Origin of the sequence: Rahnella sp. PD12R (assembly GCF_019200965.1) — a bacterium.
In the GTDB taxonomy this organism is placed as follows: domain Bacteria; phylum Pseudomonadota; class Gammaproteobacteria; order Enterobacterales; family Enterobacteriaceae; genus Rahnella; species Rahnella laticis.
On record NZ_JAHTMS010000002.1, the window covers coordinates 56,957 to 114,627 of the forward strand.

The following is a 57,671-nucleotide window of genomic DNA, read 5'->3' on the forward strand; positions in this document are numbered from 1 at the left end:
ACGGTTATTGGCCGCACTTTTACCGAATCGGTAATCACCAGCGGCCAGAGGAAATCGTTCCAGTGAAAGCTTACCGACACCAGCGCAAACGCCACGTATACCGGTTTCGCCAGCGGGATATAGATTTTGCGCAGAATGTAAAAACGGCTGGCACCTTCCACAATCGCGGCTTCTTCGAGCACCAGCGGAATGCTCCGGAACGTCTGGCGCAGCAGGAAAATGGCAAACGCCGAGGCGAAATACGGCAGCGCTATTCCGAGCAGACTGTCGCGCAGGCCGAACGCGCCGATCGTTTTGTAGTTATTGAGGATCAGAACGTCGGGGCTGATCATCAGCTGCAACAGCACCAGCGCAAAAATGATCCCCGCGCCTTTAAGTTTAAACCGTACCAGCGCGTAGGCGGCGAGCGTCGCTAAAATCAGCTGGCACACAACAATCATCAGCACCAGCAGCGTGGTATTGAGAAAATAGCGCCCGAACGGCGCGGCTTGCCAGGCGTTGATAAAATTCTGAAAAGTCAGCGGCGCAAACAGGGAAAAGCTCCCCTGTTCAGATGCCGGATGAATCGCGACCCAGACCGACACCAGCACCGGCAAAAACCACAAAAACGCCGCCAGCCAGATGGCAATATTCAGGCACAGACGGCCTGCGGAAAACGTCCGCACCGGCGTTAACGTCATCGTCAGGCTGCTCATTGATAGTGCGTCCTTTTATCCAGCAAATTGAATTTGATCAGCGCAATCGTGGCAAGAATCGCCAGCAACACCACGGTCATCGCCGAGGCGTACGGCAAATCCCAGTAGCTGAACGCGGTGCGGTAGATATAAAACAGCAACAGACTGGTGCTGTTATTTGGCCCCCCGTTGGTCATCGCAATCACCTGATCGACGATGCGGAAGGCGTTCATCGACGCATTGATCAGGATAAACAGCGTGGTCGGCATCAGCAGCGGCCACTGCACGCGACGGAAAAAATAGCGGCGCGACGCCCCTTCTATTTCTGCCGCCTCAGCCAGACGCGGATCGATTTGCTGCAACGCCGCCAGATAAAAAATCATAAAGAATCCGGCTTCGCGCCAGACGGAAACCACCATCAGGCTGTAAAGCGCGGTCCCCGGTTCGCCGAGCCAGTTCACGGCGGGCAGCGAAAACAGCGCCATTAGTTTGTTAAGCAACCCGAGCTGCGGTGTATAGAAAAACAGCCAGAGATTGGCGATCGCCACCATCGGCAATAATGAAGGGATGAAAAACGCGGCGCGAACCATCGCGTTACCGCGCAAACGGCGGTTGACCGCCAGCGCCATCATCAGCGCCAGCGCGACCGACAGCGGAATGGTGATCACTGCATAAAGCAGATTGTTGCGCAGCGACAGCATAAACGTGTCGTCATCAAGCAGCGCCCGGTAGTTATCCAGCCCGACAAACTGCGCCGGATGCCCGTTGCGTGCGGCGCTGAACACGCTTTCCCAAATCGTTGCCAGCGCCGGATAGTGGGTAAACAGCAGCAAAAAACAGAGCGCGGGCAAAATCAGCAGATAACCGTAAATCTGCAAAGACAACCCGCGTGTGCGGGCTGCCGGGGCAACAGCGTGAAGCGTGCTGTGAGGAATGCTCATCCGAGAGCCTTACTGATACGGTTTCAACAGACGGTCCGCCTGTTTTTGTGCAGAACTGAGCGCGTCGGCTGGCGTTTTCGCCTGCGTCACCGCCGCTTCAATCGCATGGTTCATCAGCTCCTGAATCTGCACGCTGTTGTACGTCGAGAGTTCCGGCTGTGAGTATTTCAGCTGCTCACGCGCCACCAGCGCCTGCGGAACCTGTTTCACGTAATCCTGCATCACCGGTGTTTCCCACGCGGCAGGCGACGTCGCAACATAACCGGTCGCGATGCTCCAGCGCGCCGCCTGTTCAGGGGCAGAAACCCAGCGGATAAATTCCATCGCCGCTTTCTGCTGCTCAGGCGTCGCGTTTTTGAACACATACAGATTGCCGCCGCCGGTCGGGCTGCCGCGCTGGGTTTTCTCCGGCAGCATCGCTACGCCGAACGGGAATTTCGCGTTGTCACGCACCGTCGTCAGGTTGCCGGTGGTGGTCACCATCATGGCCGTTTTGCCGTCGATGAAATCCTGCGGCGTGGTGCCCCAGGCTATCGCGCCTTTCGGGGAAACCGCGTCTTTCTGCGCCAGATCCGTCAGCCATTGCAGCGCTTCCACGTTGGCTGGCGTGTCAAACGTGACGGCGGTGCCTTTGCCGTTATCGAGATGGCTGCCGTTGGTGGCGGCGATGCCCTGGAAATTCCAGTAACCGTTTGGTGTGGAAGGGATTTCGATGCCCCATTGTTTAACGTCGTTGCCGTCACGCACCACCAGTTTTTTACCGAAATCCACCACCTGCTGCCAGTTGGCCGGAGGCGTATCGCCGTTCAGACCCGCTTTCTCAAACGCCTGTTTATTCCAGTACAACACCACCGTCGAACGCTGGAACGGAATGCTCCAGACTTTGTCCTGAATGTGACGGATAAAAGCCGGATAGAAGCCGTCGATCCACTTTTTCCCATCCGCGTCATTAGCAAGATCGCTCACCGGCACGATCGCGCCCGCATCAATCAGTGAATAGGCCTCAATGTCACCGATCACCGCCATTTGCGGCGCGTTGCCCCCGCGAAACGCCGTCAGAGCTTTCGTTACCGTCGTTGCATAATCCCCGGTATACACCGGCTGAATACTGATATCCGGGTGTGTTTTCTGAAAATCTTCCACCAGCGTATCGACCGTATGGCTGATTTTTCCGCCCACGGCAATCGGGTAATACATCTGCAATTTCACCGGATCCGCCGCAAAAGCAGAGGTTCCGGTGATCAGCAAAACAGCGGTAGCAAGGCGTGAAAAGCGATGAACAAGTGACATGATTTTCCCTTCGGCAAGTGTTGTTGTAAGTGTAGAAAAATGAATTCACGACGATAAATGGCCGTCAGACGGCGACTCTCTGGCCGGAGGGCAAACAAAATTCCTCCGCGTCATAACAGCGTTTTCCGCCCGTCGTGAAGAAAAAATATTGTGCGCTGGTCAGCCATTGCAACCCGACCGGCTGGCCTTCGTCAAAACGCTTCATACCGGCCACTTTTACGGTCAGCGGCTCTGCGGCACCGGCGATGGAACACACCACCAGCGTATCGGCACCCATATATTCGTGGCTGATCACCTGCGCCGTCAGCCCGGCCTGCGTGGCATCGGTCAGCTGAATATCTTCGGCGCGAAGCCCGAGGCTGAGCGAGGCATCACCCGGCATTTCCACCACCGGAACCGGCATAGCGGCGAGATAATGATGTTCACCGCGACGCGTCAGCGGCAGGATATTCATCGGCGGCGCACCGATAAATTGCGCCGCAAAAATGCTTTCCGGGTTGTTGTAGAGATTGTCCGGCGTGTCGTGCTGTTCGATGCGCCCGTCGTTAAGCAGAATGATTTTGTCCGCCATGCTCATCGCTTCGGTCTGATCGTGGGTGACGTACACCATCGTCAGGCCGAGTTTTTTCTGAATCGCCCGGATTTCGCGGCGCATGCTCTGGCGCAGTTTGGCGTCGAGATTGGACAGCGGCTCATCCATCAGGCACAGCCGGTTATTGGCGATCACCGCACGTCCGAGCGCCACGCGCTGTTGCTGACCGCCGGAAAGCTGCGCAGGCAACCTGTCCAGCAGCGGTTCCAGCTCCATCAGCCGGCTGACATCCGCCAGCCGCGAAGCAAATTGCCGCTTATCTTCGCCACGCGCCCGCAGCCCGAACAGCAGGTTTTCCCGCACGCTCATGTGTGGAAATAACGCATAGGACTGAAATACCATCGACAACTTACGTTGTGACGGCGTCAGCGCGGTGACGTCGGATTGCTGGAAATAAATCGCTCCGCTGTCAGCCGATTCCAGCCCGGCAATCGTGCGCAACATGGTGGATTTTCCGCAGCCGGAAGGGCCCAGCAGTGCAATAAACTCGCCCTCTTCCACATCGAAGCTGATGTCATTGAGCGCAACTTTATTGCCCCAGGTTTTGTGTATGTGATGGAGTGATAAATAACTCATGTTTGTTGCCCGTCTCTGACCGGTGATGGGCATAACCTAGCGGGGTTAAGTGACGCTTTTATGAAATTTGGTTTTTTTCACTTGCAGTGATGGCGGGATCGAGGAAGTTTCGGTTTCTCACTTGCAGTGAGGGGCTGAATTCTCAGAACGAGAAAGTTTCGGTTTCTCAATTGCATTGATGGCTTGATCGAGAAAATTTCGGTTTCTCAATAACTGTGATCGCTTAACTCACAGCGCCGAAACCGACCAAAGAGGCCCAGGACGGGGCCTCTTTGGAATCTCCACGTCTTTTTTACTGCGCGCTATCGCTGGCTGGCACTGTTTCAGCAGCCACAGCTATTGCCGCGAAATCTTGCCGCTACGCGGTTCCCTTACTCGGTTTCGAGCCATTGGTCTCGAAACTCTCGCTCGGCAAGCTTTCTGAAAGCGGCCAGAGGCTTATCTAAATTCAACGGCATTCCGTTTTCTTGCTTAACTTCTGATAAAAACAGTTACTCATTTTTAAAAAACAGTCAGCGGCAAGGTTGCGAACTAAAAAGCCAGTGGCCGCTTTCAAAACGACGTTGAGTGAGCGGTGAGAAACGGCGAGAGTCTGTTTTCGAGCAGGTTCGAACCCGAAGCGAAAGAACCGCGCAGCGGCGGCGTTTGCGGCACTAGCCGGAGTTGCTGAAACAGTGCCAGCGAGCGGCAGCGCGCAGTTGAAAAGCGCGGAGTCCAGAGGCCCGCGCGTTACCGGGTCTCTGGTCGGTGTGGGCCGACGCCCACGACCTTGAGCTTGAACTTGAATTTAAACTTGACGCCCCCCCCCGCACGGGCGGCCACCCCACAGGTTTCCCGGTCTAAAACACCGGGCTTAACCGTCCGCACGCCGCCGCAATACGCCGCCCGGCCTCAATCACCGTGGCGTTGTCTGTGGCAATCGACAGCCGGAAGTATGGCGACAAGCCGTACGCACTGCCGCCCACGCCGGAGACGCCGTTTTCCAGCAGATAATCCATCACATCGGCTTCGTTTTCGATTTTCGCGCCGCCCGGACGGTAACGCCCGATCAGCCCCGCACAGCGGCAAAAGACGAAGAAACCGCCCTGTGGCTGTAAAAGTTCCAGCCCGTCAACGCCGGAAAGGATGCCCGTGATGTCATCGCGCCGCTGCTGATAGGCCGCCACCTGGGGTGCGAGGAAATCCAGCCCGCCGGTGTACGCCGCCAGCGCCGCGGCCTGGCTGACTGAACTGGCTCCGGAGCTGATTTGCGACTGCACCACGGTCATCGCGGTGATCAGTTCTTTTGGCCCGGCCCCGAAACCGATTCGCCAGCCGGTCATGGCGTAGGTTTTAGAGACGCCGCCGACCAGCAAACTGCGCGCCTGAAAATCGCCTGCCACGTTCAGCAAATTACGGTGTTCGCGGCCATCAAACAGAATGTGTTCATACAAATCGTCGAGCATCACCAGCACCTGCGGATGCGCGCGCAGTACATCCGCCAGCGCCTGTAATTCTTGCGCTGAATACACCGCACCGCTCGGATTCCCCGGATGGTTAAGCACCAGCCAGCGCGTGCGCGGCGTAATGCTGGCCGCCAGTTGCGCCGGTGAAAGCTTATAACCCTGCTCCAGATGGCATTCCACAAACACTGGCGTGCCGCCGTTAAAACGCACGCTGTCCGGGAACGTCGGCCAGTACGGCACCGGCACAATCACTTCATCGCCGTCATTTAACGTCGCCGCAAACGCGTTGAAAATGACCTGCTTCGCGCCGTTGGCAATCATCAGATTGTCGATGCCAAATTCCAGGCGGTTTTCTTGCTGCAATTTTCGCTGTACTGCCTCACGCAGCGCCCTTATTCCGGGCGTTGGCGTGTATTTGGTCTCGCCGCGTGCAATCGCCTCATACGCCGCCTGCTTGATGTGCTCCGGCGTATCGAAATCCGGTTCACCGGTGGTGAGATCCAGAATATCGACACCGGCCTTTTTCAGATCATTAGTGCGCTGCTTTGCCGCCGCGTTGGCCGAAAGCGAAACGCGTTGCACGCGCTGTGACAACGAAATCGTCATACCGTTATCCTTATATCAGAGCGCGGGCAAACCCAGGTTTTCGCGCAAAGTGCTGAATTCATACTCTTCGCGGAACAACCCGCGACGGCGTAATTCCGGGATCACCAGCTCGACAAACAGCGAAAGCTGCTCCGGCATGATGGCGGGCATAATATTGAAACCGTCCGCACCGCCCTGCTCCAGCCAGTGCTGGAAATCATCGGCGATGTCTTCAGCGGTTCCCACCAGCACGCGATGCCCGCGTGAACCGGCAGCAATCGCAGCCAGTTCACGCAGGGTCAGATTTTCGCGGTAGGCCAGATCCGTCAGCAGTTTCACACGGCTCTGATTGCCTTCACCGGCAGGCACATCCGGCACCGGGCCGTCGAGCGGGAACGGGCTGAGATCCATATTAAAGCGGGTCGAAAGCTGACGAATGCCGTTATCGATATCCACCAGTGAATTGAGTTCACGCCAGGTTTCACGCGCTTCTTCCCGCGTGCGCCCCACGATCGGCATCACGCCCGGCAGGATCAGCACGTGATCCGGATTACGCCCTGCTTCTTTCACCTGCTGTTTCTGCGAACGGTAAAACACCTGCGCTTCTTCCAGCGTCGCGGCGGCGGTAAACACCACTTCAGCGGTGGCGGCCGCCAGCTTCTGGCCGTCAGCGGAAGAACCCGCCTCGATAATCACCGGACGTCCCTGCGGTGAACGGGTGATATTCAGCGGCCCCTGCACCTGGAAATATTTCCCGCGATGATTAACCGGCTGAATTTTTTCATTCACAAAATACTGGCCGCTGTCTTTATCCGGCTCAACCGCGCCTTCCTGCCAGCCTTCCCACAGCTTAAACGCCACATCGAGAAACTCGTGCGCCACGGCGTAACGCTCGGCGTGCATCGGCATATCTTCACGACTGAAATTGCGTGCCACGTCGGTGGAAAACGACGTCACCACGTTCCACGCCGCCCGGCCATGACTGATGTGATCCAGCGACGAAAAGCTGCGCGCCAGATTAAACGGATCGGTAAATGTGGTCGATGCGGTCGCCGCCAGCCCGATGTGACGGGTCTGCACTGCCAGCGCCGCCAGCAACGTCAGCGGCTCGAGGCGCGCCATGGTAGAAGGCAGGCGGTAAACGCTGGTCGCCAGCGCGTCACCGATGAAGAACATATCGAACTTGCCTTCTTCGGCTTTTTTGGCGATCCACGTCAGCCATTCAACGTCCGTTGGCGAACCGAGCTTTTCGGTTAAGCGCCAGCCGCTGACGTGATGCCCAAGCGGTTGAACAAACAGGCCGAGGCGCAGCTTTCTGGTGTTTTCTGAAGAAGAAATCATGAAATGTTCCTAAGAATAATGTTGATTTTCTGTCGCCCGCAGGGCTTTTTCGATGTGTTCAGCGGCCATGGAAAACGGCAGGCGCGCCGCGTTTTCGGCGGAGAACTTCACTTCACGGGCAATAGATGAAAGGATTTCATCGCGGTTACCGTTGAATTCAGGCAGCGCCAGCGGCGCATCGTACTGCCGCAGCAGCGCCAGCAGGTCCGGCTCCGGTTCGCCGTTGTCACTTTCCATCAGCGACTGCACCAGCAGACCGAAACCGACTTTCTCGCCGTGCAGCCAGTCGTGCAGTTCAGGCTGATGGGTAAAACGGTTGTGAATTGCGTGCGCCACGCCCGGTGCAGGCGTTTCATCGCGCATGCTGTTGGCCATACCCGCCGCCGCGATATTGGCGTCGATCACTTTAATCAGCGCCGGGGTCACTTCATGGCGGACGTTATCAAGCACTGCCTGTGCGCCATATTTCTCAAAGGTTTCCACCGCCAGTTTTGCCGCCTGAATCTTGAGATTCAGCGCCAGGCTGTCGTCGTTTTTCTGTTTATACGGCCGGAATTCGTACCATTTCGCCAGTGCATCCACGATGCCCGCTTTCAGATAACGCACGTCGTTTTGCGCGATGACTTCGCTGTCCACCAGCACCATCAGCGGCATACGCGATAACGGCTGGCTGCGGACGTGCCCGCCGTGCGCGTTGTAAATAATGCTGACCGGCGACCAGGCGGCGCAGGTGGCGGCCACCGTCGGCAGCGTCACCAGCACAATGTCATCAATCAGATTCGCGATGGCTTTCGCGCAGTCCAGCACGCGTCCGCCGCCGATACCCAGCACCAGCGTGGCGTTTTGCGCCCGCACGGCGTTGAGATGTGTTTCGATCGCGGCATCGGTGCATTCGGTGGTCAGGAAATTCACCTGCCAGCGGATCCCCGCCTCACGCAGGCTGTTTTCCATCTGCGGATTCACCGCCAGCCAGGCTTTCGGGCTGGTGATAATGGCGATTTCATTCGAATGAACGACAAGAAGTTCGCCGGTGCGGGCACGCAGCCCCGGCTGATGGTGATAGGTTTGCGGTGATTTTATAGCGAACACGATGATGCCCTATTCTCTGGTCAGTAATTGAATAAACTGCCTGCCCGTAATAAACAGGAATTCGGATATTGGATATATTAAGTCGTTATATAAACATCGTACGAGAATTGAAAAAATAAACAAAGTTCTGATTACGGATCCTTATTCACTAATTCGCAATAGAATAGATGAATTTTAGCTATAGCATCAAAACCCCTTGCATCCTGTGCTGGATCAAAGAAATGATAGCGTTGTAAAGGGTTAATTTAATGAACAAAAACAGAAATGTCGGAAACGGTATTATCCCGGTCTTTATTATTGTTTTTGCGAAACGCATTAATTAACCCTCAGAAAAACAGAGATTATTATGGCCTCACATCCGATTGATTTTCTTTTACTTGGCAATAATTTTGGCACACCGGAAATGCGGGAAATCTGGTCAGAAAAAAACCGTCTGACGCAGCAAATAAATGTCGAAGTGGCGCTGGCATTAGCCGAAGGCGAACTCGGGGTGATCCCGCAACAGGCAGCACTGTCGATTGCGGAACTGGCCGACGCCAGCCAGCTGAACATTGACGACATCGCGGCGTCCGGTGCGCAGATGAAACATTCCCTGATGCCGGTGCTGACGGCACTGCAAAAACAGTGCGGCGAGGCCGGAGAATACATTCATTACGGCGCGACTACGCAGGATATCGTCGATACCGCCACGGTTTTACAGCTCGCCCAGACAATGACAGTGATCGTGCGTGACGCCACCGCGCTGGCGGACGTGCTGAAAAATCTGGCGCGTGAGCATCAGTACACCCTGATGGCGGGCCGTACCCACGGAATGCAGGCGCTGCCGACCACGTTCGGCTTTAAAGTCGCCGTCTGGCTGGATGAATTTATCCGCCATCTTGACCGCCTTCAGGCCATCACGCCGCGTTTGCTGACCGGCAATCTCAGCGGTGCGATCAGCACCTATGCCGCGCTCGGCGAAGCGGGCCCGGAAGTCGAACGCCGCACGCTGGCACGCCTGAACCTGAACACGCCGAATATCGGCTGGCAGGCAGCGCGCGACCGTTTCTCCGAATACGCCAGCACGGCAGTGCTCATCAGCGGCACGCTGGGCAAAATAGGCAACGAACTTTATAACCTGATGCGCACCGAAATTAATGAAGTCGAAGAACCGTTCAGCGCGGGGAAAATCGGCTCGACCACCATGCCGCATAAACGTAATCCGGCGGCGATTGAAGGCTTAGCCAGCCTGACCGCCCCGCTTTTACATAGCGCGTCGCTGATTTATCAGTCGATGCACGTCGAGCACGAACGCGATGCCATGAGCTGGCGCGCGGAGTGGATCGCCCTGCCGGAAATCTCGATTTACCTTTCTGCCCAGTTGCAAAATGCCCGCGCTATTTTGTCCGGCCTGACGGTCAATAAAGCCCGCATGCTGGCGAATTTGCAGATGCAGGACGGCCTGCTGCTGTCGGAAAAAGTTATGTTTGAAGCCGGTAAAAAACTCGGCAAACAGACGGCGCATCATCTGGTTTACGAGTGCGCTATGCAGGCGTTCGAGAACCGTCTATCTTTTAAAACCGTGCTTTTAGCACACCCGGTTCTGGCCGCCAGCATCTCAGAAGAAGATCTGGACCACTGGCTGGATCCGGCAAATTACATCGGCTGTGCGCCGCAAAAAGTGGATGACGTGATCCGCTTCGCCGAACAGTCCGGTCATTTATCATCCCCGGAGAAACCTGCGATATGACCCCACATTTCCGGCGGCTCAGTTCAGACGACAGGCACGAATATCTGTCGCTGATGCTGGCCGCGTACGCCCCGATTAAAGCCCTCGGCATTCAGTTTGACGCGGCCACCGCCGATCTGGCGCGGGTGACGAAACATCTCGATGAACATGCGGTATTTGGCCTGTTTGACGGCCAGCGCATGGCAGCTTCGGTCACTTTGCGTTTCCCGTGGGGCACCCTGCCGGGCCCGATGGGCCTGCCGCATATTGGCTGGTTCGGCACGCACCCGGAATACACAGGCCAGAATCTTGGAAAACGGCTGCTGGAATGGCTGGAAGACCACATTCTTATCGGCGAACTCAAAGCCCCGGCGTATTCGCTTGGCACCGCCACCAGCCATCCGTGGCTGCGCGAAATGTACATCAAACTGGGTTTTCAGCCGGTCTTCGAAAGAGACCTCGGCAAAGGCCATATCACGCTGTATCTGAAAAAGATCCTCGACGAAGAACGCCATGCCGGATGGCTGGCGCGTCAGTCCGCTTAAGGAGTTTTACATGTTGAATACCGGCCAGAAACATCAGGCGCTGGCGAAATTCATTGAGGATTTTCGCCATAACATGCACCGCCATCCTGAGCTTTCCAATCAGGAATTCGGGACCACGGCGCGCATTAAAGCCGTGCTGGAAAATCATCAGATCCGCGTTCTGAATCTGCCGCTGAAAACCGGTCTGGTGGCCGAAATTGGCGGCCAGAAAGCCGGTAAGCTGGTGGTGTTACGTTCCGATATCGATGCCCTGCCGATCGAAGAAAAATCGGGCGTGGAATACACCTCGGAAAACCCCGGCGTCATGCACGCCTGCGGCCATGATTTCCACACCTCGGCGGCGCTTGGCGCAGCGATTTTGCTCAAAGAACGCGAGGAAACGCTTGCCGGCACCGTGCGCATTTTATTCCAGGCAGCGGAAGAAACCGGCCACGGCGCGCCGGCGCTGATTGAAACCGGCGCGCTCGACGACGCTGCCGTGATTTTTGGTATTCACAACGACCCGACGTTGCCGGTCGGTATTATCGGCAGCAAAGACGGCGCACTCACCGCGGGCGTCGATCGTTTTGCCATCACCATTTCAGGCACCGGCAGCCACGCCGCCCGTCCGCATGAAGGCAACGATCCGATTATTATTGCCGGACAAATCATCGGCGCATTGCAGACGCTGATTGCGCGCAACGTGCCGTCAGATCACAACGCGGTGGTGTCCGTCACGCAGGTTCACAGCGGCAGTACGTGGAACGTGATCCCCGATTCCGCCTGGCTCGAAGGCACGGTGCGCTCGTTTAATCAGGACACCCGCGAGCTTATCGAACGCCGTTTCCGTCAGGTGCTCAACGGCATCGCCGCTGCCTTTAATACGCAAATTGAACTCGACTGGCAGCCCGGCCCGCCGTCGGTGGTGAATACCGCTGAATGGGTGGATTTTGCACTGGCGCAGGCCGCCGGTTCGGGCTTTGAAGCGCGTCGCGTGGAAGCCAGCCCGATTGGCGAAGACTTCGCCTTCTATCAGCAAAAACTGCCCGGCGCATTCCTGATGATCGGCTCGGGCGGCCCGTTCGCGCTGCATCACCCGGAATTTCGCGTCGATGACCGCGCGCTCTTCCCGACAGCACATTATCTCGCGCAGCTGGCCGTTAACGCCCTTGAACACCTCAGCCCGCAGGCCTGAAACAGGAAAAAAACATGACACTGACTTCATCGCTGGCAAAGCTTATTGTCAGTGCAAGTCCCTCCGCTGAAGCGCGGGAAAATGCCCGCGAAGGGCTGCTCGATTTTCTGGCCGTCACCCTGCCCGTTGTGCGTGGTGAAGCCGGCGATTCCGGGCTAAAAAGTTTGCAACAGATTTACCGTGCAGACGATGCACAGACGCGCGCCGTACTGCTCGGTTACGCCGGCCATGCGCTGGATTTCGATGATTTTCACCCGGATTTTCGCGGTCATCCCGGCGTGGTGATTTTGCCTGCTTTGCTGGCGCTGGCAGCCGGTCGCCCCGACATCAGCGGCGAGCAGTTTCTCAATGCGTGGGTGACGGGCGTAGAAACCGCCGGTCGCCTCGGGCTGGCTGCCGGTTCGCAGCATTACAAACTGGGCTTCCACAATACCGCCACGCTCGGCACGATTGCCGCGGCGGCGGCCTGTGCGCGGCTGGTCGGCGCCAGCGAACCGGAAACAGCCCTTATTCTTGGGACGGCGGCTACGCAGGCGGGCGGTTTACGCGCGCAGTTTGGCAGCGCGGTTAAACCGCTGCACGCCGGGCTGGCGGCTCAGATTGCGGTCACGGCCACCCTGCTGACGCTGGCCGGTTTTCACGGTCAGGCAGAAAACGTGCTCGACAGCTTTTTCACTGCTTACTGCGCCGGTCAGCAGCAACCTGAGAAACTCACCGAAAGCTGGGGCGCGCCGTGGCGTATCGTCTCACCGGGGCTGGAATTCAAACCTTATCCGACCTGTGGTGGCACGCACAGCGCCGCCGATGCCGCGCGGGCAATCCGCCATGACTGGCTGCAACAGGGAAATCTGGTCAGTGACCTGAAAAATGCGGTGGAGAGGATTGAAGTGTCATTCCCGCCGGGCGGCGATATTGCGGCCTCGGTGCGCGTGCCGGCAAACGGTATTGAGGCGCGTTTCAGCCTGGAATACGTAATTGCCGCCAGCCTGCTACGCGACGCCTTGCTGATACAGGATTTCTCAGAAAACCCGCCGGATGCCGAAATCGCCGCGCTGGCCGCCCGTGTCACCCGTCATCCGGATCTTAGCGCCCCGCCGGACGAGCTAAACCCGGCTGCGCGTTTTCATCAGGTGACCGTATTTTTACGTAACGGAGAAACGCGGCAAAAACGCTTTACGCGTCAGCAAAGTCTGGCGATTGCATTCGATTTACCGGGGAAATTGCGCGCCTGTTTGCCGGATATGACGGACGCACAGCGGGCAAATATTGTGGCGCTGAGCAGGCTGGAAAGCCGCGACAGTTTGCCGCAGCTGTGTGATTTACTTTTCAGAGCAGATTCTACAACACGGTAGACAGGAAATTGCGGACACGGATGTTCTCCGCTTCATCCAGCACGGTTTTCACCGGCCCCGACGCCACGATTTTTCCGCCTTCCATAAAGATCACGTTATCGGCGACTTCCCGTGCAAAGCCAATTTCGTGCGTCACGATCACCATGGTGATCCCCGAATGCGCCAGCTTTTTGATGACCTGCAACACCTCGCCCACCAGTTCGGGATCGAGCGCCGATGTCGGCTCATCAAACAGCATCACTTCCGGATCCATCGCCAGCGCACGGGCAATCGCCACGCGCTGCTGCTGACCGCCGGAAAGCTGCTGCGGCCAGTCATCTTCACGGCTGGCTAACCCCACCTGCTGCAACAGCGCGCGGGCTTTGGTCAGCACCTGCTGACGGCTTTGTTTCTTCACGCGCAGCGGCGCATCGGTAATGTTTTGCAGCACCGTGCGGTGCGGGAACAGATTAAATTGCTGAAACACCATACCGGTACGGCTGCGCTGAGCGGCGATTTTCCCGCTGCTCAGTTCATGCAGCGCATTGCCTTTTTGCCGGTAGCCGACCAGTTCGCCACCGATACGGATGGTGCCGCCGTCGAGTTTTTCCAGATGATTAATACAGCGCAGCAACGTGGATTTCCCGGAACCGGATGGCCCTAAAATCACCGTCACCGAACCCGCCGGAATATCCAGGCTGATTTCATCGAGAATGGTGTTTCCTGAAAAACGTTTGGTGACTTTACGGAATTCAATCGCCTCACCCATGGCTGGTTTCTCCTGCATTCAGGCCGGTGTTCACCGCCCGCGGCGTCTCGTCACGCGGTTTGGATTTACGCTTCACCTTGCGCAAACTGCTGCGGCTGAAATGACGCTCGACGTAATACTGAATCACCGAAAGCAGCGACGTCAGCACCAGATACCACAGCGTCGCGACCAGCAATAACGGGATCACTTCATACGTGCGCTGATAAATAATCTGCGCGGAAAACAGTACGTCTTGCAGTGAAATCACCGACACCACCGCAGTGGTTTTCAGCTGACCGATCACTTCATTACCGGCTGGCGGCAAAATCGCCCGCATCGCTTGTGGCAACACGGTATGACGGAATATGGAAGCAGGCCGGTAACCGAGGGCACGCGCGGCTTCAATCTGGCCGGTGCCCACGCTCTGGATCCCCGCACGGATAATCTCAGCGGCATACGCCGACTGGTGCATCACCAGCGCAATCACGGCGGCGCTGAACGGGCTGATTAATGAGTTGGCCGACGCACTCCAGATTTCCCCTACCCACGGCAGCGAAAACGAAATGGTCGGATACAGCGCGGCAATGTTGTACCAGAGAAATAGCTGAACCAGCATCGGCACGCCGCGGAAAAACCAGGTATACCCCCAGCTCACGGCGACCAGCACAGGATTGGACGATAACCGCATCAGCGCCAGCACGGTGCCACCGGCAAAGCCGAAAATCACCGAAATGGCAGTCAGCTGCAACGTCATCAAAACGCCCTGCAAAATCGACGGGCCGGTGAAGTTTTCGGCAATCACTGACCATTCAAAACGCGGGTTATTGAGCATGGAATGGGCGGCGGCGCCCAGCACCAGAACGACGATCAGGGCGCTTATCCAGCGCCCGATGTATTTCTTACCGACGATCCGCAGTTCTTCCGGCTGCTGACCGTGTGTTTCAGTGCTCATCCGAAAATCTCTTCATTACGTTTGGATTCTTTCACTGCGCCAAAGCCAATCGACCATTTATCGAGGATCTTCTGATAAGTTCCGTCTTTAATCAGCGAGTTAAGCGATGCCTGAACGGCCTCTTCCAGCGCAGATTGTTTCGGGAACGCAACCGAAACCGGTGCATCATCCACATGAATGGTGCCGGACAGCGCCAGCGGTTTCACCTGGCTGACCTGATACGTCAGGCCTTCATACGGGCCAAAGAACATCGGCACGCGACCACTGACCACGGCCTGCACGCCCGACGGACGGTCCGGGAATACGGAAATTTTGATCGGCTGCTTGCCCGCATCGGTACAGGTTTTGCTGGCCGCTTCGAGACGCCCGATTTGCGTCGTGCCCGCACCGGCACCGATTTCCTGCCCGCAAACGGCGTCAAAAGACGTAAACGGCGCGATATTGGCGTCTTTACGGGAAATCACGCCAAGGCGCGACGCATCGTAATAGCTGACAAAATCGACCTGCTCGAGGCGTTTTTTGGTGGCGTTGATATTGGAAAGCGCCACGTCATAGCGGCCTGATTTCAGCCCCGGAATAATGTTGTCGAAACCGCCGGTATCCTGCCAGCGCACTTCCACGCCCAGACGCGCCGCAACGGCATTCATCACGTCAATTTCACGGCCCGCGAGGGTTTTATTGTCTTCCTGGAAAAACGTGGTCGGCGGCGTATTCGGGTTGGTGCCCGCGACAATATATCCGCGTTTGGCAATATCAGCTGGCAGTTTACTTTTCAGCGATTCAACGGCAGATACATGGAAAGTGGTAGAGGAAGGAACAATTTGCTCAGCTGCCCACGCAGTCGATAAATTCCCGGCAATCAGCAGCGGGAGCAATAACTTGGATAATGTCATGACGGGACCTTTTTCCTGGAGTAAACCCTGTGAAAAACCACAAATATAATGTGGTAAAAACGGCAGAGTTTTTGCTGTTTATATTTCATCTCTGAATTAACACCTGTTCTGCCGATAGAACTGATTTTGCGGGTATATACCTTTTGGTGACAAATGAGAAAATGAGATAAGGATTTCACAAATATGGGAATGGTTATTACGCTGGCGCGTGGGTAATTCACACCTTGGGTTGTAGCGACAAAACTTCAAACCTTGGGCTCGCCGCCCAAACTGGCCCAAAGGGCGCGTTAACGCGCGCGCCCTCTGGACACCCGCGCTTTTTAACTGCGCGCTGCCGCTTGTAAAGTATGTTTCAGGTACCACAGCTATTGCCGCGAAATCTTGGCGCTACGCGGTTCCCTTACTCGGTTTCGAGCCATTGGTCTCGAAACTCTCGCTCGGCAAGCTTTCTGAAAGCGGCCACGAGCTATGTAATTCAGCAAGCTTTCTGAGAGTGGCTCGAGGCTTATCTGAATTCAACGGCATTATTTAAATAACAGTCAGCGGCAAGGTTGCGAACTAAAAAGCCAGTGGCCGCTTTCAAAACGACGTTGAGTGAGCGGTGAGAAACGGCGAGAGTCAGTTTTCGAGCAGGTTCGAACCCGAAGCGAAAGTACCGCGCAGCGGCGGCGTTTGCGGCACTAGCCGGAGTTGCTGAAACAGTGCCAGCGAGCGATAGCGCGTAGTTGAAAAGCGCGGAGTCCAGAGGCCCGCGCGTTACCGGGTCTCTGGTCGGTGTGGGCCGACGCCCACGACCTTGACCTTGAACTTGACGTCCCCCCCCCGCCCAGGCAGCCCCCCCACAGGGTTTCCCGATTTCCGCAACTCCATAGCTACTATTGTTCTTTTACATCCCTTCCCCCTGACTTTAATAATCGTTGTTAATGATGTGTTGCGATTAAAAGGGAAAACGATGGGATACCGCATAAGTTTGCTGGAAAAAAGTCCGCTGGATGAACATGAGGATGCCGCCGGGGCGCTGCGCCGGACGCTGGAACTGGCGAAGCTGGCGGAGCGCTGGGGCTATCACCGGTTCTGGCTGGCGGAACATCACAACACCGACAAACTCGCGATCTCCTCGCCGGAAATTGTCATCGCCTGGATCCTCGCGCATACGCAAAAACTGCGGGTCGGCTCGGGGGGCGTGATGCTGCAACATTACAGCCCGTATAAGGTCGCCGAGAATTTTAATCAGCTGGCGTCTCTCGCGCCCGGTCGTGTTGATATCGGTATCGGCAAAGCGCCGGGCGGATTGCCGCTTTCTACCCACGCGCTGCAATACGCTGTCGATCCGGCGCGTAAAGGCGAGTTTGCGGATCAGCTGCGTCAGCTCGATGACTGGCTTTCTGTGCCGGTTCGCGGGCGTGGCGTGGATTCCCTTTCGGCCACGCCACAACCGCCGCAGTCGGCATCGCGCTTTCTGCTTGGGGCGAGCGAACAAAGCGCCCGGCTGGCGGCCAGTCTCGGCTGGGAATTTGTTTTTGCCGCGCACCTTAATGCCGACGAACGCGATATTTCCAGCGCCCTTTCCGCTTATTCCTACGACAGCAACGGCAGACGCGCACTGCTCGCCGTGCCGGTGATTGTGGCCGACACCACCGCTCAGGCCGCACGGCTGGTGGATAACACCCAGCGTTACCGTGTGACCGGCAGCGACGGCCAGAGCGTAAACGTCGGCAGTCTCGAACAGGCAGAAACGTATATCCGGCAATCTGGCGCGGCGTCGCATCAGATTGAAGAACGCCAGTCGGACGTGCTGCACGGCACCGGCGAGGACGTTCACCGCCAGCTGGAAGCGTTGCAGGCCCGCTATGGCGTGGAAGAATTCATCATCGACACACCGGTCGCTCAGCCAAAGGCGCGCCTGCGCTCACTCGAACTGTTAGCCGCGTCCAGCGTGGCGCTGGCATAAGGAACCGAACATGAGTCATCTGATCCGCCTTGCCCAGGAATCTGAAGCCGCAGCGCTGCATTCGCTGCTGCAAAAAGCCTATGAACCGCTGCTCGAACACGGCATCCATTTCACCATCACCCGCGCCAGCGTGGAGGATGTGCGGGATGTGATCCGCAATGAAACCACTTATGTGCTGGAAAAAGACGGCGAACTGACGGCCACGCTGACGACCCGTTTTCTGTGGACACCGGCGAAAAATCATCTCGCGCCCTGGCCTTTCGTTCACTGGTTTGCCGTGGCGGAACACGCCAAAGGGCAAGGTTTTGGCGGCGAGATTATCCGTTATGTCGAAGAGACGTTTTTGCGCGACACGCTGAAATCCCCCGCCGTATATCTGGCGACCGCCATCAAACACCCGTGGCTGACGGATTTGTATCAGCGCCGGGGTTACGAGCCGTTTCATACCGCGACTAACCCGCTGGGCGTCGAGCTGGTTTATCTGCGAAAAGTGCTGATTCAGCAGGCTTTCGACGCGCAGGAACAGGCCCCGCTGGTGCGCTCCATCGCGGAATTACGCACGCTGGTTTGACCGCGCTTCAGCGCTATTTAATTCACGAATGCTTTATTTCTGAGAGCCGTCCATTAAAGGGAAAGAAAATGACTCAAAAACAAAAGATACGTCTTGGCGCTATTATTCAGGGCGCGTCGGGAAATATGTCCGCATGGCGACACCCGGATGCCATTGCCGACGCCAGTATTAATATTCAGTTCTGCCAGCAATTAGCGCAAAGAGCCGAACAGGCAAAATTTGATTTTTTATTTGTGGCCGATGGTTTGTTTATTACTGAGAAATCGATCCCGCATTTTCTTAACCGTTTTGAACCGATTACGCTGCTTTCCGCGCTGTCACTGGTGACAGAAAAAATCGGGCTGGTCGCCACGCTTTCCACCTCGTACAGCGAGCCGTTCACCGTCGCGCGCCAGTTTGCCAGCCTCGATCATCTCAGCGGCGGCCGCGCAGGCTGGAACGTTGTGACTTCTCCGCTGGAAGGTTCTGCCAAAAACTTCTCACGCGACAAACACCCGGAACACGATGAGCGTTACCGCATTGCCAGCGAATACGTCAGCGTGGTCAAAGGCTTATGGGATTCCTGGGAAAAAGACGCGTTTGTACGCAACAAAGCCACCGGCCAGTTCTTTGCGCCGGACAAACTGCATACGCTTAATCACCACGGCAAATATTTCTCGGTACAGGGCCCGCTGAACGTCGGCCGTTCTCCGCAGGGGCGTCCGGTCGTCTTCCAGGCTGGTGCTTCCGAGCAGGGAAAAGCCTTTGCAGCAGAAGCCGCCGACGCGATTTATACCCGCCAGGAAACGCCGGAACTGGCACGCGAATTCCGCGAAGACGTCCGCCGTCAGCTGGTCGAAAATGGGCGTAATGCTGACGACATCCGCGTCTTCCAGGGCATCAGCGTGATTATCGGTGACACCGTCACGGATGCCGAACGTAAATACCAGGAAACCGCGCAACTGGTAACGCTGGAAAGCGCGCTCGATTATCTGGGCCGTTACTTTGAGCATCACGATTTCGCGCAATACGACCCGGATGCGCCGTTCCCGGACATCGGCGATTTAGGCCAGAACAGCTTCCGCAGCACGACCGATGAAATCAAACGGAATGCTAAAGAGCACGGGCTGACATTACGGCAAGCCGCGCTGGAAGCCGCCACGCCGCGCCCGACATTTTTCGGCACCGCCGAACACGTCGCCGACGGGCTGGAGCACTGGTTTACGTCAGGGGCAACGGACGGATTTATCGTTCGGGGTGGCACGCCGACGGCGTTTGATGACTTTATTGACTCCGTCATTCCAATTTTACAGGCACGCGGGTTGTATCGTACCGAGTACGAAGAAGGGACGCTTCGCGGGAATCTGGGGTTACGGGAGCCGGAGAATCAGTTCGCTGAGGTTGTGCATTCCGATGCACTGACGGTTTAAATTTTGCTGAGACCGCAGCAAAAGGTGGTTTTTCACTTGCAGTGAGGGCTGGATCTAGATCGAGAAAGTTTCGGTTTCTCACTTTCAGTGATCGCTTAACTCACTGCGCCGAAACCGCCCAAGAGAGGGAAGTGCTTTCCCTCTCTTGGATCTCTCCCCGCTTTTTCAACACGCGCTATCGCTCGCTGGATATGTTTCAGGTGCCGCAGCTATTGCCGCGAAAACTTGCCGCTGCGCGGTTCCCTTTCTCGGTTTCGAGCCACAGGTCTCGAAACACTTCGTTCGGCAAGCTTTCTGAAAGCGGCTGGAGGCTTTCTGAATGTGCAAACATTTGCAAACGGTTCGTTTGCTCCTCCCCCTGCGAAGGGGGAGGTTGGGAGGGGGTTTAGCAGGTCACTGAGTCGCTAAAACCAACACCCCATCCCGGCCTTCCCCTCGTGAGAGGGGAAGGAGAAAACCAACAATCAGCCTGCATCTAACTTCCGAATTATATAGCCTCTGGCCGCTTTCAAAACGACGGCGAGTGAGGAGTGAGAAACGGCGAGAGTCTGTTTTCGAGCAGGTTCGAACCCGAGGCGAGAGAACCGCGCAGCGGCGGCGTTTGCGGCACTAGCCGGAGTTGCTGGAACATAGCCAGCGAGCGGAGCGCGCAGTAAAAAAGACGCGGAGATTCCAAAGAGGGCTCGTCATAGCCCTCTTTGGTCGGTTTCGGCGCAGTAAGTTAAGTGATCACAGTTATTGAAAAACCGAAATCTTCTCGATCTAGATCCAACCCTCACTGCAAGTGAAAAACCGTTTTAAAGCGGCTCCGGCAAACCAAGATTTGCCCGAAAATCCCCCCAGTCGTAATCACGGTCGATTAACTCCCGTTTCCGCAACTCCGGCAATAACCCGTTCAGAAGTAAATCCTCCTGATCCGCCTGCCCCAGTCCATGCAATGAAATCACATCCAGCACACCCGCGCGGTAGCGCTCTTCTATGGCGTCCGCCAGCGATTCCGGCGTTCCGGCGACAAACCAGTGGCCGGTTTCCTGTGCCTGGATGATCAGTTCACGCAGCGTCAGCCCCTGTAAGGCGAAACGTTTGAAGATTTCCGCACGCCCGCGACGGCGGTTGACCTGTTCGACGTCCGGCAGTAACCGCAGCGGGATCGGCTGATCCAGCGGGGAATCGCGCAGGTCTATTTCACCACCCAGCATGTCCGCAACCTTGAGCCGCCCCTGCTGATAATCAATCCGCTCGTGCTTTTCGAACAGACGGCGCGCCACGTCTGACGGGCTTTCGCCGATGATAGAATGGAACGAGTTCATGATCAGTGGCCGGTTTTCGCGGCGGCCAGACGCATCGGCGTGATGATGCACGCGCTCAACAAAGGCTTTGGCATCTTCCAGCGTCGGCTGCGAGGTGTAGATCACTTCGGCGTATTTCGCACCGAGTTTCAGACCTTCTTCGGATTGCCCGGCCTGAAATTGTACCGGCCTGCGCTGTGGCGGCGGCGGTACGTTCAGCGGACCCTGCACGCGGAAAAAATCCCCGTGATGATTAATCGGGTGCAGTTTACGCGGATCAATTTTCACCGAACCGTTTTTACTGCGCGTCACCGCGTCCGGCTGATTGGCGTCAAATAAAGCATTGATGACCTGAATAAATTCCGTCGCGCGGGCGTAACGCACTTCCGGCGCGGGAAGCTGTATGTCACCGAAGTTTTCCTCACCCACCGAGGACGTCACGGCGTTCCAGCCCGCGCGGCCACCGCTGACGTGATCGAGCGTGCCAATCAGTCGCGCCAGATTGTACGGATGCTGATAGGTGGTTGAAACGGTGGCGATTAGCCCGATTTGTGACGTCACCTGGCTGAGCGCGGCGAGTGTGACAATCGGATCCTGGCTGCCGGTTGAACCGGAAAGCCCGTCGGGATCCGCCTGCAATAAATCGGCGGTAAACAGCGCGGTGAATTTCTCTTTCTCCGCTTTTTTGGCCAGCGCTACAGCGCGGGAAATACCGGTATCCGGGCGCGGATCATCAGAGGCGTAGATCGCGCTCCCTGCTCCGGCCAGGGTTTTTAAACGTCTGCGGGATGAACTGGTCAAACGGATCTCCTTTAACGGGAAAGATAAACCTGCGTTAAAAATAGAGAACAGAGGTGATTAAGCCACGAAGAAAAAAGCATTTCATAACCCTGAATATGGATAAGCCGGGTTTTTCTGATTATTCCCTGACTGATCAAAAAAATAATTTTCCGCTAAGTCATTTATTTTCGCTGATAAGCAAATATTGTGATTTTACAACTTAGTAACCTGCCCTTAATAATTCCTTTCAGCCGCCGGTTAACAGCGCGGCATCCTTATTATTTATGCGCTTATTCAAATAATTCATGATTAATGACCTGACGGGAAATGTATGAAATCTTTTGCTGGTGTGCGTTCTCTTTCTGCTTTAACACTTCTGGTGCTTTCTTCCGGGCAGTCGCTGTATGCCGCTGCACAACCTCAGCAAGGCGGAAGCCTGACGTGGGGCGTCGAAACCGAGCCCAATACGCTGAATCCGCAGTTAAACGGGCAATCTAAAGCCGAGCTTATCCTGCGCGTTGCCTATGAATCACTGCTGGCGCGCACGCCGGACGGCGCGTATATCCCATGGCTGGCGACCGGTTATCACGTTTCCGGTGACGGCAAAACTTACACCTTTATCCTGCGCGATGACGTGAAGTTTTCTAACGGGGAAAAACTGACGTCCGCCGCCGTGGCAGAAAACTTCCGTCATGCGCAGGATCCGGCGTATTGCGCGGGTTCGAGTATTTGTGCACTGGCCGGGCGGATCGATACCATCGCCACACCGGACGAGCACACGGTTACCCTCACGCTGAAGCAGGTTTACAGCCCGTTCCTCTCGTTTGCTTCCGGCCTGAAACTGATCTCGCCGTCGTCGTGGACATCGCCGCAGCTGAAAGCCGGTGGCACAGATATCGCAGGCACCGGCCCGTTCATTCTCAAGCGTTATGAGAAAGGCCAGCAGATTGAATATGTGCGCAACCCGGATTATCACTGGGCGTCGGCGAATGCGAAACATCAGGGCCCGGCGTATCTCGAAAGCGTCACGTACCGTTTCCTGCCGGAATCTTCCGTGCGCACCGGCGCGCTGCTTTCCGGTCAGGTGGATGTGATTGAAGGCGTGTCCGGCAACGATGCGGGTGAATTCAAGGACAACGCGGATTTCAGCTATCAGCACGCGCTGAACACCGGCACACCGTATTCGCTGTTCCTGAATGTGAAATATGGCCCGACGCAGGAAGTGAAAGTGCGGCAGGCGATTTTACAGGGGCTTGATATTTCTCCGATTCTGCAATCGATTTTTCGCGGCGAACGCACGCGCGTCTGGGGCATTACGTCGCCGGTTGACCCGCTGTATGACGCCAGCCTGACCGGAAAATACGGCAATAATCCAAAGCTTGCGAACCAGCTTCTGGACGAAGCAGGCTGGAAAACCAAAGGCGCTGACGGCATCCGCACCAAAGACGGCAAGCCGCTGAGCATCGAAATTATTCAGGCACAGGCCACCGTGCGCGATCAGCGTGATGTCCTGTTGCAGGCCTTGCAGGCACAGGCACGGCAACGGCTGGGCGTGGATCTGAAAATCCGTTACGTCGATTCCGGAACCTATACCGAAGTCAGAAAAACCGGTCAGTTTGGCTCAATTGCCAACTCCAACACCGACACCGACGGCATCGATATCGAGAACCATTACCTGCCGGTCAACGCCGGTGGCGCGATCAACTACAGCCGCACCGATGCACCGGAAATTATTCCGCTGCTGAAAGGGGCGTCGCAAACGCTGGATAACGCAGAACGCAAAACCTTCTACGGCCAGTTGCAAAACTTTGCCGTGTTGCAGCAGGCGCTGGCGATCCCGCTTTACGAGCCGGAAGACCAGATTGCTGCGGCGTCTTACGTTCACGGCGTCGGTTTCAGGCCGTTCAAACAGATGCCGGAAAACGCCTACGACGTCTGGCTGAGCAAGCATTAATCAGAAGTAAGGAGCTTTATTATGTCGGCTGAAAGTACCTTTATTCCCCCGCAGCGGCCTAAGTCAGCGCCGTCATGGCGCGGTCGCGTTGTCCGGCGGTTGCTGAGCGGCGTGCTGGTGTTGTGGGCCGCGGTCACGCTGTCTTTTATCAGCGTGTATCTCGCGCCGGGAGATATCGTCAGTTTGCTGATGGGCGAACAGGTACAAACACCGGCGATTGAAGCGGCGATCCGCGCGGAATGGGGGCTGGATCAGCCCCTGTACATGCAATATCTGCACTATCTCTGGCGCGTATTGCACGGTGATTTTGGCCGTTCTTATATGCTCAATACCGACGTCAGTTCGCTGGTGTTATCGCAGCTGTGGCCGACGCTTAAACTCACCGGTCTGGCGCTGGTCGTCAGCCTGGTGTTTGCCGTGGTGATGGCCGTCGCGACCGCGCACCGTCGTTGGGGGCAACGCATTGCGGGCGGCATCGAGCTGATTCTGGCCTCGACGCCCTCTTTCTGGCTCGGCATCGTGCTGCTGTTTATCTTCAGCTTTACGCTGCGCTGGTTCCCGGTGGCAGGCGACCGCAGTTTTTCCTCGCTGGTATTACCGGCGTTATCCCTCGGACTGGCGCAGGGCGCGGTGGTTTCTCAGGTATTGCGGCGCGGGCTGGAAGATGCGCTCGACGAACCTTTTGTGCTGACGCTGCGCGCATGGGGGCTGGGCAACCGCATTATCCGTTTACGCCACGCGCTGCGCCACGCCGCCCTGCCCGCCGTCACCCTGACCGGCTGGCTGATTGGCGGTTTGCTCAGCGGCGCGGTGATCACCGAGCAGGTATTTGGCCGCCCGGGGTTGGGCAAAATCACCGTCGACGCCGTTCTGGGTAAAGACCTCCCGGTGGTGCTGGCGGTGGCGATTTTCTCCGCGCTGGTGTACGTCGTGCTGAGTACGCTGGTGGATATTTTGTATCTGTTTATCGACCCGCGCCTGCGGGATAACGGCCAGAATGACGGAGAAAATGCATGAGCCAGTTACTGATCTCAGGCGGCGTGAAGCGCCGGTTTTCCACCGGTTATATTCTCGCAGCCGTGTATTTGCTGCTGGTCGCGCTGGCGGTGATTTTCCCCGCTTGGCTGACGCATTTCGACCCGCTGAACGCCGATCCGGTTAACGCGCAACTTCCGCCTTCGTCTGAACACTGGCTGGGCACCGACCAGCTCGGGCGCGACGTGCTGGCGCGCATCATTTACGGCAGCCGGTATTCCCTGCTGATCAGCCTCGCGGCGATGGCCGTAGCGGTCAGCATCGGCAGCCTGCTCGGCTTACTCGCCGGATTATTCAAAGGCCCGCTCGATGAACTGATCAGCCGCGCCGTGGACGTGGTTTCCGCGTTCCCGGATTTACTGCTCGCACTGATGCTGATCGCGTTCACCGGCCCCGGCACCACCAATCTGATCTTCGCGCTCGGCGTCGCTTCCGTGCCGCGATTCACCCGCGTAGTGCGGGCGCAAACTTTTGTAGTCATGTCCTCCGGTTACGTGGAGCAGGCGCGCACCCTGGGCCTCAAACGCCACGTTCTGGTCTGGCGGCATGTGCTTCCGCACGCTATCGCGCACGTTCCGGCGCTGGCTACACTCGGGCTGGGCACCGCAATTATCGGCACGGCAGGTTTAAGTTTCCTCGGCATGGGGCCGCAACCGCCGACCGCTGAATGGGGGCTGATGCTGGCCGAAGGCCGTAATTATCTGCGCAATGCGTGGTGGATTGGCGTCTGGCCGGGCGTGGCGATCACCCTGACGGTAATTTCTGTGAACACGCTTGGCCGCTACTGGCAGGCCACTTTTGAAGGGAAACAGCCATGAGCGACGAACTGTTTATTGATATCCGCAATCTTTCAATCTCCTTTCCCTCAGCCGACGGCGAAAAACCGGCCGTCAGCGGCCTGAACTTACAGCTTAAACGCGGGGAATCCATCGCGTTCGTCGGGGAATCCGGCTCAGGGAAAACCGTCACCGCCCGCAGCCTGCTGGGGCTACAGGACGCCAAAGCGCGTATCACCGCCGACCGTTTTGTGATCGACGGGCAGGATATGCTCAGCGCCAGCCAGCGCCGCTGGCGTAAAATTCGTGGCAGCAAAATTGGCTATGTCTTGCAGGATGCGCTGGTATCGCTCGACCCGTTGCGCCGCATCAGCCAGCAGCTACGTGATGCGTTGCAGGCGAACCGTGCCGGTAATGCGCACGAGCTGCATCCGCAAAGCATTTCGTTGCTCAAATCGGTGGGTATTCCGGACGCGGAAAACCGGCTGACGGCGTATCCGCATCAGCTTTCCGGCGGGCTTCGTCAGCGTGTGCTGATTGCCACCGCGCTGGCCGGGAAACCCGGTTTGCTGATTGCCGATGAACCGACCACGGCGCTGGATATGACGGTGCAAAAACAGATTCTGGATCTGCTGCAACAGCGCCGCGACCGGGGCGAAAGCCTGCTGCTGATCAGCCACGACCTTTCCGTGGTCGGGCAACTCGCCGACCGGATCCTGGTTATGCATCAGGGCAAAGTGGTGGAAGAAGGCACGGGCGAAAAACTGCTGAGTACGCCCGATCACCCGTATACCCGCCAGCTGCTCGCCGCCATTCCCGGCCCTGCCACGCGCGGGCTGAAACTCTCCGGCGAGAGCGGCAGGCTGCTGCCTGCCAAAAATATCGCCACCGGCGAACCGGTGCTGGACGTGCACAATCTGAGCAAGCATTACGCGGACAAAACCGTGGTTAACCACGTCAGCCTGACACTGGCGGCGGGCGAAACGTTGGGGATTGTGGGTGAGTCCGGCTCGGGGAAAACCACGCTGGCCAGAATGGTGCTCGGCCTGACTGAACCTGGTTCCGGCACGATTACCATTCAGGGGCAGCGCTGGAGTCAGATCCCCGAATCCGTCCGCAGGCTGCAACGCCGCGGAATTCAGCTGATCGCACAAGATCCGCTCAGCTCTTTTGATCCGCGTTATAACGTGGAAAAAATCATCGGGGAAAGCCTCGACAGCGTGGGCATTTTTGGCGATGAACGACGTCGCCGCATTCTTCAGTTGCTCGATGAAGTGCAGCTCGGCGAAGGATTTTTACGGCGGTATCCGCGTGAACTTTCCGGCGGCCAGCGCCAGCGTGTTGCGATCGCCCGCGCTTTTGCCCCGAATCCTGCATTACTCGTGGCCGACGAGCCGGTGAGCGCGCTGGACGTTTCCGTACAGGCACAGGTGCTGGATTTACTGGCCGAAATGCAGGCTGAACACCGTACCGCGCTGCTGTTTATTTCGCACGATCTCGGCGTAGTCCATCATCTGGCGGACAGGGTGATGGTGATGAAAGACGGCAGCGTGGTCGAGCACGGACAGGTCGATGACGTCTTCCACCGCCCTGCTCATCCGTGGACCCAAAAGCTGATTAATGCGCTGCCGGTGGTGAGTTCAAACCGGCAAACGGCGGCAGCGTTTTAAACACCGTTCAGACAAGCCGCTTGCCGTCTTTATCCACCACGCGTTCGCCGTCTTCTTTGGTGAACGCGCCTTTCTGCGCATCCGGAAGAATATCCAGAACCTTCTCTGACGGGCGGCACAGCGCGGCCCCGAGCGGCGTCGCCACGACCGGGCGGTTCATCAGGATTGGATGCAAAAGTATCGCGTCAATAAGCTGCGCATCGGTGAAGTCCGGATTATCCAGCCCGAGTTCGCCGTAAGGCACGGTGTTAACACGCAGCAGTTCCCTGACAGAAATACCCATCGCGGCAATCAGTTTCACCAGTTCTTCACGCGAAGGCGGCATTTCCAGATACAGAATGATCTCTGGCTCAGCGCCGCTGTTGCGGATCAGTTCCAGCGTATTACGCGATGTGCCGCAAGCCGGATTATGGTAGATCGTTATATTGCTCATTTTTCAGGACTCATTGGAGAGTAATCGACAAACGCAACGCCAGCGCGCTGAGCGTGAAAAACAGAACCGGCAGGGTCAATACAATTCCTGTGCGGAAATAATATCCCCATCCGATATTGATATTTTTCTGCGACAAAACGTGCAGCCACAACAAGGTCGCCAGACTACCGATTGGCGTTATTTTCGGCCCCAGATCGCAACCGATAATATTGGCGTAAATCATCGCTTCTCTGACAACACCCTGCGCCGTACTTGCATCAATGGACAACGCGCCAATCAGAACGGTGGGCATGTTGTTCATCACGGAAGAAAGAAAACCGGTCACCAGCCCCGTTCCCAGCGTTGCCGCCCACAGCCCCTGACCGGCAAAAACATTGAGCAGTTGCGTCAGGGCATTGGTTAATCCGGCATTGCGCAGGCCGTATACCACCAGATACATCCCCAGTGAAAACACGACAATCTGCCACGGTGCGCCTTTGATCACTTTTCTGACATTGATCACCCGGCCTTTTCTTGCCGCAATCAGGAGTACCACCGCCCCGGCCGCAGCAATTGCACTGACCGGAACGCCCGCAGGTTCAAGAATGAAGAAGCCTGCGAGCAGCAAAATCAGGACACCCCAGCCGATACGAAATGTCAGCAGATCTTTAATCGCACCCGCGGGCTCTTTCACTTTCGTAATATCGTAGCGTGCCGGAATATCCTTTCTGAAAAAGAGATGCAGCACCCCCAGCGAGGCGGCCACTGCCGCCAGATTGACCGGGAGCATCACCGCCGCATACCGGTCAAAACCGATGCTGAAATAGTCTGCCGAAACAATATTCACCAGATTCGAAACCACCAGCGGCAGGCTTGAGGAGTCGGCGATAAATCCGGCCGCCATAATAAATGCCAGCGTCGTTGCCGGGCTGAAACCCATGGCAACCAGCATCGCGATGACGATCGGCGTCAGGATCAGCGCGGCGCCGTCATTGGCAAACAGAGCCGCGACCGCAGCGCCAAGCAGAATAATGAAGGTAAAAAGCACTCTGCCGTTGCCTTTACCCCAGCGGGCAACGTGGAGGGCACACCACTCGAAAAAGCCGGACTCATCAAGCAAAAGGCTGATGATGATGACCGCAATAAATGCCCCCGTGGCGTTCCAGACAATATTCCACACGACAGGAATATCACTGAAATGAATGACTCCGCTCAGAAGCGCTAACAGAGCGCCAGCGCCGGCACTCCAGCCAATGCTCAATCCGCGAGGCTGCCAGATGACCAGAATAAGCGTGAGTAAAAAAATCGACCCTGCCAGAAGCATTCCACACCTCAATCACATTCGAATTAGTGAATACATCCCTGTCATTAACAAGACGAGAGTTTACTGTTGTTCAGTGAAATCCGGATACCTTCACGCTCGCAGTTCCACGCGGTGTCGATGACAGCCGCTGCCCAGGCGGGCATATGCGGAGATAAACGGTAATACACCCATTTGCCTTCACGGCGGTCAATAACCAGCTCTGCTTCGCGTAACAGCGCCATGTGGCGGGATATTTTGGGCTGCGACTCCTGCGTAACTGCGCAGAGATCGCAAATACACATCTCCCCGGCCTCTCTCAACAACATCACAATGGTTGAGCGGGTTTCGTCGGCGAGCAATTTAAAAAGCTGAACAGGATGTTGCATCAGTGACTCCGATAGTGATTGACAACACATATGATAATTCATATATGATCTAAATCAACCCCCTCTTTACAACGGATGAACACCATGTCTGATTTGCCTGCGGTTAACCCCGAATACTTCGACGATGCTATTGCCAGTAATCTTTCGGAGGACGCCTCGCCAATGCCACGTTTTCTGATCCTGTATGGATCCGTGCGTGAGCGTTCTTACAGCCGGTTTGCCGCAGAAGAAGCTGGTCGTTTGCTGACGAAAATGGGTGCTGAAGTGAAAATCTTCAACCCTTCCGGCTTGCCGTTGCCGGACGATGCACCCGATACGCATCCCAAAGTGCTGGAGTTACGCGAGCTGGTGAGGTGGTGTGATGGCATGATCTGGAGTTCGCCGGAAAGACATGGCGCCATGAGTTCGGTGATGAAGGCACAGATAGACTGGATCCCGTTGAGTGAAGGCGCGGTTCGTCCGTCTCAGGGGAAAACACTGGCCGTTATGCAGGTTTCCGGCGGTTCGCAATCTTTCAATGCAGTCAATCAGATGCGGATCCTGGGGCGCTGGATGCGGATGTTCACTATTGCGAATCAGTCCTCCGTCCCCAAAGCCTGGCAGGAGTTTGACGATGCGGGCCGGATGAAGCCCTCTGCCCTTTACGACCGGATTGTGGATGTCACCGAGGAGTTGTTCAAAATAACGTTAATTCTGAAACCCCATACGGCGTATCTGGCTGACCGTTACAGCGAAAGAAAGGAAAGCCATCAGGAACTCTCTGCCCGTATGAATCAGGCGAAAATCTGAGATTTCACAGATGGCTTTATGGCTTGTTTACGCCCGCAATGCCTGACGGCGTTTAACCGATTTGCCCGCAACATACGCCAGCGATGCGCACAGCAGGTAATACATCAGGCCGACAAACAGGAAGATTTCCGCCGGGTAGATTTGCACCCGGTTATTCACCTGCCCCGCGACGGTGGTCAGCTCCGGCACATTGACGATAAACGCCAGCGAGGTGTCTTTCACCAGCGAGATCAGCAACCCGAGGTACGACGGCAACAGGTTCGGCCACGCCTGCGGCAGCAGGACATTGAGCAAAACCTGGCTGTAACTCATGCCGGACGCAATCCCCGCTTCGGTTTGCCCGCGCGGCAGTGACTCCAGTCCGGCCAGCGTAGAGTGCATCACCGCCGCCGAGGTAAACCAGGCAAGTGCGATAATCACCGTCAGCGGGCCGGGGATCGAGCCGCCAAACACCACCGGCAGCAGGAAATAGAGCCAGAAAATCACAAAAATCAGCGGGATGCCGCGAATAAACGACGCCCACAGAAACAGTAATTTTCGCGTCCAGCCACCGAAACGCCAGGCTAATGCCGCCATTGCGACGCCCAGCACTAACGCCAGCACGCCAGCAGAAACGGCCATGATCAGCGTAAGTAAAACGCCGCCCGGTTCGCCGTCGGCCAGCCTTCCCCACAGCATGTAAGTGAAGTTATCGTGCAGAACCGACCAGTCAAATTCCATCGTTCACCTCCGCCTTCTGCGCGGCCTGCGGCCTTAGCTGCGGGCGTTTCGGGCCAAATACTGTCATCAGTCCGCCAAGGATCATCCCCAGCGCCAGATACAGCAACGTGCCGACCGCAAAACCTTCAAAGGCGTGCGCGTTGTAACTTTCAATTTGGCTGACCTGATACGTCAGCTCGGAAAATCCGATGCCGGTCGCCAGCGAGGAAAGCTTCATCAGGTTGAGATATTGCCCGGTGATCGGCTGCCACGCGTTGGTCAGCGCCTGCGGTAACAGGATCGAAAGCAGCAGCGTTTTACGGCTGAAACCCTGTGAAATCGCGGCTTCGGTCTGGCCTTTCGGCACCGAATTCAGCCCCGCCTGCACTTCTTCCACCAGAAACGCGGCGGTGAATAATCCCAGCCCCCAGGCAGCGCACAGAAATTCCGGTGTGAGCCACGCGATATTGCCGGGGAAAACCGCCCACGCGTGGGTATCGCCGATGTAAAAACGCCAGCTTTGCGGCAGCGCGCCGTACGCGGCGAAATACCAGAAAAGCAGCTGAACCAGCAGCGGCGTGTTGCGGAAAACCGACACAAACGCCGCTACCGCACCGCGTGCCAGACGCGACTGACTCAGGCGCAGCGCGATCAGTAACACCACCAGAAGCGTCGCCAGCACACTGCCCGCAATGCTGACGTAAAGCGTGGTGAGAAAGCCGGAAATAATCCACTGCAAAGGCTGGCCGGTGAGCACGCCAGCCCAGTCGGGATGCCAGATCATTGCCCCGCTCCTGTTTCAGGATGCAGCGGGAACAGGACTTTTTGCAGAAAACGCTGCGCACGCGGATGCTGCGGCCGCAGGAAGAAATCTTCCGGTTCCGCCTGTTCCAGGATCTCGCCGCCGTCCATGAAAATCACCCGGTCGGCAATTTCACGGGCGAAACTCATTTCATGTGTCACCACAATCATCGTGATGCCGCTTTTCGCCAGTTCCTGCATCACCAGCAGGACTTCGCCGATCATCTCCGGATCCAGCGCCGACGTCGGTTCATCGAACAAAATGATGTCCGGATCCGTCACCAGCGCCCGGGCAATCGCTACGCGCTGCTGCTGTCCGCCGGAAAGTTGCTCGGGATAATGCTGCGCTTTGTCCTGCAAACCGACGCGGGTCAGGAGCGCCAGCGCCTTCTCGCGCGCATCACTTTTCTTCCAGCCGTGGACTTTAATCAGCGCGAGGCTGACGTTGTCCTGCGCGGTCAGATGGGCGTACAGGTTGAACTGCTGAAACACAAAACCGATGTGCGTACGTAACTCGCGTAGCGCCGGTCCGTTCAGGCCGCGCGTCGGTTTGTTGTGGATGAGAATTTCGCCATCAGTGACGGTTTCCAGCTGATTAATCAGGCGGATGAGCGTGGATTTCCCCGAGCCGGACGGCCCGCAGACCGCCACCACATCGCCGCTGGTGACGCTCAGACTGACATTCCGGATCACAAGGTGATGACCGAAAGATTTACTGACCTGACGAAACTCAACCGCCGTGGTTTTCGCGGCGGTTGAATGTGAAAAAACCGCAGACGTCGCTGCGGTTGATAAGGTGTCTTGCTGCATGTGCATTACCTTGCATAAAGCGGATTATTTGGCTTCAATCTTGAACAGACGTGGCTGCGGAGATTTTGTCTGCGGGCCAAACCAGACGTTATAAATGCTCACCGCCTGACCGTTTTTCTCCAGATTCAGCAGTTCGTCATTCACCACTTTAAGCAGGCTGGTTTCGCCTTTTTTCACGCCAACGCCAATCTCTTCTTTGCTCAGTAATTCAGGCAAAACTTTGTATTTTGCCTTGTCCGGCGCGCCATCCAGCAAACCGGCCAGAATGGTGCTGTCCTGCGTAATCGCCTGCACGTTGCCGTTACGCAGCGCAGAAAGCGCCAGAGGAATATCGTCGTAAGACAACACGCGCGATTGCGGGAAGCGGTTATGCAATTCCTGCTCGCCGGTGGTGCCTTTCACCGCGCCGATACGCGCCGTGGCGTAGGCGTCGAGTTTATCCGGTGAATTGGCCGGTACCAGGAACTGCTGACCGGTCACGAAATAAGGGAGGGAGAAATCGACCACTTTCGCGCGTTCCGGCGTGATGGTGATATCCGCCACAATCAGATCGGCTTTTCCGGACTGCAATAACGGAATACGGTTCGCCGGATTCGTCGGCACCAGTTGCAGTTTCACGCCCAGCGTTTTCGCCAGCGCTTTCGCAAAATCAACGTCATAACCGACGATATCGTGCGTTTTAGCATCCACAGAACCGAACGGTGGATTGGAATCAAACGTGGCCACTTTCACCACGCCGGCTTTCTTGATATCAGCCAGCTGATCCGCATGGGCTGCAAAAGTTGAAACTGCGCTGAGCGCCAAAAACAGACCGGCGGAAACAACGCTTTTATTGAATTTATTTTTGATTACTGAAGAAGCAGCCATAGTTTTTCCTTATAAGTCATCTTAAGAGGGCTCGCGCCCTAAATTTATAATCTGGCAGGTAAATAACGTTTTTGTTTTGTAGGTCAGAGAATTGCATATGGGAACGGGCGGCTGCCACTAACAAAAAAGGATATAGATGGATGATTAATGCATAAGGGTTAGATCTGAGTGGCAAGATGCGGGGGCGCATCTCTGGTCAAAGCTTGTGCTCGCCAGCCAAACTGGCTTCAGGTCAACATCAAAACCTTGGGTTGCCACCCAAACTGGCCTCAAGGAGCGCCTGTCGCCGCGCCCCTTGAGAATCCCGGGCTCTTTAACTGCGCGCTGCCGCTCGCTGGCTATGTTTCAGCGGCTCTGGTCAGTGCCGCAAAATCCCGCCGCTGCGCGGTTCCTTCCAGTCGGATTACAAACCGCGCGAAAAGATACGCGGTTTTCCACCTCTCCTTTCAGCGTGATTTTTGAAAGCGGCCACAGCTTTCTAATTCGCAACCTCACTATTTTTGGTCTGCTCCTTCCCCTCTCATGAGGGGAAGGCCGGGATGGGGTGTTGGTTGACGATGCCAAAAGGCATCCAGGAATCAGGAATGTAACCGGCTGCAACGACTAAAGTTTCTTTGGAAAACAACACTCATTTCAACAGTTAAGCGGTTGGTTTACGACGCTGATTTACGTTATAGTCGCGTCGCTGCGGCAAAATCCGCTGTCGGGTGTGAGAACCCGGAAAAACTGAGGCGATACCTGTGCATTTCGGTATCGGGCCTTTGCTCATCCGTAACAAAGCTTAATTTGCGATGTTATGTGTCTATGGTGGCTCAGGCAGGGCTGACTTCGGTCAGGCCGGTTCCTCAGATCCGGTATTCTCACCCCTGTCTGGGCTACCACCCAAGAGCGTGAGAACTCCGGTGGTAGCAGTTAGCTATCTGAGGAGAACTTCATGAAATGCCCACACAGTCCAACATTCCTTCCCTATCTTGCCCCTGTTCAAGCATTCGCAGGAGCGGCAAACCATGATTAATAAAGACTGGCATCCTGCCGATATCATCGCGGCACTGCGCAAGAAAGGCACCACACTCGCGGCCGTTTCACGTTCAGCAGGTTTAAGCTCTTCAACACTTTCAAATGCACTTTCGCGTCCATGGCCGAAAGGAGAATTACTGAACGGGAAAGCAATCGGCGTTCTCCCGTCCATCATCTGGCCGAGCCGGTATTATGACGAGCGAACAATGCTGTTTATTGAGCGGAAAATACGGATGCCGAATAAAAAGAAAGATATTTGAAAGATGCACGCAGTCGGCTTTGCGCCTTCCCCTCTTGCGAGGGGAAGGCTGGGATGGGGTTTTGGTTTAGAAAAATCACGGTCAAAAAAATTACGGTAAATAGGTAATAAAACTGGGCACATCACCTTGTTTAGACCAATTCTGCGTCCGACTCACCTGCATGCAATCATTAAAAAAACTAACAAATTTATCAATATGTTGCCCGGTCCCAACGGGATAACAACGCATTTTCCATCGATTTCTTTCACCAACTTCGGTGTAAACCGAACCCGCATTGTAGGCAGCGGCAACTTTCGGTGGATCGAAATGAGTAGTCCCACGTTGTTGAGCAATATAAGCAGTGCCCGCATTAATTGATAACTCGGGTTGTAATAATTCATCAGGATCCAAAGTTTTCAACCCTAATGCCCCCTTAGCTGTTCCTACCAACGTCTGCATCAAACCGACGCTTTCGTCGTTTATTTGAGGTTCTGCGCGTCGTGCATTTTTATCACCCCCGCTTTCTACGGCTATAGTCGCCACAATCAATTCTACAGGTACTCCATAACGCTTCGCATATGTGCTGCAGCTTTCCCCGTATTGTTGCCAGATAGTTTCAACTGTAACCGGTTTACCAAAGGTGCCCTCAGGGTCTGCACCATCAATAGAAATACCCTTCTCATTCAGAAGCCAATTCACACCTGTATTCAGATACTTATGCGATTGCTGTAATTCAGGCACTCCATCAGCCAGATCGCTCAATTTCGCCGGGGTCACGGGTTGCATGGTTCGAGGGCTGGTTAGTGAAGGTTCTGTCAATTGCGTTTTTATTTCTACTAAAGGTTTTATCGCTGCCGGCGATACAGACTTTTCTTCTGCAGTTTTACTGACTGAGTCACCAAACTTTTGCATTGCAACAGCAATATCATCGCTTTTTTGCTTTGACCCCTGACTGCTTCCCCAATAGAAACCGACGACATTGGCAGCGATACCATTTACAAACCCCACGACCGTTCCAATCAATCCAAATAAAGGCGTGAACAATTGAGAATTTGCGGCATTGGCTGCGGGAACAAAAACAAACACCACACAACCAATAATCAGAAGGACCAATCCAAGAAGAGAGTATTTAACCAGCGACATACCTGAGTTAAATACAGTAAGGCTAATGCCACTTTTTTCCTGAAATTCTTGAATGGATTTTGTGTTTTCTAAATTTATCTCAGCAAAGCGTATTCCCGCATCCGTTTCATATTTTTTCAAATCTATCTCAGCCTGACGTAATGCGGGTAAAATTTGAGGGTTTTCAGTATTTTTTTCTATAGCCACCACGACCTGGTCAGGTGTCATTGATATCGTACCCGCTGACGGGATGTCATGGTTTTCCGCTCCTGCTTCGTTTCCTGCAACTGGCAATGCTGTTTTTTTATCACCAGGTGCTGTATCGGGTAAATATTTTTCCAGCACACCTGATACTACTGCCGCAGCAATAACATTGAATGGTGGAGGAAGGGCCAACGCTGTTAATAACGTAGGTGCTGTAGTTCGAATTAGCGTCTTAATAGAATCAGATATTATCATGGCATTGCTCGCTTATGAGTTATTGATATTACAACATAACAATTCCTAAACAACAGAGACATATGTGAATTACGAGAATAACACCCAGCTATTAATTTGCTTGCGAATTTATAGTGCTTATTTATTTTACGAACGGCACAATGAGAATATTTAATTTATTGGATGGGTAAAATAACTACTAAGTTTGATTTTTTTCTGTTTGCTACTAAATAAGTATTATGTTCCATTGAAGATGGAACCTTCACTTTCAGTAAGAGGCCTCTATGAATGACATAATCACGATGCTGCTGCCGAGCGCTGCAGCAGGCGGCGCTGCAGCATATGGTGTAATGAAAACTCTTGGTAAAGGCTGGATGGACCACGTATTCCAGAAAGAAAATGATGAATTTAGGCACAGACTTAAATTACTTGAAAATCAAACAATAAAAGAATATGAAAAGAAGGAAAAATCAGACTTAGTAATAAAAAAATACTCACGCGTTGTTTTGCAGTCCGCGATCGACTTGCAAGACAGACTATGGCATTTATCCGAAAAACAGGCCGTTTCGAGGTCACCAATACTGCTATTTTCAGAAGATAATAAACCGTCAAGCTCCGTATGGCCAATGACTCAGAGACATTACCTCTCGAGCACTTTATTTCTTTTTTCGCAATATTTTTTCTGGATAGCACGAATCAAGAAAGACCTGCAGTACCTGGAATTTAGCAATAATTTAGAAACCAACAGATTTAATTATTTGATAAAACGAATAGAGCGTTCGCTTGCTGAATCTAGTTTACAGAAACTAACGGGAAAGAGTAACGTCAGACTTTCTGACCAACCAATATTCCAATTAATGCAGATAGAAATCGGAGAGTTCTTGTTCGAGGAAAACAATGAGCCTAAAACATTTTTAAAATTCTCATCTATGATAAAAAGTGATGATGGCATTCCTGACAGCATCATTGCACTTAAAAACTTGCTTATTGGTTCTGTTTCAAAGCAGGGTTTCTATCTCACCAGAGTAAAAATTACAGCCAACGCGCTAGTTGACCTGATTAAATTTTTGAATGAAACAAATAAACTTTATCAAGCAGACTGCATAGAAAAAATTAAAATCTCAAATTTCAACAATGATGAATACAATAGAATATGGCCGGCAGCCCCCATACAGCCTGAATCTCTACCAAAAGCCGTGCCCCGCTCGCTGGAGAATAAAAAAAATTCAACATGATATTCTTTTGCTAACTCCCCAAATAACGTGCTCAAAAATTAAGCAGGCTTTACAGTTTACCTAGACATTGGTCTCTTTCAAAAGAAACAGCATGCCTTTGAATTTAAAAAGCCTCAGGCCGCTTTCAGAAAGCTTGCCGAGCGAAGTGTTTCGAGACCTATGGCTCGAGCCGAGCGAAGCGAGACAGCCTCACGAAGTGACGACCCGAAGGGCGAAGCCGAGTAACACCGAGAAAGGGAACCGCGCAGCGGCAAGTTTTCGCGGCAATAATTGTGGCCGCTGAAACTTAGCCCGCGAGCGGCAGCGCTGGTTGAAAAAGCGGGGAGAGATCCAAGAGAGGGACCGCACTTCCCTCTTGTATGTTTCGGCGCCAGCCGTCGAGCGGTCACCGCACATGAAAAACCGAAATTTTCTCGATCCCGCTAAAAATCAACCCGGTGTGGGCCGACGCCCACGACCTTGATTTTGACCGCAGGTCCGTTTGGGTGGCCAAAACCCATAAAAAAAAAGCGTCCTGTTAGCGCTCAGCAACCTGAACGCTAACGGACGCCTTCATCCGTAATCTCTCTGTACTGACGTATTTCACTCATGTCATAAAAGCTAATGCAGCTTGTATGCCAACTTCACAGCTATAACAAATTCAGAACCTTAGCCAGAAGACACTTTCATGCTGGTGATTTTTTGCACCAAAAATGTCCGTTATGCCCTGCCGGAAGGCAATAATTCCCCCGGCTGCTGCGGCTCTTCGAACACTTCACCGGATTTGCGGCGCTGCTCGAGAATGGCCAGCACCTCGGCGTGTTTATCTTCAGTGAAATCAAAGAACCACATGAAGCCAATGCGGATTAATGAGCCGATGGCGGGCAACAGGCTGATCCCGAAGAACAAGCCGTTCATCACGCTTTCCGTCTGGTGGGCGGCCTGCGGGACGTAATGAATTGCGGTCAGGAATATCCCGACCAGCCCGCCGCCGACCGCAACGGACATCTTCCCGGTAAACGTCTGGCCGGAGAACGTAATCGCCGCACAGCGTTTATTGGTTTTGTATTCGGCATATTCGATGGTGTCGACAATCATCGCTGAGGTAAACAGGTTGCTCATCATGACAAATACCGTGCTCAGCCCCAGCAGAATAAACAGCCAGGTCATATTATGATATCCGCTGAACCACAAGATAATGCGCACCACAATATCCAGCACGCAAAGCACAATAAACAGAGAACGTTTTTTATATCGACGCGTTAATAACGGTGCGGTCAGACAGGCAATCGCCGCTAATATTCCCATCACACCAATCGCTGCCTGTAATGCGCCATCGCCCATATTATAAATAAAGAAATAGATGTAAATGCCGTTGGCGATATTGTGCAGGACACAGAAAAAGAATGCCGCCAGAACAAAGAACAGTGGCCGGTTATTTTTCAGGTTATGGAACGTATCGCGCATGGTGACTTTTTCACTGCTGGGCGGTACGCGTTCTTTGATATTCCAGAACCCGTTAATCATCAGCAGTAACCCGATCACCATCATCACCACGGTCGCCATAAAGTAACCGTGATCGCCGGAGCCCGGCGCGAAAAATGCCGTCAGACGCGGGAAGAAGATCGACGCACACGCGATACCGGCGTTCACGCCCAGCACGGCGGCGGTGACCGCTTTGGTACGCTCTTTCGGCTCTGAGCTCATCACCGAACTCATCGACCAGAAAGGAATATCCGAAATGGCGTACAGCGTACCCCACAATATATACGTTGCCCCGGCGTAAAGAATTTTTGTGCCCATCGGCGCATCAATATTATAAAACGACGCCAGCGTGACCAGCGTAATCAGGAAAGGCGCCAGCAACATAAAGTGACGGAATTTCCCGAAGCGGGTCTGGATGGTATCCATGACGCTGGCAAATAACGGATCGTGTATGGCATCCCACGCGCGGGCGACCAGAAATATCGTACTCGCCGCCAGCGCGGAAATACCCAATACGTCGGTGTAGAAATAGTTAATAAAGGAACCCACTAACCCGAAACTGAAGCATTGCCCCAGCCCGTAACCAAAATAAGACCACAATTCCCTGGACGGGATTTTCATTGAAATCGTCATTTTTATTCAGCCTCGCACTTCCCTGTGCAGCATGTTGAAGGGTTATTTCATACGCGTTAAACGGCGGACCAGATCCATTTCAGCGCGACGGAACGGAATACCGTATTCGTCCAGCACATCGTGGAACCACAAATGAGCGTAATCATGATTGCCCTTGCGCACTACCGGCCACGGCAGCGTGGTCTGGGTTTTTCCGCGCACCAGCCCCCACTGATAACACCCGGCGTTGAAGGCGCTGAACAGCGGCAGTTGCTCTTCGATAACGCTGCCAACGTGGCGCGCCAGCCATTCGGTACACAGCATCGGGCGGTTGAATTTCTGCCAGAAACGCAGCGCCTGGAGGAGTTTTGGCGTGGCGACGTAGGCGTGAAAGCTGATGACATCAGACAGCTTTGCCGCTGCTACATCAATCGGGTGCGTGAAAAACTCACTTTCCGGCTGATCCGGATCCTGCGAGAAATGCCACGCCCCAACGGTCAGCGGTTGCTGCGGGTCTTCCTCACGCGCCCAGACAAACGCCTTTTGCATCAGTTCCAGCGCGAAAACTTCCAGCTTTTCGTCATACAACACTTCTTCCAGCCCGGTCGCAAACGTGCCGCGATTCCCCGGTTCGTTGTACAAATCCCAGATAGCGATGCGGGCGTCGGTGCGGAAATGGCGGATGATGTCGCGCACATAATCCTCAACCTGCGGCCACATTTCGCGGTTGCACACCACATCGCGCCCCGGACTTGCCGCCGCCTGGCTGTTATGTTTTCCCGGCTCCGGCGCTTTTTGCGGCCCGAGATACGGCTCGTCGCCGGAAAATCCGCAATCGTCCATCAGCGTCAGCATCACTTTTATCTGATGACGCGCTGCGATACTCAGGAACTGATCGATACGCGCCAGCAAACCCTCGCGGTCAACCTGCCAGACAATAAACGGCAAATTAATGCGCAGCTGGTTGTAACCGGCGTCATGCGCCCAGCCCAGCTCCTGATCGATAGTCGGCGCATCGAATGTTTCACGCTGCCAGAGTTCCGTCCAGTTCACCGCCGTGCGCGGTAAGTAGTTGAATCCGCAGATCCATCCCTGCTGTTTGCTCCACTGTGCCGCCTGCTGTTCATTCCATTGCTCTTTCATCGTTTTCTCCTCGCGTTATCGCTCATTGACTAATATTATTAGCTAATGTTTATTACCTGACCGACATTGCTGCAAATCCGTCATGCGGGTTCTGCTGGTGAGATCACACTCTTTTTAGCCAGACTGCGGGGTGGTCGGGCAAAAAAGATCGCTGTGATATAGTGAAAAAGGAGAGATAAATGGCAGACGGGAAAAGGGAAATGGAGAAGAAAAACAAAGTCACGATGAGTGATATTGCGCGGGAAGCCGGGGTTTCACAGGCAACCGTTTCACTGATTTTAAACAATTCACGTTCTGTCAAACTCAGCGAAGAAACCCGTGAACGCGTGTTCAATACCGCGCTCTCGCTGGGTTATAAAAAAATGCCAGCCCCCCACCGGGACAACGGTCAGGAAGAAATTGCATTGCTGATCAACGGGATGCCCAGCTATGACCCGTTTGTTGATGCCCTCAGCGAAGCCCGTGAAGCCGCATGGCGGCATAATACGTTGCTGACAATCTACGATTACGGCGACGACGCCGAACTGGCCGTGCGCATCATCGCCCAACTCAATCAGCGGCGTTGTGCAGGCATAATCATTGCTTCGCCGGTCACTCAGTCCATTGATTTCTCGCCTTTTGTTAACCAGACCACGTTACCTGTCGTTCTGCTGAATGTGTACGACCGCGCGTATCCGCTGCTGCCCACTTTCCTGCCTGACGACCGGGCAAACGCGTTGCAAATTACCCGCCATCTTATCGATCAGGGTGCCACGCGGATTGCGCACATCATGGGTGATAACTGGATGGAAGCGTGTGAAAAGCGTCTCGAAGGTTACCGCGAAGCCCTGACGCAGGCAGGAATGACGCCCGACGACCGGCTGGTGCAGGCCACCAACTGGTCACTCAATGAAACCTATCGCGCGACGTTACAGCTGATGGATCAGCCCGAACCGCCGGATGCGATTTTCTGCTCCAGCGACTGGATGACCATTGGTTGTTATCAGGCGCTGACCGAACTGCATCTGCGAATTCCGCAGGACATTCTGGTCGCCGGATACGACGATCAGCGCATCGCCGATCAGATGACGCCAAAACTCACCAGCGTCCAGTTGCCCTATAACGAATTAGGCCGGATGGCGGTGGAATATTTGTGCTCCGGCGAAGATGCCGCCACGCGGGTCATTATGGCGGGGAAACTGAAGGTTCGGGCGAGTACGGTCAGGTAATACAACCTGACCGCCCTGAGAACAAACTACGCCAAATCCCCCCCGTTACTGGCTATCACTTTTTTGTACCAGTAAAACGATTTCTTACGGGTTCTTTCCAGCGTGCCGTTGCCGCTGTCGTCGCGGTCGACGAAGACGAAGCCGTAGCGTTTGCTCATTTCGCCGGTGGAGGCGGAAACCAGATCGATGCAGCCCCACGAGGTGTAGCCGATGACCGGGATGCCGTCGGCGATGGCTTCGCCCATTGCTTTGATGTGTTCGCGCAAATAACTGATGCGGTAATCATCGACGATCTCGCCCTGCGCGTTGATTTCATCTTTTGCGCCGAGGCCGTTTTCCACCAGGAATAACGGTTTCTGGTAACGGTCGTACATCATGTTCATGGTGATGCGCAGCCCGAGCGGGTCAATGCCCCAGCCCCATTCGCTGGCTTCGATGTGCGGGTTTTTCAGTGATTTTACGATGTTCGCCGCGCTGCTGTTGTTGTCGTTCATGTCAGCGGACGCACAGCGCGAAGCGTAATAACTGAAGGACACAAAATCGACGGTATTTTTGAGGATGTCGTCATCGCCCGGCTGTTTGTCGATGACAATACCTTTTTCAGCGAATACGCGGCGGGTGTAGGACGGATAAGCGCCGCGCGCCTGAACGTCGATAAAGAACAGGTTTTCGCGATCCTTTTGCAGCGCCGCCCAGACATCTTCCGGCTTGCAGGTGCGCGGATAGAAATTGCCGCCCGCCAGCATACAGCCGACCTGATTTTCCGGGTTCACTTCATGGGCAATTTTCGTCGCCAGCGCGCTGGCAATCAGCTCATGATGCGCGGCCTGATATTTGACCTGCTCCTGATTTTCGCCCTCTTCGAACACTAAACCCGCGCCGGAGAACGGGCTGTGCAGCAGGATATTGATTTCATTAAAGGTCAGCCAGTATTTCACCAGCCCGTCGAACGCCTCAAAACAGGTGCGCGCATAACGGGCGAAAAACTCGACCATTTTGCGGTTACGCCACGAACCGTATTCAATCACCAGATGCATCGGCACATCGAAATGGCACAGCGTGACCAGCGGTTCGATGCCGTATTTTTTGCACTCGGCAAAAACGTCACGGTAGAACGCGATGCCCTCTGCGTTCGGCGTTAACTCATCGCCGTTGGGATACAGACGACTCCAGGCGATTGAAGTGCGGAATACAGTGAAGCCCATTTCAGCCATCAGCGCGATGTCTTCTTTATAACGATGATAGAAATCAATCGCCTGATGACTCGGGTAAAACTCTGTTGCATCGAGCCGGAAGCGCTTTTCCTGACCGGTTTTTACCGCCAGACGGTGCGCGCCGTGCGGGATCATGTCGACCGTCGTCAGGCCTTTGCCGCCTTCAAAACTGGCACCTTCGGCCTGGTTTGCGGCAATCGCGCCGCCCCATAAAAAGCCGTCAGGAAATAAAGATGCTGCCATGAATTACGTCTCCTTTAATGTGAACGCGCTGCGTCGGCTGCCACCGGCAACGGCGCAGGCGTTGTGATCTCTGCCGTTTTGCCCTCTTTCGGCGCCACGGTTTCCACGGGAATATCTTCAAATCCGAGTAACAGGGTGATGACAAACGAAAGCACCACCGCGAGGATCATGACTCCCGCCACCCAGACAATTGTCATCGGATTGGACGGGTCGAAGAACTGGACGCTGGTAAACAGCCCCGGCGACGCCATCGAATGGCTGGCGAGGCCGCCTAAACCGGCAATACCGCCGCAGATAAAACCGCTGATTAAGCAGGCGATGAGCGGACGTTTAAGCCGCAGCGCCACGCCGTATAGCGCAGGTTCTGAAATCCCGGCCACAATCGCGGAAGCCGCCGCCGCCAGTGCGGTCTGGCGCAGTTCCGGGTTTTTCGTCCGCCACGCCACCGCCAGCGATGAACCGCCCAGCGACAGGTTTGCGCCAATTTCAGACGGCATCACCATGCCTTCTTTTCCGGTTTCCGCAATGGTCTGAATAATGGTTGGCGTGAACACGCGGTGCATGCCAGTCATCACCAGCAGCGGCCAGGCCGCGCCCATAATCGCCACCGACAGCCAGCCGAGATAGCTGTGAACGGTATACACCACGGCGGAAATACCGGTACCAATCCAGATGCCCAGCGGCCCGATCAGCACGATGGCGATCGGTGCGGCAATCAGCATGATCAGCATCGGCTTGAGGAAGTTTTTGGTGACGACCGGCGTAATGCGATCCACCCATTTTTCGATGTAGGACAGCAGCCACGTCATGCACAGCGCGGGGATCACGGTGTAGGTGTATTTCACCGCCGTGACGGAAATGCCGATGAACTCGACTTTCTGCCCCTGCGCGGCTTTCGCCATCAGGTCGATAAACGCCGGATGCACCAGGATCCCGGCAATCGCAATCGCCAGCGACATGTTGGTTTTGAATTTCACCGCCGCCGACGCGGCCACCATCACCGGCAGGAAGAAGAACGCGCCGTCGCCGATGGTGTTGAGGATCACCAGCGTGGAAGCGCCCTTTTCAAACACGCCGGTCATATCCAGAATCATCGCCAGCAGTTTGACCATCGAACCGCCGATAATCGCCGGGATCAGCGGCGACATGGTACCAATCAGCGCATCGAGAATTCCTGCGCCAATCCGTTTGAGCGTAATTTTGTTTTTGGCGGGGGCATCGCTGGCCGCCGCAAAACCTTCCGGCAGCAGTTTCAGCACTTCGGCGTAAGCCTGCGACACGTTATTGCCGATGATCACCTGACACTGTTTTTCATTGCGCACCACGCCCATCACGCCGGTGATGGATTTCAGCGTCGCCGCGTCCACGACGGATTCGTCGTTCAGCACGAAGCGCAGGCGCGTCATGCAGTGCGTGACCGCAACCACGTTGCCCGCGCCGCCGATGGCATCGACGATTGACCTGGAAATTGATGCAAAATTCTTAGCCATGAGTGATAACTCTCTCGGATTCATAGGGTTATGAATAATTATCTTTTCGGGAAGCCTTTTTTATGAAACGTAGCGGGCTTTTTCCGAAATAGTAGGTAACCGGTTTCACACGAGAATGTTCAGTTCTTCTTCTGACTTCAACAAATAAATACAACACCGTTTCATTTTTGTGATGACGATCTCCCTGCGCAGTGAAATCGTCTCAGGACGCGTGGAATGTGTAGAATGACGAATAATTTTTCTCATCCAGAAGGTGCCTGATGTCGACAATGCAGGAAGTGGCAGCCAAAGCGGGCGTCTCGAAAGCCACGGTTTCCCGTGTGCTTTCCGGCAAGGGTTATGTGAGCCAGGAAACCAAAGATCAGGTCTATAAAGCCATTGAGGAAGCGGGTTACCGGCCCAATTTACTGGCAAGAAATCTGGCGACCAGCAAATCGATGTGCATCGGGCTGGTGGTGACGAATACGCTGTATAACGGGCATTATTTCAGCGAGTTAATTTCTCAGGCCGCGAAAAAACTCGACGCTAACGGACGCCAGCTGATTCTGGTGGATGGCAAACACAGCGCCGAAGAAGAACAGGACGCCATTCAGTTTTTGCACGATTTGCGCTGCGACGGCATTATTATTTATCCGCGCTTTTTATCGGTCGATGAAATGGATTTGCTCATCGATAAATATAAGAAACCGGTGATGGTCGTGAACCGCAAATTACGCAAACATCAGAGCCACTGTATTTATTGCGACCACAAAGGATCGAGTTTTAACGCCACTCAGGCGCTTATTGAACGCGGACATCGGGATATTGCGTTTATCACCGGTTCGATGGATTCCCCGACCGCTATTGAGCGGCTTTCCGGCTATCGCGACGCGCTGGCGGCATCCGGTTTGCCGGTCAAGGAATCGCTGATCGTGCAGGGAAAATGGTCTCCGGCCAGCGGTGCGGCGGCGGTGAAAACATTGTTGTCGTCCGGGCAACCTTTCAGCGCCCTGCTTACCAGTAACGACGAAATGGCGATTGGGGCAATGAAGCAGCTCAGCACCGCCGGAATTGCCGTGCCTGCGCAGGTTTCAGTGATCGGGTTTGATAATATTCCGACCGCACCGTTTCTTATTCCGGCACTGTCGAGCGTGAAAGATCCGGTGAGCGATATGGTCAGCGAAGTGATCAGCCAGATTATCGCCATGCTTGATGGCGGTTATTTATCCGGTCAGAACAAATTTTCATCCGATCTTATTCTGCGCGATTCAGTGACCGACGGGCCTTATAAAGTTGTGCAGTAATTCACGGGAATATTCCGGCGCGCTTACAGGCAATACCGTAAGCGCCCTGCATTTCCCTCAGCTTTACGTAAACGCAGTTTAAATTTTCCGTTAAAACCCCTCTATTAAGCCTTATCCGAATTGTCGTTTTCCCGTTTGCCCCGCAAAGTCTGTGTGTTATCAGAAAACACCGTCAAAACGGGAACGAGGAATACAATGATTAAGTCAGGAATGGTTGTTCTGTGTGCGTTGCTGGCGACCGCCAGCCTGAGTGCTTACGCTGAAGGTCCGCACAGCGGGCCGGTCAGTCAACCGCAGCCGGTTCATAAAGTTCACAAGCCTGTCGTGAAACATGAAAAACCGCATCATCAGGTTAAGCCTGCACCGGTTCATCATAAATCGAAGCCAAAACCACCGGTGAAGCACGAACCCAAACCGCAGCGTCCGTAACCAAAATTTAACAGGCCGCAATAATTTGCGGCCTGTTTATTTAACACATTGGATCCCCTCATATTCCCCTTAGCTTTTTATGCCATTTCACTAAAGTTTCATTCCTGCCGTGCCGATAACGAATTTGGTCACTAAAACTCAAAAGTGCAATTTAACTTAAGTCCGATCTTTTAGCTAAAAACGCTTAATTTTAAGCATGTTAGAAGCAAAATTTGGCGAACTAAGAATTATCTTATGCTAACGTTTCATGAGCACATCACAGCAAAAATGCGTCGGGACAGGCGCACTATTTAGCCGCACTCTGATTTGGACGGAATCCGGGCAGAGACGGCAGGCTACCAGGCAAAAAAAATGAGCGAAGATTCTGATGTACTGTATCGGTTGCTGGTCCAACGCGTAGAAGATTACGCCATCTATATGCTGACACCGGACGGCACCATTGCGAACTGGAATGCGGGTGCGCAGCGGGCAAAAGGCTATACGCCTGAAGAAGTCGTGGGGAAGCATTTTTCATGCTTTTACACGGAAGAAGACAAAAAGAGTGGCTGGCCGCAGCACGGTCTGGAGACCGCGCGTTCAACGGGCCGCTATGAATCTGAGGGCTGGCGACAGCGCAAAGATGGCTCACGTTTTTGGGCGCACATCATTATTGAAGCCCTGCGCGAAGCCGGCGAAATCATTGGTTTTGCCAAGATCACCCGTGACGTAACGCAAAGACGTGAAACTGAAAAAGAGTTGCTGAAGGCCAAAGAACTGGCCGAATCCAACAGCGAACAGCTCTCTTCTTTATCGCAATTTCTGAACACGGTGATCGCAAATATTCCCTCTTCCGTGATCGTCGAAAATGCCGTTTCGCGGGAAATTCTGCTGGTGAACCGTCAGGCCGAACGCCTGCTGGGAATTTCGCGCGAGAAAATGCTCGGCAAACGCCCGCAGGATTGCATGGGATTCGGACTCAGCAACTTTATTAATAAGCAGTCGGACGAATGTCTGCGCGCTGAAGGTGTGCATAAAAGCGAGCAACAGCTGCTGACGGCCATCGGCGACCGTACGCTGCAAACCACCAGTTCGGTGATCCGCGGACACGATCCGCAAACCAGCTACGTGATGATGATTGCTGACGACGTGACCGATCAGCAGGCCGCGCATGCGCGCATTCACCACATGGCGCACCACGATAATCTGACCAGCCTGCCCAACCGCATTCTTTTCAGCCAGCGTCTTAACGAAGCGTTGCAGCGCGACAGCTATACGCACAGCCACACTGCCACGTTGTGTCTGGATCTGGATAACTTCAAAAACGTGAATGATGCGCTGGGTCATCAGGTCGGCGATGAGCTGCTGCGGGCGATTTCCAAACGTCTGCGGATGACACTGCGCGATGACGACACCCTGGCGCGTATCGGTGGCGATGAGTTTGCCGTCGTGCTGCCCGGCCTGAAAGATATCTCCGCTGCGCATCAGATTTCCAAACGCCTGATAGAATCCGTGCGTCCGCCGGTCATTATCGACGGTCACTCGCTTTCGGTCGGCCTGAGTATCGGCATCGCGCTGGCGGATTCCATCGAGAACACGCCGGATCAGCTGCTGCGTTGCGCGGATATGGCGCTCTACGAAGCCAAACGTAATGGCCGCAACCGGTACGAAGATTTCCGTATTGAAATGGACGCCGCCGCCCGTAAACGCCGCGTGGTCGAAATGGACTTGCGCGACGCGATTACCTGCAATCAGCTGCGTCTTTACTACCAGCCAATTACCGACGCCAAACACGATGCGGTCATCGGTTATGAGGCGCTGATGCGCTGGCATCACCCGCAAAACGGGCTGATTATGCCGGTGGATTTCATCCCTATCGCCGAAGAAACGGGCCTGATCCACAGCCTTGGATCCTTTGCGTTGCACGAAGCCTGCCGCGAAGCCACAACCTGGACCGGCTCGCAGACCGTCGCCGTGAACCTCTCACCGATTCAGTTCAAAAACAGCGGACTGGTTTCTGTGGTGGAATCCGCACTGGAAGCGTCCGGGCTGGATCCGTCACGGCTGGAAGTGGAAATCACCGAGTCCGTTCTGCTCGACAATACGCTGGGCAATATCGATACCCTGCGAAAACTGAAGGCGCTGGGCGTGCGTATTGCGCTGGATGATTTCGGCACCGGCTATTCGTCGCTGAGCTATCTGCGCTCGTTCCCGTTCGACAAAATCAAAATCGACCGGTCGTTCATCAACGATATGCAGGACAGCCGCGAAGCGCTGGCGATCATCCGCGCCATCACCGGCATGAGCCGCAGTCTGGATATTCAGACCACCGCAGAAGGCGTCGAAACCCCCGAGCAGTTCAGGCGTCTGAAAGAAGAAGGGTGTAGTTTGTTCCAGGGATATTATTTTGGACGGCCTCAGCCCTCAGAATCTCGCCTGACCGGGTTTACACCTCTCTGATGATAGGTATTAGACACGATTTGCGGGGGGAGTAATCGGGGGATAAGGGTTTCATTATTGGGCTAATTCTGGCGATTAACTTTTCACTGGCCGTGAGGGCTGACATCTGACCGAGAATATTTCGGTTTCTCAGTTGCAGCGTTCACATAACTCGCTGCGCCGAAACCGACCAAAGAGGGCTATGACGAGCCCTCTTTGGAATCTCCGCGTCTTTTTTTACTGCGCGCTTTCGCTCGCTGGCTATGTTCCAGATGCCGCTGCTATTGCCGCGAAAACTTGCCGCTACGCGGTTCCCTTACTCGGTTTCGAGCCATAGGTCTCGAAACGCTTCGCTCGGCAAGCTTTCTGAAAGCGGCCGGAGGCTTATCTAAATTCAAAGGCATTTTGAATAACAATTAGTGGTGAGGTTGCGAATTAGAAAGTTATTGGCCGCTTTCAAAAATCACGCCAAAGCGAGAGGTGGAAAACCGCGTATCTTTTCGCGCGGTTTGTAACCCGAGTGAAGGGCACCGCGCAGCGGCGGGATTTTGCGGCAATAACCGGCGTTGCTGAAACAGTGCCAGCGAGCGACAGCGCGCAGTGAAAGAGCCCGGGATTCTTAAGGGGCGCGGCGACAGGCGCTCCTTAAGGCCGGTTTGGGTGGCAACCCAAGGTCTTGACCCGTGCTGGCAAACGCATCCCATTTTTTGAATTTGACAAAGACATTCCCGAATGTTCCAAATGTCTGAATGAGTTCAAAAATGCTGGCGCCGCGAGGGCGTAATGCATTCACCGCTTCTTAAGGAATAAAGATGTCTGAGAATTACGATTTTAACGTCGCTTACCCTACCCTGCGCCCGACGATGATGGGGACCAACGCGGTCTGCGCTTCCCAACCGCTGGCGGCGCAGGCCGGGATGAAAATGCTGATGCTCGGCGGAAACGCGGCCGATGCGGCCATCGCCACCGCCATCGCGCTGACCGTGCTGGAACCCAGCGGTAACGGCGTGGGCAGCGACGCTTTTGCGATTATCTGGGACGGTAAGAAAGCCCACGGTCTGAACGCCTCGGGCCGCTCACCGGCGGCGTGGACTCCTGAATATTTCGCCTCCAAAGGCCATGAAGCCGTGCCGACCTATGGCTGGGACGCCGTCACCGTGCCCGGCGCAGTCTCCGGCTGGGTGGCGGTGGCAAAACGTTTTGGTACCCTGCCGCTGACTACGCTGGCACAACCGGCGATCGATTACGCCCGCAACGGTTTCCCGGTGTCGCCGCTGATTAGCCGCCTGTGGGAAATCGCGGTGAAAAAATTGAGCAACCAGCCGGGTTTCAGCGAGTGTTTCGCGCCTGAAGGCCGTGCGCCTAAAACCGGCGAATTCTTCCGTAATCCTCAGCTGGCCGACACGCTGGAGCTGATCGCCAGAACCGAAGGCGAAGCGTTCTACCGCGGCGAACTGGCCGATAAAATGATCGCCCACAGCCGGGAGTGTGGTGGTGCGATGACGCACGATGACCTCGCAAATCACAAAGCCGACTGGGTGGAAACCCTGCAACAAACCTTCGCGGGCGGTTCGGTTCACGAACTGCCGCCAAACGGTCAGGGCATCGCCACGCTGATTGCGCTGGGCATTCTCGGCAAGCTTAATATCGGCGATAAACCGGTGGATTCCGTCGAAACCACGCATCTGTGCATCGAAGCAATGAAACTGGCGCTGGCCGATTTGGATCAGCACGTCACCGACAACGACCATATGCAGTTCGACCCGCAACTGTTCCTGAACGATGCGTATCTGGAAGCACGTGCGCGCCTGATTGACCGCACGAAAGCCAGCGACGTGACCTACGGCGCACCGCGTCCGGGCGGCACGGTTTACCTCACCGCCGCCGATTCCAGTGGCATGATGGTGTCGTTTATTCAGTCCAACTACATGGGTTTCGGTTCCGGCGTTGTCGTACCGGGAACCGGTATCAGTATGCAAAACCGGGGTTGCGGCTTCACGCTCGATCCACAGCATGCCAACTGCGTCGCGCCCAATAAGCGCACGCTGCACACCATTATTCCGGCGTTTGCGCAGGACGGCGAAGGCAAACCGCTGATGTCCTTCGGCCTGATGGGCGGCCCGATGCAGGCGCAGGGGCATTTGCAACTGGCGCTGCGCATTATGCTGTACAAACAGAATCCGCAGGCCGCCATTGATGCGCCGCGCTGGCGGATTGACGGTGGCCGTCAGGTCGCGATGGAAGCCACTTATGACCACAATACGCTGGCGGCACTGCGCGCAATGGGGCATGAGCTGATTGTCGAAGATCCGCTTGGCGGCCATTCGTTCGGCGGCGCGCAGGTGATTGTGGTGAATCCGGCGGGCGGGTATCTGGCGGGGACGGAATCAAGGAAAGACGGCCAGGCATTGGTGATGTGAGAAATTTTCGGTTTTTCACTTACCGTGAGGGGCTCATATAAGTCAACACCTTGGGTTGCCACCCAAACGGTCCTCAGGTCAAAATCGACGTCAAGGTCGTGGGCGTCGGCCCACACCGACTTGGGGGCGGCATATCGCCGCCGCCCCCAAGACCCCCGGGCTCTTTTACTGCGCGCTATCGCTGGGACGATGGACATGTTCCGCCACATCCGCGGGTGGCGCGAAATATCGCCGCTGCGCGGTACCTTCCCTACGGGCTTCGAGCCTTGCGGTCTCGAACCCTCGGTCAGCAAAATTTCTGAGCGCGCCATCCCACCATTCAAGAGAATCGATATTCATGCTTCTTCGTTTTTCAAAATAATGAATGGTATGGCCAGGTTGTGAACTAACAGCCATTGGCCGCTTTCAAAAATCACGCCGAAGCGAGAGGTGGAAAACCGCGTATCTGTTCGCGCGGTTTGTAACCCGAGTGAAGGGAACCGCGCAGCGGCGGGATTTTGCGGCAATAGATGTGGCTGCTGAAACATAGCCAGCAAGCGATAGCGCGCAGTGAAAGAGCCCGGGATTTTCAAGGGGCGCGGCGATAGGCGCTCCTTGAAGCCAGTTTGGGTGGCAACCCAAGGTTTTAGCGGTGTGGGCCGACGCCCACGACCTGGAAGTTGAAGTTGAAGTTGAATTTCCCCTTTGATCCCACCTCCTCTGTGACACCCCTTCCAAATTTCACCTAAAAAAATGTAATTCGACGCAGGTCGTTTAAAAATTTGAAACACCGTTCTATAAATGGAGTGTTGAGTTTGTCGCACTTTCATATGGAGAACAAATCTATGAGCCGTCCACTGTTTCATGGCGTGATCCCGCCGGTTTCTACCATCCTGAATGAGAATGAGCAGCTTGATCGCCAGGGAATGGCGCGTCTGATTGATTTCGCCATTGAAGGCGGCGTTAACGGGCTGTTTTTCCTCGGCAGCGCGGGGGAATTTGCGCATATGTCCCGCGAACTGCGGTATGAAGTCGCCGAATTTTGTACGAAACACGTCGCCGGACGTGTACCGGTGCTGATTGGCGCAGCGCATCCCGGCACAGCGGAAACGCTGGCGTTTGCCCGGCACGCCAGAAGTGTCGGCGCGGACGGCGTGGTGGTGGTGAATCCGTATTACAACCCGATCACGGAAGAAGCGCTGTATCTGCATTACAAAACCATTGCCGAAAACGCCGGGCTGCCAGTGGTGATGTACAACTATCCGGGGCTGACCGGTCAGCCGATTCCCGTGAGTCTGATTAAACGCCTGGCGCTGGATTGCCCGAATATTGTCGGCCTGAAAGATACCGTCGACAGCCTGAACCATATCCGCGAAACGCTGGCGGCGGTGAAACCGGTGCGCCCGGATTTCGCGGTATTCTCCGGCTATGACGAATATCTTTTCGGCACGCTGATCCTTGGCGGTGATGGCGCCATTCCCGCCAGCGCGAACTTTGCACCACAGCTCACCTGCGGCATTTACCGCGCGTTCAGAGAGAAAGATTTCGCCACCGCCATTGAACTGCAACAGCGCCTGTCGTTCCTGCCGCCGTTGTATTCGCTGGATACGCCGATTTACAACGTCATCAAATACGCCATCTCGCAGGTCGGTATCGACGTACCTGTTTATTCGCTTAAACCGGCGTTGCCGCTGAGTAATGATAAACAGAAGATCGTACGTGAAATCCTCCGGCAGGCAGGCGTCCTGCACTGATTGCACGCCCCGCCATCCTCCCTCCGCAACGAGGGAGGAAAATGCCTGACAGATCTAAATCGAAATCATTACTATTCCGCTTTAATATTCGCTACTCTATCCGCATGATTTACCGAACCGAATCTCTTTCATAACGTCATGATGCAAACACTTCTCGACAGTTTCCGCGATACGCCCGTGAGCTGGGTAGCCGATACATTTAAGCCGCTGACGCCGCTGGTCACCAACGCGATGCCGATGTCACAGCTGACCACCGCCGAGGGCTGTGGCCTCGTGCTGAAACGCTATCTGGATGCCAATGCCGCTGACGCCGCGCAGTGCGACAAACGCCGCGCGCGCATTTCGATGTGGTCACAATGGTATTTCGCCACCCTGCTGCCAAGCTGGGTGATAGTGTCCTTGCGCCACGGCTGGCAACTGCCGATCGCCGCTGAAAATGTCTACCTGTGTATGCAGGAAGAAGGCTTACCGGCGCAGATTTATCTGGATGGCGAAGGCGAAGCGCTGATTTCACAGGAACCGATGGCGCGGTTTGACATGATGATCGAACAGCAGCTGCGCCCGATTTGCGAAGCACTGGCAGAATTCTCCGGCCTGAAACCGGGCATTTACTGGAGCAATGCGGCCATCCGCGTCGGCTGGGGTGTGAAACAGGCCGAACTGGTTGATGCTGATATTTCTGACGGCATGACGCTGATGGAATCGCGCGAGCTGCGTTACGGTGGCAAAAATCCGTTGTTTCAGCCGATGCGCGCAGAAAACCCCGCGGATCCCGACAGCCCGCAATACCGTAAACAGTGCTGCCTGCGTTACGATCTGGAAGACCACGCAATGTGCCCTTCCTGCCCGTTATTGCTAGCAGAGCGTAAATCCGGCAAAAGACGCAAAACCGTCGCGGAGTAATTTGCTGATGCGCCAGCCACTTACCAAACGGTAATAAGTTAAGCGTAAAAAATGATTGGATCTTAGTCTCATATAATTATAAGAATTACGTTATATAGACCAACGAGGCATTCATCATGACAATGAAAAAACCTAAGAGCTGGCCATCCGCTCTTAACTCGCTGGCCTCAGAGGTGATAGATACTCTGGCGCAACCCGTTAACCGCGTATGGAACACGTTAACCGGCAAACAGCAGCCGCTCAGAGCAAGGATTGTTCATCGTTATGCGATTCCGTCTACCCGCACCATCAGCGTAACGGAAGGGTTCTTCGGATTTATTCCGGTGGAATCTTATGAAAACGAACGTTTTATTCTGGAAGTCGCCTACGCCGACAAACAGTATCAGGTAGAAGTCCCGCGGGCTTATTACCAGAAAAGTAATATCGGCGACGGTATCGATATCCACACGCTGTAACGCCCTCTTCTTTAAACAGGCTGCACCTTCACGGGCGCAGCCTTTTTTATGCCCTGAACTCTGCCGTTTCTGCCAAAAAATCTGCCTTACCCCACAGATTTCGCTTTTATTTTGTTCAATACATGAAAATTATTGACATAATAATCACCTGAATTTAGAAAATTATTTACATTCTATTCCCACCGTTTTTTCCTTTTATGAGGTTAATGATGACCCGCACCGGACAGCTTTCCCCTGCCTCTGCCAGCCAGTCACGCCGCGCGTTAATCGCCGGTTCGGTGGGCAACTTTATCGAATGGTACGAATTTGGCGTTTACGGCTATCTGGCGACACTGATCGCCGGGAACTTTTTCACCCTCGAAGGCCAGACCGGCATGACCGGCTTACTTCTGACGTATGCATCGTTCGCGCTGGCCTTTTTCTGCCGCCCGATTGGCGCCATTATTTTTGGCCGCATCGGCGACCGCATTGGCCGTAAGCCCACGCTGATTGCCGTGGTATTGCTGATGACGATCGCCACCGCCATCATCGGTATCCTGCCGACTTACGCACAAATTGGCGTCGCCGCGCCGCTGTTACTGACGCTGATGCGCATGTTCCAGGGCCTGTTTGCAGGCGGTGAATTTGGCGGCGCGGTTTCGCTGATGACGGAATTCGCCCCGAAAGGTAAACGCGGGATTTACGGCGCGTGGCAGTCGTTCACCGTGTCACTCGGCCTGCTGACCGGTGTGGCGCTGGTGGCTATTCTGGTGCAGTGGCTGCCGGAAGCTGAAATGAAAGCCTGGGGCTGGCGCATTCCGTTCCTGCTGGCGCTGCCGATGGGGCTGGTGGCGCTTTATCTGCGTCTGAAACTCGACGAGACGCCGACCTTTATTGCCAGCCAGAAACCGGAAAAAAACGCGCCGCGCACGGCGGAAGAAAAAGCCTCAACGCTGGCGACCGCCAAAGCTATCGCGCTGGGGATTGGCCGCATGATGGGCTGGTCGGCGGGCGGTTACACCTTCCTGGTAGTGATGCCGTCTTATCTGCAAACCTCGCTTCACGCCACGTTTTTACAGGCGCTGATCGCGACCGTGCTGGCGAACGTCGGTTTCGCGATTGCGATCCTCCCCTCGGGCTGGCTGAGTGACAAAATCGGCCGCAAAAAAGTGATGATGATCGCCGTGCTGGCGGTGATTATTCTCAGTTTCCCGCTGCTGCATCTGCTGCAAAACCCGGACAGCAGCCTGCTGGCAAAAGGCGTCGCCGTGCTGATTGCCGGTGCAACCATCGGCATGATTGCAGGCCCCGGCCCGGCAATGCTGGCGGAAATGTTCCCCACCCGCGTGCGCTATACCGGTCTCGGGCTGTCGTATTCGCTGTTAAATGCCGTCTTCTCCGGCTGCGCAGGGCTGATTATCACCGGCCTGATTAAAGAAACCGGGAATCTGGATATTCCGGCGTACTACGTGGTGGCAACCTGCGTGGTCAGTTTGTTTGCGCTGATGACGCTGCGCAAAGACGACCATCTTCGCGAACTGGAAAAATAACCGATGAATCTGCAATCGCGCTTACAGGCTTTGCAGGGCAGCTTTTCACCGGCTGAAAAGCGGATTATTACGCTTATCATGCTGAGCCCGCCGGAGGTCGCGAAACTGAGCGTCACCGCACTGGCGAAGCTTGCCGAAACCAGCACCGCCACGGTGGTGCGAACCAGCAAACGGTTAGGGTTTGAGGGGTATCCCGCGCTGCGGCTGGCGCTGGCGGCAGAATTGCCCCTTGCGCTGCCGCACGAAGAATCGCCGCTGGCGGCAGACATTAATGAAGCCGACTCCCCGAAACAAATCCTGCATAAATTGCTGGCGTTTGAGGTGGAAGGCGCGACAGCCACGGCGCAGTTGCTGAAAGGCGAATCGCTGGAACAAGCCGTTGCGGCGCTGGCTCAGGCGCGTCGGATTGACGTCTACGGCGCAGGCGCGTCTTCGCTGGTGGCACAGGATTTTTGCCAGAAACTGCGCCGCATCGGCTTTGTCGCTCAGACGTTCGGCAGCACCGATGAAAGCCTGGTCAGCGCCTGTCAGTTAACGTCCGCGGATGTCGCGCTGGCGATTTCCCATTCCGGCGAAACGGCGGGCGTGCTGGACGCACTCCTGCACGCGAAAAACACCGGTGCGGCAACGCTCGCTATCACCGCCAGTGGCCGGTCACCGCTGGCGCGCAAAGCCGATATTGTGCTGCTCACCAGCAGCCGCGAACTGGGTTTTCGCGCCGCCGCGATGGCGAGCCGCACCAGCCAGTTGCTGATTATCGATTGCCTGTATATTGGCGTTGCGCAGCGTTTTCCAGGTGCGCGGGACGCCTTACGCAAAACCCACGACGCCGTGCGCCAGCGCCGCCGCTGATATTCCGGCACTTCACAACGCGCCTTCTATACTTCATAAAACACTTCGTTTTATGCGTTTATCTGAGGGCAGCCATGTTCACCCACCGTTTGGTTTTTCCTGCCAGCGTGCTTCGCGGACGCGGAGCGATTAAACATTTAGGCGCAATGTGCGGACGTCTCGGCCAGCGGGCGTTATTGGTTGGCGGTAAACGGGCGATTGCCAGCGTGGAAGCCAAAGTCGCCGATCAGCTCGAACAACAGGTGGTCAGTTATCTCGGCAGTGAAATCTTCAACGGCGAATGTTGCCAGCAGGAAATCAACCGGCTGGCGGACGTTTTCCGCACGCAGGGCGTTGAAGTGATTATCGCCACCGGCGGCGGAAAGGCGCTGGATACCGCCAAAGCGGCGGGCGTCGCCTGCAATATTCCGGTCGTCACATTGCCGAGCATCGCGGGTACCTGCTCCGCCGTCACCTCGCTGGCGTTTCGTTATCATGAGGACGGCGAGTTCCGCGACATGGTTCCGCTCCCCTGCGGCCCGGCGGCGGCGGTGATCGACGCTGATTTGCTCGCAGCTTCTCCGCTGGCGTGGCTCTCAGCCGGTATCGGCGACACGCTGGCAAAATGGTACGAATATCGAGCCATCAGTGACCTGAACCAGCTCACCGGCCTTGCCGGTGTTGCAAGAACCAACAGTGAACTTTGCTATACGCTCATCGAACACTTCGCCGCCGACGCCTGTTTCGCGGTGCAGGACGGCAAAGCCAACAACGCGCTCGAACAGGTTCTCGATGCGATTTTCCTCTACGCCGGACTGACATCCATTATGAGCAACGGCGCACACACCGGCGCGTCCCACGC

49 protein-coding genes (2 of these 49 running past the window's edge) are annotated in these 57,671 nt (G+C 55.1%); 25 read left to right on the forward strand and 24 right to left on the reverse strand.

Annotated elements, in window-relative coordinates:
• The 7 genes from KWG64_RS04295 to KWG64_RS04325 all read right to left on the reverse strand — a co-directional run.
• Window positions 1–695, reverse strand: the 5' portion of a protein-coding gene (locus KWG64_RS04295) for a carbohydrate ABC transporter permease (RefSeq protein WP_218521031.1). It extends 151 nt beyond the left edge of the window; the window shows 695 of its 846 coding nt (coding positions 1–695); its start codon is at window positions 693–695; the stop codon falls past the left edge of the window.
• Window positions 692–1,615, reverse strand: coding sequence for a carbohydrate ABC transporter permease (locus KWG64_RS04300; RefSeq protein ID WP_195815858.1), 924 nt, complete (start codon window positions 1,613–1,615; stop codon window positions 692–694). The genes KWG64_RS04295 and KWG64_RS04300 overlap by 4 nt, the downstream gene beginning before the upstream one ends.
• A 9-nt stretch (window positions 1,616–1,624) precedes the next feature.
• The gene (locus KWG64_RS04305) at window positions 1,625–2,905 is read right to left on the reverse strand and encodes an ABC transporter substrate-binding protein (protein WP_218521032.1); all 1,281 of its coding nucleotides are present in this window, start codon (window positions 2,903–2,905) and stop codon (window positions 1,625–1,627) included.
• Window positions 2,906–2,969: 64 nt separating this feature from the next.
• Window positions 2,970–4,073 carry an ABC transporter ATP-binding protein gene (locus KWG64_RS04310; protein WP_218521033.1) on the reverse strand — a complete coding sequence of 368 codons (1,104 nt, stop codon included), beginning with the start codon at window positions 4,071–4,073 and terminating at the stop codon, window positions 2,970–2,972.
• An 839-nt stretch (window positions 4,074–4,912) separates the two neighbouring features.
• On the reverse strand, window positions 4,913–6,124 hold the full coding sequence (locus tag KWG64_RS04315) for an aminotransferase class I/II-fold pyridoxal phosphate-dependent enzyme (RefSeq protein ID WP_218521034.1): 1,212 nt from the start codon (window positions 6,122–6,124) through the stop codon (window positions 4,913–4,915).
• A gap of 15 nt (window positions 6,125–6,139) precedes the next feature.
• On the reverse strand, window positions 6,140–7,444 hold the full coding sequence (locus KWG64_RS04320) for an LLM class flavin-dependent oxidoreductase (RefSeq protein ID WP_218521035.1): 1,305 nt from the start codon (window positions 7,442–7,444) through the stop codon (window positions 6,140–6,142).
• Between the two features lie 9 nt (window positions 7,445–7,453).
• Window positions 7,454–8,533 carry an iron-containing alcohol dehydrogenase family protein gene (locus tag KWG64_RS04325; protein WP_218521036.1) on the reverse strand — a complete coding sequence of 360 codons (1,080 nt, stop codon included), beginning with the start codon at window positions 8,531–8,533 and terminating at the stop codon, window positions 7,454–7,456.
• 346 nt (window positions 8,534–8,879) lie between these two features.
• Here KWG64_RS04325 and purB point away from each other — a divergent pair, with 346 nt between their 5' ends.
• Genes purB through KWG64_RS04345 form a run of 4 tightly spaced genes read left to right on the forward strand, consistent with a single transcriptional unit; the run spans window position 8,880 to window position 13,312 of the window.
• Window positions 8,880–10,262 carry an adenylosuccinate lyase gene (purB, locus tag KWG64_RS04330; RefSeq protein ID WP_218521037.1) on the forward strand — a complete coding sequence of 461 codons (1,383 nt, stop codon included), beginning with the start codon at window positions 8,880–8,882 and terminating at the stop codon, window positions 10,260–10,262.
• Entirely contained in the window at window positions 10,259–10,786 is a 528-nt protein-coding gene (locus tag KWG64_RS04335; protein WP_218521038.1) for a GNAT family N-acetyltransferase, read from the forward strand. The genes purB and KWG64_RS04335 overlap by 4 nt, the downstream gene beginning before the upstream one ends.
• 10 nt (window positions 10,787–10,796) lie before the next feature.
• Window positions 10,797–11,960 carry an amidohydrolase gene (locus KWG64_RS04340; RefSeq protein ID WP_218521039.1) on the forward strand — a complete coding sequence of 388 codons (1,164 nt, stop codon included), beginning with the start codon at window positions 10,797–10,799 and terminating at the stop codon, window positions 11,958–11,960.
• Window positions 11,961–11,974: 14 nt separating this feature from the next.
• A complete protein-coding gene (locus KWG64_RS04345) occupies window positions 11,975–13,312 on the forward strand; it encodes an MmgE/PrpD family protein (RefSeq protein WP_218521040.1) in 1,338 nt (445 codons plus the stop codon).
• Here the strand turns inward: KWG64_RS04345 and KWG64_RS04350 are convergent.
• The 3 genes from KWG64_RS04350 to KWG64_RS04360 are packed head-to-tail and all read right to left on the reverse strand — an operon-like array spanning window position 13,299 to window position 15,884.
• A complete protein-coding gene (locus tag KWG64_RS04350; protein ID WP_218521041.1) occupies window positions 13,299–14,060 on the reverse strand; it encodes an amino acid ABC transporter ATP-binding protein in 762 nt (253 codons plus the stop codon). The two genes, KWG64_RS04345 and KWG64_RS04350, sit on opposite strands and share 14 nt — an antisense overlap.
• On the reverse strand, window positions 14,053–14,991 hold the full coding sequence (locus KWG64_RS04355) for an amino acid ABC transporter permease (RefSeq protein WP_228389045.1): 939 nt from the start codon (window positions 14,989–14,991) through the stop codon (window positions 14,053–14,055). Before KWG64_RS04355 ends, KWG64_RS04350 begins: the two co-directional genes overlap by 8 nt.
• Window positions 14,988–15,884 carry an ABC transporter substrate-binding protein gene (locus tag KWG64_RS04360; RefSeq protein ID WP_218521042.1) on the reverse strand — a complete coding sequence of 299 codons (897 nt, stop codon included), beginning with the start codon at window positions 15,882–15,884 and terminating at the stop codon, window positions 14,988–14,990. Before KWG64_RS04360 ends, KWG64_RS04355 begins: the two co-directional genes overlap by 4 nt.
• Window positions 15,885–16,836: 952 nt before the next feature.
• Here KWG64_RS04360 and KWG64_RS04365 point away from each other — a divergent pair.
• From KWG64_RS04365 to KWG64_RS04375, 3 genes are all read left to right on the forward strand, one after another.
• The gene (locus tag KWG64_RS04365; protein ID WP_218521043.1) at window positions 16,837–17,835 is read left to right on the forward strand and encodes an LLM class flavin-dependent oxidoreductase; all 999 of its coding nucleotides are present in this window, start codon (window positions 16,837–16,839) and stop codon (window positions 17,833–17,835) included.
• Window positions 17,836–17,845: 10 nt separating this feature from the next.
• The gene (locus KWG64_RS04370) at window positions 17,846–18,406 is read left to right on the forward strand and encodes a GNAT family N-acetyltransferase (protein WP_195815841.1); all 561 of its coding nucleotides are present in this window, start codon (window positions 17,846–17,848) and stop codon (window positions 18,404–18,406) included.
• A gap of 68 nt (window positions 18,407–18,474) precedes the next feature.
• The gene (locus KWG64_RS04375) at window positions 18,475–19,815 is read left to right on the forward strand and encodes an LLM class flavin-dependent oxidoreductase (protein ID WP_218521044.1); all 1,341 of its coding nucleotides are present in this window, start codon (window positions 18,475–18,477) and stop codon (window positions 19,813–19,815) included.
• A gap of 797 nt (window positions 19,816–20,612) precedes the next feature.
• On the opposite strand, the gene KWG64_RS04380 is transcribed toward KWG64_RS04375, so the two are convergent.
• Entirely contained in the window at window positions 20,613–21,905 is a 1,293-nt protein-coding gene (locus tag KWG64_RS04380) for an NtaA/DmoA family FMN-dependent monooxygenase (protein ID WP_218521045.1), read from the reverse strand.
• 310 nt (window positions 21,906–22,215) lie between these two features.
• On the opposite strand from KWG64_RS04380, the gene KWG64_RS04385 reads away from it, so the two are divergent.
• The 4 genes from KWG64_RS04385 to KWG64_RS04400 are packed head-to-tail and all read left to right on the forward strand — an operon-like array spanning window position 22,216 to window position 27,319.
• On the forward strand, window positions 22,216–23,838 hold the full coding sequence (locus KWG64_RS04385; RefSeq protein ID WP_218521046.1) for an ABC transporter substrate-binding protein: 1,623 nt from the start codon (window positions 22,216–22,218) through the stop codon (window positions 23,836–23,838).
• 21 nt (window positions 23,839–23,859) lie between these two features.
• The gene (locus KWG64_RS04390) at window positions 23,860–24,855 is read left to right on the forward strand and encodes an ABC transporter permease (RefSeq protein ID WP_195815837.1); all 996 of its coding nucleotides are present in this window, start codon (window positions 23,860–23,862) and stop codon (window positions 24,853–24,855) included.
• Complete coding sequence (locus KWG64_RS04395) at window positions 24,852–25,691, forward strand: ABC transporter permease (RefSeq protein ID WP_101076589.1); 840 nt, start codon at window positions 24,852–24,854, stop codon at window positions 25,689–25,691. Before KWG64_RS04390 ends, KWG64_RS04395 begins: the two co-directional genes overlap by 4 nt.
• Window positions 25,688–27,319 carry an ABC transporter ATP-binding protein gene (locus tag KWG64_RS04400; protein WP_218521047.1) on the forward strand — a complete coding sequence of 544 codons (1,632 nt, stop codon included), beginning with the start codon at window positions 25,688–25,690 and terminating at the stop codon, window positions 27,317–27,319. The genes KWG64_RS04395 and KWG64_RS04400 overlap by 4 nt, the downstream gene beginning before the upstream one ends.
• Window positions 27,320–27,326: 7 nt before the next feature.
• Here KWG64_RS04400 and arsC read toward each other — a convergent pair whose 3' ends face one another.
• The 3 genes from arsC to KWG64_RS04415 are packed head-to-tail and all read right to left on the reverse strand — an operon-like array spanning window position 27,327 to window position 29,420.
• On the reverse strand, window positions 27,327–27,752 hold the full coding sequence (arsC, locus tag KWG64_RS04405; protein ID WP_218521048.1) for an arsenate reductase (glutaredoxin): 426 nt from the start codon (window positions 27,750–27,752) through the stop codon (window positions 27,327–27,329).
• 10 nt (window positions 27,753–27,762) lie between these two features.
• Window positions 27,763–29,055 carry an arsenic transporter gene (locus KWG64_RS04410; protein ID WP_218521049.1) on the reverse strand — a complete coding sequence of 431 codons (1,293 nt, stop codon included), beginning with the start codon at window positions 29,053–29,055 and terminating at the stop codon, window positions 27,763–27,765.
• 44 nt (window positions 29,056–29,099) lie between these two features.
• Entirely contained in the window at window positions 29,100–29,420 is a 321-nt protein-coding gene (locus KWG64_RS04415) for a metalloregulator ArsR/SmtB family transcription factor (RefSeq protein WP_218521050.1), read from the reverse strand.
• An 84-nt stretch (window positions 29,421–29,504) separates the two neighbouring features.
• On the opposite strand from KWG64_RS04415, the gene arsH reads away from it, so the two are divergent.
• Window positions 29,505–30,209 (forward strand): arsenical resistance protein ArsH, encoded by a 705-nt coding sequence (gene arsH / locus KWG64_RS04420; protein ID WP_218521051.1) that lies wholly within the window; start codon window positions 29,505–29,507, stop codon window positions 30,207–30,209.
• 27 nt (window positions 30,210–30,236) lie between these two features.
• Here the strand turns inward: arsH and KWG64_RS04425 are convergent, their stop codons facing one another.
• The 4 genes from KWG64_RS04425 to KWG64_RS04440 are packed head-to-tail and all read right to left on the reverse strand — an operon-like array spanning window position 30,237 to window position 33,386.
• Window positions 30,237–30,929: an amino acid ABC transporter permease gene (locus KWG64_RS04425; RefSeq protein ID WP_218521052.1), complete on the reverse strand. Its 693-nt coding sequence runs from the start codon at window positions 30,927–30,929 to the stop codon at window positions 30,237–30,239.
• Window positions 30,919–31,692: an amino acid ABC transporter permease gene (locus KWG64_RS04430; RefSeq protein ID WP_218521053.1), complete on the reverse strand. Its 774-nt coding sequence runs from the start codon at window positions 31,690–31,692 to the stop codon at window positions 30,919–30,921. Before KWG64_RS04430 ends, KWG64_RS04425 begins: the two co-directional genes overlap by 11 nt.
• Window positions 31,689–32,519, reverse strand: a complete 831-nt coding sequence (locus KWG64_RS04435; protein WP_218521054.1) for an amino acid ABC transporter ATP-binding protein — start codon at window positions 32,517–32,519, stop codon at window positions 31,689–31,691. The genes KWG64_RS04430 and KWG64_RS04435 overlap by 4 nt, the downstream gene beginning before the upstream one ends.
• Before the next feature lie 24 nt (window positions 32,520–32,543).
• A complete protein-coding gene (locus KWG64_RS04440) occupies window positions 32,544–33,386 on the reverse strand; it encodes an ABC transporter substrate-binding protein (RefSeq protein ID WP_218521055.1) in 843 nt (280 codons plus the stop codon).
• Window positions 33,387–34,393: 1,007 nt separating this feature from the next.
• On the opposite strand from KWG64_RS04440, the gene KWG64_RS04450 reads away from it, so the two are divergent.
• Complete coding sequence (locus KWG64_RS04450; protein WP_218521057.1) at window positions 34,394–34,663, forward strand: helix-turn-helix transcriptional regulator; 270 nt, start codon at window positions 34,394–34,396, stop codon at window positions 34,661–34,663.
• Between the two features lie 90 nt (window positions 34,664–34,753).
• Here KWG64_RS04450 and KWG64_RS04455 read toward each other — a convergent pair whose 3' ends face one another.
• Window positions 34,754–36,223 (reverse strand): transglycosylase SLT domain-containing protein, encoded by a 1,470-nt coding sequence (locus KWG64_RS04455; protein ID WP_218521058.1) that lies wholly within the window; start codon window positions 36,221–36,223, stop codon window positions 34,754–34,756.
• Between the two features lie 263 nt (window positions 36,224–36,486).
• On the opposite strand from KWG64_RS04455, the gene KWG64_RS04460 reads away from it, so the two are divergent.
• Entirely contained in the window at window positions 36,487–37,437 is a 951-nt protein-coding gene (locus tag KWG64_RS04460) for a hypothetical protein (RefSeq protein WP_218521059.1), read from the forward strand.
• Window positions 37,438–38,136: 699 nt separating this feature from the next.
• On the opposite strand, the gene KWG64_RS04465 is transcribed toward KWG64_RS04460, so the two are convergent.
• Together KWG64_RS04465 and KWG64_RS04470 are read right to left on the reverse strand one after the other, a co-directional pair.
• Window positions 38,137–39,534, reverse strand: coding sequence for an MFS transporter (locus KWG64_RS04465; protein WP_218521060.1), 1,398 nt, complete (start codon window positions 39,532–39,534; stop codon window positions 38,137–38,139).
• Between the two features lie 42 nt (window positions 39,535–39,576).
• Complete coding sequence (locus KWG64_RS04470; protein WP_218521061.1) at window positions 39,577–40,656, reverse strand: cellulase family glycosylhydrolase; 1,080 nt, start codon at window positions 40,654–40,656, stop codon at window positions 39,577–39,579.
• Between the two features lie 200 nt (window positions 40,657–40,856).
• Here KWG64_RS04470 and KWG64_RS04475 point away from each other — a divergent pair, with 200 nt between their 5' ends.
• Complete coding sequence (locus KWG64_RS04475; protein ID WP_218521370.1) at window positions 40,857–41,864, forward strand: LacI family DNA-binding transcriptional regulator; 1,008 nt, start codon at window positions 40,857–40,859, stop codon at window positions 41,862–41,864.
• Window positions 41,865–41,890: 26 nt separating this feature from the next.
• Here the strand turns inward: KWG64_RS04475 and KWG64_RS04480 are convergent, their stop codons facing one another.
• The gene (locus KWG64_RS04480) at window positions 41,891–43,321 is read right to left on the reverse strand and encodes a 6-phospho-beta-glucosidase (RefSeq protein ID WP_218521062.1); all 1,431 of its coding nucleotides are present in this window, start codon (window positions 43,319–43,321) and stop codon (window positions 41,891–41,893) included.
• A 14-nt stretch (window positions 43,322–43,335) separates the two neighbouring features.
• Window positions 43,336–44,811: a PTS cellobiose/arbutin/salicin transporter subunit IIBC gene (gene ascF, locus KWG64_RS04485; protein WP_218521063.1), complete on the reverse strand. Its 1,476-nt coding sequence runs from the start codon at window positions 44,809–44,811 to the stop codon at window positions 43,336–43,338.
• Window positions 44,812–45,071: 260 nt separating this feature from the next.
• Between ascF and KWG64_RS04490 the strand changes: the two genes are divergently transcribed.
• The 4 genes from KWG64_RS04490 to KWG64_RS04505 all read left to right on the forward strand — a co-directional run bounded on the left by KWG64_RS04490 (window position 45,072) and on the right by KWG64_RS04505 (window position 51,358).
• The gene (locus KWG64_RS04490) at window positions 45,072–46,094 is read left to right on the forward strand and encodes a LacI family DNA-binding transcriptional regulator (protein ID WP_218521064.1); all 1,023 of its coding nucleotides are present in this window, start codon (window positions 45,072–45,074) and stop codon (window positions 46,092–46,094) included.
• A gap of 195 nt (window positions 46,095–46,289) precedes the next feature.
• Window positions 46,290–46,523 (forward strand): hypothetical protein, encoded by a 234-nt coding sequence (locus KWG64_RS04495; protein WP_218521065.1) that lies wholly within the window; start codon window positions 46,290–46,292, stop codon window positions 46,521–46,523.
• A 351-nt stretch (window positions 46,524–46,874) separates the two neighbouring features.
• Complete coding sequence (locus KWG64_RS04500) at window positions 46,875–48,959, forward strand: EAL domain-containing protein (protein ID WP_195815822.1); 2,085 nt, start codon at window positions 46,875–46,877, stop codon at window positions 48,957–48,959.
• A 791-nt stretch (window positions 48,960–49,750) separates the two neighbouring features.
• Complete coding sequence (locus tag KWG64_RS04505; RefSeq protein WP_218521066.1) at window positions 49,751–51,358, forward strand: gamma-glutamyltransferase family protein; 1,608 nt, start codon at window positions 49,751–49,753, stop codon at window positions 51,356–51,358.
• A 335-nt stretch (window positions 51,359–51,693) separates the two neighbouring features.
• Here the strand turns inward: KWG64_RS04505 and KWG64_RS04510 are convergent, their stop codons facing one another.
• Window positions 51,694–52,203 (reverse strand): hypothetical protein, encoded by a 510-nt coding sequence (locus KWG64_RS04510; protein ID WP_218521067.1) that lies wholly within the window; start codon window positions 52,201–52,203, stop codon window positions 51,694–51,696.
• Between KWG64_RS04510 and KWG64_RS04515 the strand changes: the two genes are divergently transcribed.
• From KWG64_RS04515 to KWG64_RS04540, 6 genes are all read left to right on the forward strand, one after another.
• On the forward strand, window positions 52,183–53,091 hold the full coding sequence (locus KWG64_RS04515) for a dihydrodipicolinate synthase family protein (RefSeq protein ID WP_218521068.1): 909 nt from the start codon (window positions 52,183–52,185) through the stop codon (window positions 53,089–53,091). The genes KWG64_RS04510 and KWG64_RS04515 overlap by 21 nt on opposite strands.
• Window positions 53,092–53,229: 138 nt before the next feature.
• Complete coding sequence (gene fhuF, locus KWG64_RS04520; protein WP_218521069.1) at window positions 53,230–53,994, forward strand: siderophore-iron reductase FhuF; 765 nt, start codon at window positions 53,230–53,232, stop codon at window positions 53,992–53,994.
• Between the two features lie 116 nt (window positions 53,995–54,110).
• The gene (locus KWG64_RS04525) at window positions 54,111–54,449 is read left to right on the forward strand and encodes a hypothetical protein (RefSeq protein ID WP_218521070.1); all 339 of its coding nucleotides are present in this window, start codon (window positions 54,111–54,113) and stop codon (window positions 54,447–54,449) included.
• 209 nt (window positions 54,450–54,658) lie between these two features.
• Window positions 54,659–55,978: an MFS transporter gene (locus tag KWG64_RS04530; protein ID WP_218521371.1), complete on the forward strand. Its 1,320-nt coding sequence runs from the start codon at window positions 54,659–54,661 to the stop codon at window positions 55,976–55,978.
• Between the two features lie 3 nt (window positions 55,979–55,981).
• Window positions 55,982–56,830 carry a MurR/RpiR family transcriptional regulator gene (locus tag KWG64_RS04535; RefSeq protein ID WP_218521071.1) on the forward strand — a complete coding sequence of 283 codons (849 nt, stop codon included), beginning with the start codon at window positions 55,982–55,984 and terminating at the stop codon, window positions 56,828–56,830.
• Window positions 56,831–56,904: 74 nt separating this feature from the next.
• Window positions 56,905–57,671: the 5' portion of an iron-containing alcohol dehydrogenase family protein gene (locus tag KWG64_RS04540; RefSeq protein ID WP_218521072.1), read on the forward strand. The gene runs 331 nt beyond the window's last position; 767 of the gene's 1,098 nt are visible here — the first part of the coding sequence; it begins with the start codon at window positions 56,905–56,907; its stop codon lies off the right edge, out of view.

What these genes read in the sequence shown, in the direction of transcription:
- KWG64_RS04300 (WP_195815858.1), bottom strand. Translation starts at nt 1,615, where the DNA reads ATGAGCATTCCTCACAGCACGCTTCACGCTGTTGCCCCGGCAGCCCGC.
- KWG64_RS04305 (WP_218521032.1), bottom strand. Translation starts at nt 2,905, where the DNA reads ATGTCACTTGTTCATCGCTTTTCACGCCTTGCTACCGCTGTTTTGCTG.
- KWG64_RS04310 (WP_218521033.1), bottom strand. Translation starts at nt 4,073, where the DNA reads ATGAGTTATTTATCACTCCATCACATACACAAAACCTGGGGCAATAAA.
- KWG64_RS04315 (WP_218521034.1), bottom strand. Translation starts at nt 6,124, where the DNA reads ATGACGATTTCGTTGTCACAGCGCGTGCAACGCGTTTCGCTTTCGGCC.
- KWG64_RS04320 (WP_218521035.1), bottom strand. Translation starts at nt 7,444, where the DNA reads ATGATTTCTTCTTCAGAAAACACCAGAAAGCTGCGCCTCGGCCTGTTT.
- purB (WP_218521037.1), top strand. Translation starts at nt 8,880, where the DNA reads ATGGCCTCACATCCGATTGATTTTCTTTTACTTGGCAATAATTTTGGC.
- KWG64_RS04335 (WP_218521038.1), top strand. Translation starts at nt 10,259, where the DNA reads ATGACCCCACATTTCCGGCGGCTCAGTTCAGACGACAGGCACGAATAT.
- KWG64_RS04340 (WP_218521039.1), top strand. Translation starts at nt 10,797, where the DNA reads ATGTTGAATACCGGCCAGAAACATCAGGCGCTGGCGAAATTCATTGAG.
- KWG64_RS04345 (WP_218521040.1), top strand. Translation starts at nt 11,975, where the DNA reads ATGACACTGACTTCATCGCTGGCAAAGCTTATTGTCAGTGCAAGTCCC.
- KWG64_RS04350 (WP_218521041.1), bottom strand. Translation starts at nt 14,060, where the DNA reads ATGGGTGAGGCGATTGAATTCCGTAAAGTCACCAAACGTTTTTCAGGA.
- KWG64_RS04355 (WP_228389045.1), bottom strand. Translation starts at nt 14,991, where the DNA reads ATGAGCACTGAAACACACGGTCAGCAGCCGGAAGAACTGCGGATCGTC.
- KWG64_RS04360 (WP_218521042.1), bottom strand. Translation starts at nt 15,884, where the DNA reads ATGACATTATCCAAGTTATTGCTCCCGCTGCTGATTGCCGGGAATTTA.
- KWG64_RS04365 (WP_218521043.1), top strand. Translation starts at nt 16,837, where the DNA reads ATGGGATACCGCATAAGTTTGCTGGAAAAAAGTCCGCTGGATGAACAT.
- KWG64_RS04370 (WP_195815841.1), top strand. Translation starts at nt 17,846, where the DNA reads ATGAGTCATCTGATCCGCCTTGCCCAGGAATCTGAAGCCGCAGCGCTG.
- KWG64_RS04375 (WP_218521044.1), top strand. Translation starts at nt 18,475, where the DNA reads ATGACTCAAAAACAAAAGATACGTCTTGGCGCTATTATTCAGGGCGCG.
- KWG64_RS04385 (WP_218521046.1), top strand. Translation starts at nt 22,216, where the DNA reads ATGAAATCTTTTGCTGGTGTGCGTTCTCTTTCTGCTTTAACACTTCTG.
- KWG64_RS04390 (WP_195815837.1), top strand. Translation starts at nt 23,860, where the DNA reads ATGTCGGCTGAAAGTACCTTTATTCCCCCGCAGCGGCCTAAGTCAGCG.
- KWG64_RS04395 (WP_101076589.1), top strand. Translation starts at nt 24,852, where the DNA reads ATGAGCCAGTTACTGATCTCAGGCGGCGTGAAGCGCCGGTTTTCCACC.
- KWG64_RS04400 (WP_218521047.1), top strand. Translation starts at nt 25,688, where the DNA reads ATGAGCGACGAACTGTTTATTGATATCCGCAATCTTTCAATCTCCTTT.
- arsC (WP_218521048.1), bottom strand. Translation starts at nt 27,752, where the DNA reads ATGAGCAATATAACGATCTACCATAATCCGGCTTGCGGCACATCGCGT.
- KWG64_RS04410 (WP_218521049.1), bottom strand. Translation starts at nt 29,055, where the DNA reads ATGCTTCTGGCAGGGTCGATTTTTTTACTCACGCTTATTCTGGTCATC.
- KWG64_RS04415 (WP_218521050.1), bottom strand. Translation starts at nt 29,420, where the DNA reads ATGCAACATCCTGTTCAGCTTTTTAAATTGCTCGCCGACGAAACCCGC.
- arsH (WP_218521051.1), top strand. Translation starts at nt 29,505, where the DNA reads ATGTCTGATTTGCCTGCGGTTAACCCCGAATACTTCGACGATGCTATT.
- KWG64_RS04425 (WP_218521052.1), bottom strand. Translation starts at nt 30,929, where the DNA reads ATGGAATTTGACTGGTCGGTTCTGCACGATAACTTCACTTACATGCTG.
- KWG64_RS04430 (WP_218521053.1), bottom strand. Translation starts at nt 31,692, where the DNA reads ATGATCTGGCATCCCGACTGGGCTGGCGTGCTCACCGGCCAGCCTTTG.
- KWG64_RS04435 (WP_218521054.1), bottom strand. Translation starts at nt 32,519, where the DNA reads ATGCAGCAAGACACCTTATCAACCGCAGCGACGTCTGCGGTTTTTTCA.
- KWG64_RS04440 (WP_218521055.1), bottom strand. Translation starts at nt 33,386, where the DNA reads ATGGCTGCTTCTTCAGTAATCAAAAATAAATTCAATAAAAGCGTTGTT.
- KWG64_RS04450 (WP_218521057.1), top strand. Translation starts at nt 34,394, where the DNA reads ATGATTAATAAAGACTGGCATCCTGCCGATATCATCGCGGCACTGCGC.
- KWG64_RS04455 (WP_218521058.1), bottom strand. Translation starts at nt 36,223, where the DNA reads ATGATAATATCTGATTCTATTAAGACGCTAATTCGAACTACAGCACCT.
- KWG64_RS04460 (WP_218521059.1), top strand. Translation starts at nt 36,487, where the DNA reads ATGAATGACATAATCACGATGCTGCTGCCGAGCGCTGCAGCAGGCGGC.
- KWG64_RS04465 (WP_218521060.1), bottom strand. Translation starts at nt 39,534, where the DNA reads ATGACGATTTCAATGAAAATCCCGTCCAGGGAATTGTGGTCTTATTTT.
- KWG64_RS04470 (WP_218521061.1), bottom strand. Translation starts at nt 40,656, where the DNA reads ATGAAAGAGCAATGGAATGAACAGCAGGCGGCACAGTGGAGCAAACAG.
- KWG64_RS04475 (WP_218521370.1), top strand. Translation starts at nt 40,857, where the DNA reads ATGGAGAAGAAAAACAAAGTCACGATGAGTGATATTGCGCGGGAAGCC.
- KWG64_RS04480 (WP_218521062.1), bottom strand. Translation starts at nt 43,321, where the DNA reads ATGGCAGCATCTTTATTTCCTGACGGCTTTTTATGGGGCGGCGCGATT.
- ascF (WP_218521063.1), bottom strand. Translation starts at nt 44,811, where the DNA reads ATGGCTAAGAATTTTGCATCAATTTCCAGGTCAATCGTCGATGCCATC.
- KWG64_RS04490 (WP_218521064.1), top strand. Translation starts at nt 45,072, where the DNA reads ATGTCGACAATGCAGGAAGTGGCAGCCAAAGCGGGCGTCTCGAAAGCC.
- KWG64_RS04495 (WP_218521065.1), top strand. Translation starts at nt 46,290, where the DNA reads ATGATTAAGTCAGGAATGGTTGTTCTGTGTGCGTTGCTGGCGACCGCC.
- KWG64_RS04500 (WP_195815822.1), top strand. Translation starts at nt 46,875, where the DNA reads ATGAGCGAAGATTCTGATGTACTGTATCGGTTGCTGGTCCAACGCGTA.
- KWG64_RS04505 (WP_218521066.1), top strand. Translation starts at nt 49,751, where the DNA reads ATGTCTGAGAATTACGATTTTAACGTCGCTTACCCTACCCTGCGCCCG.
- KWG64_RS04515 (WP_218521068.1), top strand. Translation starts at nt 52,183, where the DNA reads ATGAGCCGTCCACTGTTTCATGGCGTGATCCCGCCGGTTTCTACCATC.
- KWG64_RS04510 (WP_218521067.1), bottom strand. Translation starts at nt 52,203, where the DNA reads ATGAAACAGTGGACGGCTCATAGATTTGTTCTCCATATGAAAGTGCGA.
- fhuF (WP_218521069.1), top strand. Translation starts at nt 53,230, where the DNA reads ATGATGCAAACACTTCTCGACAGTTTCCGCGATACGCCCGTGAGCTGG.
- KWG64_RS04525 (WP_218521070.1), top strand. Translation starts at nt 54,111, where the DNA reads ATGACAATGAAAAAACCTAAGAGCTGGCCATCCGCTCTTAACTCGCTG.
- KWG64_RS04530 (WP_218521371.1), top strand. Translation starts at nt 54,659, where the DNA reads ATGACCCGCACCGGACAGCTTTCCCCTGCCTCTGCCAGCCAGTCACGC.
- KWG64_RS04535 (WP_218521071.1), top strand. Translation starts at nt 55,982, where the DNA reads ATGAATCTGCAATCGCGCTTACAGGCTTTGCAGGGCAGCTTTTCACCG.